47 protein-coding genes are annotated in these 57,671 nt (G+C 42.1%); 19 read left to right on the top strand and 28 right to left on the bottom strand.

Annotation, left to right across the window (positions count from 1 at the left end):
* Window positions 1–692: 692 nt before the first annotated feature.
* The 9 genes from FXV91_RS16810 to cobA all read right to left on the bottom strand — a co-directional run bounded on the left by FXV91_RS16810 (window position 693) and on the right by cobA (window position 11,201).
* Window positions 693–3,302, bottom strand: a complete 2,610-nt coding sequence (locus tag FXV91_RS16810; protein WP_229391833.1) for a valine--tRNA ligase — start codon at window positions 3,300–3,302, stop codon at window positions 693–695.
* 338 nt (window positions 3,303–3,640) lie between these two features.
* Window positions 3,641–4,294 (bottom strand): HAD family hydrolase, encoded by a 654-nt coding sequence (locus FXV91_RS16805; protein WP_229391832.1) that lies wholly within the window; start codon window positions 4,292–4,294, stop codon window positions 3,641–3,643.
* A 310-nt stretch (window positions 4,295–4,604) separates the two neighbouring features.
* Window positions 4,605–5,315 carry an HAD family hydrolase gene (locus FXV91_RS16800; protein WP_229391882.1) on the bottom strand — a complete coding sequence of 237 codons (711 nt, stop codon included), beginning with the start codon at window positions 5,313–5,315 and terminating at the stop codon, window positions 4,605–4,607.
* 215 nt (window positions 5,316–5,530) lie between these two features.
* Window positions 5,531–6,481: a phosphotransferase gene (locus tag FXV91_RS16795; protein WP_229391831.1), complete on the bottom strand. Its 951-nt coding sequence runs from the start codon at window positions 6,479–6,481 to the stop codon at window positions 5,531–5,533.
* A 352-nt stretch (window positions 6,482–6,833) separates the two neighbouring features.
* Window positions 6,834–7,511, bottom strand: coding sequence for a molybdopterin-dependent oxidoreductase (locus FXV91_RS16790; protein WP_229391830.1), 678 nt, complete (start codon window positions 7,509–7,511; stop codon window positions 6,834–6,836).
* A 75-nt stretch (window positions 7,512–7,586) separates the two neighbouring features.
* Window positions 7,587–7,727 (bottom strand): hypothetical protein, encoded by a 141-nt coding sequence (locus FXV91_RS16785; RefSeq protein WP_229391829.1) that lies wholly within the window; start codon window positions 7,725–7,727, stop codon window positions 7,587–7,589.
* A 434-nt stretch (window positions 7,728–8,161) separates the two neighbouring features.
* On the bottom strand, window positions 8,162–9,361 hold the full coding sequence (ahbC, locus tag FXV91_RS16780; protein ID WP_229391828.1) for a 12,18-didecarboxysiroheme deacetylase: 1,200 nt from the start codon (window positions 9,359–9,361) through the stop codon (window positions 8,162–8,164).
* A 253-nt stretch (window positions 9,362–9,614) separates the two neighbouring features.
* Window positions 9,615–10,406 carry a uroporphyrinogen-III synthase gene (locus FXV91_RS16775; protein WP_229391827.1) on the bottom strand — a complete coding sequence of 264 codons (792 nt, stop codon included), beginning with the start codon at window positions 10,404–10,406 and terminating at the stop codon, window positions 9,615–9,617.
* A 27-nt stretch (window positions 10,407–10,433) separates the two neighbouring features.
* A complete protein-coding gene (gene cobA, locus FXV91_RS16770; protein WP_229391826.1) occupies window positions 10,434–11,201 on the bottom strand; it encodes a uroporphyrinogen-III C-methyltransferase in 768 nt (255 codons plus the stop codon).
* Between the two features lie 609 nt (window positions 11,202–11,810).
* Between cobA and rnz the strand changes: the two genes are divergently transcribed.
* A complete protein-coding gene (rnz, locus tag FXV91_RS16765) occupies window positions 11,811–12,728 on the top strand; it encodes a ribonuclease Z (RefSeq protein WP_229391825.1) in 918 nt (305 codons plus the stop codon).
* Window positions 12,729–12,877: 149 nt separating this feature from the next.
* Here rnz and FXV91_RS16760 read toward each other — a convergent pair whose 3' ends face one another.
* Both FXV91_RS16760 and FXV91_RS16755 read right to left on the bottom strand, forming a co-directional pair.
* A complete protein-coding gene (locus tag FXV91_RS16760) occupies window positions 12,878–13,138 on the bottom strand; it encodes a hypothetical protein (protein ID WP_229391824.1) in 261 nt (86 codons plus the stop codon).
* A gap of 391 nt (window positions 13,139–13,529) precedes the next feature.
* A complete protein-coding gene (locus tag FXV91_RS16755) occupies window positions 13,530–14,648 on the bottom strand; it encodes an AAA family ATPase (protein WP_229391823.1) in 1,119 nt (372 codons plus the stop codon).
* A 677-nt stretch (window positions 14,649–15,325) separates the two neighbouring features.
* Here FXV91_RS16755 and FXV91_RS16750 point away from each other — a divergent pair.
* Window positions 15,326–15,514: a hypothetical protein gene (locus tag FXV91_RS16750; RefSeq protein ID WP_229391822.1), complete on the top strand. Its 189-nt coding sequence runs from the start codon at window positions 15,326–15,328 to the stop codon at window positions 15,512–15,514.
* A gap of 266 nt (window positions 15,515–15,780) precedes the next feature.
* Window positions 15,781–16,311, top strand: a complete 531-nt coding sequence (locus tag FXV91_RS16745; RefSeq protein WP_229391821.1) for a hypothetical protein — start codon at window positions 15,781–15,783, stop codon at window positions 16,309–16,311.
* A gap of 281 nt (window positions 16,312–16,592) precedes the next feature.
* Here FXV91_RS16745 and glmU (FXV91_RS16740) read toward each other — a convergent pair whose 3' ends face one another.
* The 5 genes from glmU (FXV91_RS16740) to FXV91_RS16720 form a co-directional block, all read right to left on the bottom strand.
* Window positions 16,593–17,786 (bottom strand): bifunctional sugar-1-phosphate nucleotidylyltransferase/acetyltransferase, encoded by a 1,194-nt coding sequence (glmU, locus tag FXV91_RS16740; protein WP_229391820.1) that lies wholly within the window; start codon window positions 17,784–17,786, stop codon window positions 16,593–16,595.
* Window positions 17,783–19,087, bottom strand: a complete 1,305-nt coding sequence (gene glmM, locus FXV91_RS16735) for a phosphoglucosamine mutase (RefSeq protein ID WP_229391819.1) — start codon at window positions 19,085–19,087, stop codon at window positions 17,783–17,785. Before glmM ends, glmU (FXV91_RS16740) begins: the two co-directional genes overlap by 4 nt.
* A 148-nt stretch (window positions 19,088–19,235) precedes the next feature.
* Window positions 19,236–21,092, bottom strand: a complete 1,857-nt coding sequence (gene glmS, locus FXV91_RS16730; RefSeq protein ID WP_229391818.1) for a glutamine--fructose-6-phosphate transaminase (isomerizing) — start codon at window positions 21,090–21,092, stop codon at window positions 19,236–19,238.
* Window positions 21,093–21,115: 23 nt separating this feature from the next.
* Entirely contained in the window at window positions 21,116–22,333 is a 1,218-nt protein-coding gene (glmU, locus tag FXV91_RS16725; RefSeq protein ID WP_229391817.1) for a bifunctional sugar-1-phosphate nucleotidylyltransferase/acetyltransferase, read from the bottom strand.
* Between the two features lie 222 nt (window positions 22,334–22,555).
* Complete coding sequence (locus FXV91_RS16720) at window positions 22,556–23,524, bottom strand: calcium/sodium antiporter (RefSeq protein ID WP_345945535.1); 969 nt, start codon at window positions 23,522–23,524, stop codon at window positions 22,556–22,558.
* A 146-nt stretch (window positions 23,525–23,670) separates the two neighbouring features.
* Here FXV91_RS16720 and FXV91_RS16715 point away from each other — a divergent pair, with 146 nt between their 5' ends.
* The 5 genes from FXV91_RS16715 to FXV91_RS16695 all read left to right on the top strand — a co-directional run bounded on the left by FXV91_RS16715 (window position 23,671) and on the right by FXV91_RS16695 (window position 27,827).
* Window positions 23,671–23,976 carry a hypothetical protein gene (locus tag FXV91_RS16715; protein ID WP_229391816.1) on the top strand — a complete coding sequence of 102 codons (306 nt, stop codon included), beginning with the start codon at window positions 23,671–23,673 and terminating at the stop codon, window positions 23,974–23,976.
* Window positions 23,977–24,047: 71 nt separating this feature from the next.
* Complete coding sequence (locus FXV91_RS16710) at window positions 24,048–24,473, top strand: ABC transporter permease subunit (RefSeq protein ID WP_229391815.1); 426 nt, start codon at window positions 24,048–24,050, stop codon at window positions 24,471–24,473.
* A gap of 875 nt (window positions 24,474–25,348) precedes the next feature.
* Window positions 25,349–26,602 (top strand): replication protein A, encoded by a 1,254-nt coding sequence (locus FXV91_RS16705; RefSeq protein WP_229391814.1) that lies wholly within the window; start codon window positions 25,349–25,351, stop codon window positions 26,600–26,602.
* Complete coding sequence (locus FXV91_RS16700; RefSeq protein ID WP_229391813.1) at window positions 26,603–27,172, top strand: RPA family protein; 570 nt, start codon at window positions 26,603–26,605, stop codon at window positions 27,170–27,172.
* A gap of 433 nt (window positions 27,173–27,605) precedes the next feature.
* Entirely contained in the window at window positions 27,606–27,827 is a 222-nt protein-coding gene (locus FXV91_RS16695) for a hypothetical protein (RefSeq protein WP_229391812.1), read from the top strand.
* 144 nt (window positions 27,828–27,971) lie between these two features.
* Here the strand turns inward: FXV91_RS16695 and FXV91_RS16690 are convergent, their stop codons facing one another.
* From FXV91_RS16690 to FXV91_RS16670, 5 genes are all read right to left on the bottom strand, one after another.
* Entirely contained in the window at window positions 27,972–28,517 is a 546-nt protein-coding gene (locus tag FXV91_RS16690) for a metallophosphoesterase (RefSeq protein WP_229391811.1), read from the bottom strand.
* A 305-nt stretch (window positions 28,518–28,822) separates the two neighbouring features.
* Entirely contained in the window at window positions 28,823–29,611 is a 789-nt protein-coding gene (locus FXV91_RS16685; protein ID WP_229391880.1) for a MarR family transcriptional regulator, read from the bottom strand.
* The gene (locus tag FXV91_RS16680; protein ID WP_229391810.1) at window positions 29,611–30,132 is read right to left on the bottom strand and encodes an ArsR family transcriptional regulator; all 522 of its coding nucleotides are present in this window, start codon (window positions 30,130–30,132) and stop codon (window positions 29,611–29,613) included. Before FXV91_RS16680 ends, FXV91_RS16685 begins: the two co-directional genes overlap by 1 nt.
* A 64-nt stretch (window positions 30,133–30,196) precedes the next feature.
* Window positions 30,197–31,234: a deoxyhypusine synthase gene (locus FXV91_RS16675; RefSeq protein ID WP_229391809.1), complete on the bottom strand. Its 1,038-nt coding sequence runs from the start codon at window positions 31,232–31,234 to the stop codon at window positions 30,197–30,199.
* A 529-nt stretch (window positions 31,235–31,763) separates the two neighbouring features.
* On the bottom strand, window positions 31,764–32,261 hold the full coding sequence (locus FXV91_RS16670) for an arginine decarboxylase, pyruvoyl-dependent (protein ID WP_229391808.1): 498 nt from the start codon (window positions 32,259–32,261) through the stop codon (window positions 31,764–31,766).
* 585 nt (window positions 32,262–32,846) lie between these two features.
* On the opposite strand from FXV91_RS16670, the gene FXV91_RS16665 reads away from it, so the two are divergent.
* Both FXV91_RS16665 and FXV91_RS16660 read left to right on the top strand, forming a co-directional pair.
* Window positions 32,847–33,497, top strand: coding sequence for a hypothetical protein (locus tag FXV91_RS16665; RefSeq protein ID WP_229391807.1), 651 nt, complete (start codon window positions 32,847–32,849; stop codon window positions 33,495–33,497).
* A gap of 117 nt (window positions 33,498–33,614) precedes the next feature.
* Window positions 33,615–34,532 carry a nitrilase-related carbon-nitrogen hydrolase gene (locus tag FXV91_RS16660; RefSeq protein ID WP_229391806.1) on the top strand — a complete coding sequence of 306 codons (918 nt, stop codon included), beginning with the start codon at window positions 33,615–33,617 and terminating at the stop codon, window positions 34,530–34,532.
* Window positions 34,533–34,747: 215 nt separating this feature from the next.
* Here FXV91_RS16660 and leuS read toward each other — a convergent pair whose 3' ends face one another.
* From leuS to FXV91_RS16640, 4 genes are all read right to left on the bottom strand, one after another.
* Complete coding sequence (gene leuS / locus FXV91_RS16655; RefSeq protein ID WP_229391805.1) at window positions 34,748–37,648, bottom strand: leucine--tRNA ligase; 2,901 nt, start codon at window positions 37,646–37,648, stop codon at window positions 34,748–34,750.
* 355 nt (window positions 37,649–38,003) lie between these two features.
* Window positions 38,004–39,221 carry a threonine synthase gene (gene thrC / locus FXV91_RS16650; RefSeq protein WP_229391804.1) on the bottom strand — a complete coding sequence of 406 codons (1,218 nt, stop codon included), beginning with the start codon at window positions 39,219–39,221 and terminating at the stop codon, window positions 38,004–38,006.
* A 513-nt stretch (window positions 39,222–39,734) separates the two neighbouring features.
* Window positions 39,735–40,124, bottom strand: a complete 390-nt coding sequence (locus FXV91_RS16645) for a DUF1622 domain-containing protein (RefSeq protein WP_229391803.1) — start codon at window positions 40,122–40,124, stop codon at window positions 39,735–39,737.
* Between the two features lie 851 nt (window positions 40,125–40,975).
* Window positions 40,976–43,849 (bottom strand): M1 family metallopeptidase, encoded by a 2,874-nt coding sequence (locus FXV91_RS16640; RefSeq protein WP_229391802.1) that lies wholly within the window; start codon window positions 43,847–43,849, stop codon window positions 40,976–40,978.
* A gap of 266 nt (window positions 43,850–44,115) precedes the next feature.
* Between FXV91_RS16640 and FXV91_RS16635 the strand changes: the two genes are divergently transcribed.
* Window positions 44,116–45,513: an AAA family ATPase gene (locus tag FXV91_RS16635; protein WP_229391801.1), complete on the top strand. Its 1,398-nt coding sequence runs from the start codon at window positions 44,116–44,118 to the stop codon at window positions 45,511–45,513.
* Entirely contained in the window at window positions 45,510–46,883 is a 1,374-nt protein-coding gene (locus FXV91_RS16630) for a hypothetical protein (RefSeq protein ID WP_229391800.1), read from the top strand. Before FXV91_RS16635 ends, FXV91_RS16630 begins: the two co-directional genes overlap by 4 nt.
* 170 nt (window positions 46,884–47,053) lie before the next feature.
* Here the strand turns inward: FXV91_RS16630 and FXV91_RS16625 are convergent, their stop codons facing one another.
* Window positions 47,054–47,596 carry a protease inhibitor I42 family protein gene (locus FXV91_RS16625; protein ID WP_229391799.1) on the bottom strand — a complete coding sequence of 181 codons (543 nt, stop codon included), beginning with the start codon at window positions 47,594–47,596 and terminating at the stop codon, window positions 47,054–47,056.
* Between the two features lie 760 nt (window positions 47,597–48,356).
* Between FXV91_RS16625 and FXV91_RS16620 the strand changes: the two genes are divergently transcribed.
* From FXV91_RS16620 to FXV91_RS16595, 7 genes are all read left to right on the top strand, one after another.
* A complete protein-coding gene (locus FXV91_RS16620) occupies window positions 48,357–49,559 on the top strand; it encodes a transposase (RefSeq protein ID WP_345945534.1) in 1,203 nt (400 codons plus the stop codon).
* A gap of 804 nt (window positions 49,560–50,363) precedes the next feature.
* Window positions 50,364–51,251, top strand: coding sequence for a PKD domain-containing protein (locus FXV91_RS16615; RefSeq protein ID WP_229391798.1), 888 nt, complete (start codon window positions 50,364–50,366; stop codon window positions 51,249–51,251).
* 585 nt (window positions 51,252–51,836) lie between these two features.
* On the top strand, window positions 51,837–52,730 hold the full coding sequence (locus FXV91_RS16610) for a nitrogenase iron protein NifH (RefSeq protein WP_229391797.1): 894 nt from the start codon (window positions 51,837–51,839) through the stop codon (window positions 52,728–52,730).
* A 487-nt stretch (window positions 52,731–53,217) separates the two neighbouring features.
* On the top strand, window positions 53,218–53,343 hold the full coding sequence (locus FXV91_RS20005) for a hypothetical protein (RefSeq protein WP_255680677.1): 126 nt from the start codon (window positions 53,218–53,220) through the stop codon (window positions 53,341–53,343).
* Window positions 53,344–53,718: 375 nt separating this feature from the next.
* Complete coding sequence (locus FXV91_RS16605; protein WP_229391796.1) at window positions 53,719–53,985, top strand: helix-turn-helix domain-containing protein; 267 nt, start codon at window positions 53,719–53,721, stop codon at window positions 53,983–53,985.
* Between the two features lie 460 nt (window positions 53,986–54,445).
* Window positions 54,446–55,045 (top strand): thiamine-phosphate synthase family protein, encoded by a 600-nt coding sequence (locus tag FXV91_RS16600; RefSeq protein ID WP_229391795.1) that lies wholly within the window; start codon window positions 54,446–54,448, stop codon window positions 55,043–55,045.
* Between the two features lie 783 nt (window positions 55,046–55,828).
* Window positions 55,829–56,380, top strand: coding sequence for a hypothetical protein (locus FXV91_RS16595; protein ID WP_229391794.1), 552 nt, complete (start codon window positions 55,829–55,831; stop codon window positions 56,378–56,380).
* Between the two features lie 65 nt (window positions 56,381–56,445).
* On the opposite strand, the gene FXV91_RS16590 is transcribed toward FXV91_RS16595, so the two are convergent.
* Both FXV91_RS16590 and FXV91_RS16585 read right to left on the bottom strand, forming a co-directional pair.
* Complete coding sequence (locus FXV91_RS16590; RefSeq protein WP_229391793.1) at window positions 56,446–56,808, bottom strand: hypothetical protein; 363 nt, start codon at window positions 56,806–56,808, stop codon at window positions 56,446–56,448.
* A 303-nt stretch (window positions 56,809–57,111) separates the two neighbouring features.
* Window positions 57,112–57,671: transposase (locus FXV91_RS16585; protein WP_229391792.1), on the bottom strand; the 560-nt coding region annotated here is incomplete at its 5' end.

Here is a 57,671-nt window from a genome sequence, read left to right as displayed (position 1 = left end):
CGAGTTATTGAGTAAGCAGGGTCTTACACAGCCTTCAGGATTTAAATATAATTTAAAGTCGTGAAAATCAAGGCTATTTCTTTCCTCTAATTTCTCTATCTCTTTCTATAATTCTCTTTGGGCATTATGAACTTTTAAAATCAGGTGGTTTCTGATTAATTGGTTAATCTATACCTGAAGCAGGAGAGAGCCTTTCAGTTTTCTTTTCCCGGCTAGCACATAGATAGGGGTCTGTCAACCAATAAATGTTACTCTTAACCGGAGCCCACTTTTTCAATTCAAGCAAATATAAGCGCCTCTGCAGATCGTCTGGCGGTCCATCAAAAAAGAAGCTCGGAAAGCAGAAAAGTAGTAAAAAGAAGGAAAAGAAGTCGCAGGTTATTATTAACCTGCTCTCTTCTTTTTCCTCTTTCTCACGGGGAAGACCGTTCTCCATCGTCGAGCGTGACAATAAAGATCCGGTATAGCTTATGAGGCTATGCGGGTAGATATATTGTAACTCAGTTCGAGTGAGCTCAGTTCGAGTGAGCTCAGTTCACTGCTCTAACCTATAAATTAGTCCTCTTGAGCGCAGCGAAGCGGAGCGAAAAGGACCGCGTGCTGTTGCACTTGCAGTGCAACTCCCAGAAAATCTCCGATTTCCTGTGATCCCGAAGCGGAATTCGGGCGAGTCGCAATTCGGGTGCCAAAGCTTACCTGACAATAACGACTACCGCGCCTTTTACATCCAGAACGTCTACCTCCCGGCCTCCGGAAATTACTTCTTTCCGGATCTCGACTGCTTCGGGTTCGAGTTCTACTTTTTCTCCGTTTACGATAACGGTTATTTTGCCTGAAGCCGCCTGAGCCTCAACTGAAGCAGGGTCTTCTGCCTGAAGGGCTTTCACGATGGTTCCGGCATCTTTTCTGAAGCGCGGTCCCAGAAAACCCATGTTGGGTTTAACTTCCACAGGCACGTACTCAAATGAAGGAGCACCTTTCATAACCTCCACTTCAGAGTTCGTAGCACCTGCAATATCCCCTGTATCGATCCTTGCATTGTAGATCTCTACTTTTTTAAGGGGAGAGTTCAGGGCCATTCCAAGGTCTGATTTATATCTGCGGACCTCGCCTGTGATATCTTTGATCATTTCGCCTGCAGTTTCGGCTTCTTCGCTTATCAGGCTTTCATTGACTTCAGGCCAGGCTTTCGTGTGTACACTGTCACTGCTGAACCTTGAGTACATTTCTTCTGCAAAGAAAGGTATGAACGGAGCAAGTAGAAGGGAGAGGGTCTTAATTGTTGTGTAAAGCACATACTGGGCTGCTCTCCTGCCCTCAGGATCTTCCCCGTAAAGCCTGCCTTTTACAAGTTCCAGATAGTTGTCTGCAAGGATTTCCCAGGCAAAGCCGCGGATAGCCTTGAATGTGGAATCAAATTGATACCCGTCAAGATCCTTTGTGGCAGTGTCCACAAGCCTGTTAAGCTTGCTCAGGAGCCACCTGTCAATTGTATGGAGAGAGTCCAGAGGGAAGCTGGCAGCATTCTCAGGCTCAAACTCCTTTAGGTGGGACATCGAGAATCGGTAGATGCTCCACATTTTCTGCAGGAAGCGTGAGGCTGAAACTACATCTTTCCAGCGGAACATTACGTCCGAACCTGTGGAACCTCCAACAGCTCCCCACTGTCTGAAAGCGTCGGCACTGTGCTGTGCGGTCACTTCTTCGGGAGATATAACGTTTCCGAGAGACTTGCTCATTTTATGCCCGTCAGGTCCAAGCACCATTCCATTGACCACTATAGAGTCCCAGGGCCTCTTTCCTTCAAGAGCCAGGCTTCTCAGGATCGTATAGAAAGCCCAGGTCCTGATGATGTCGTGCCCCTGGGGGCGAATCTGTGCAGGCAGGCGGAGCTCGTGTTCGCTTTCCCAGCCTGAGACATGCAGGGCAGTAATCGAGGAGTCCATCCAGGTGTCCAGCACGTCTGTCTCGGGCTCAAATTCGGTTGAACCGCAGGCACAGGCTTTCTTTGGTGCATTTTCATTCGGGTCAATCGGGAGCCAGCTCTCTTCGGCAATCATGACCTCCCCGCATTTTTTGCAGTACCAGATCGGGATCGGGGTTGCAAAGATCCTCTGCCTGGAAATGCACCAGTCCCATTCCATTGTGCCTGTCCAGTTCTGGAGCCTGACCTTCATGTATTCAGGGTACCAGTTAATTTCGTCTGCAGCTTTCAGGATACCTTCATGGTTTATTTTTACGAACCACTGGGGTCCGGAAAGAGTTTCTATGGGGGTATCACAGCGCCAGCAGAGCCCGACGTTCTGTTCAAGAGGTTTCTGATCATAGAGGAAATCTGCAGCTTTGAGGTCGGAAATGACAGCTTCCCTGCATTCAGTAATACTCATGCCTTCGTACTTTCCTGCAGCTTCTGTCATCTTGCCCTGTTTGTCGATAGCTTTTACAAGGGGCAGTCCGTACTTTACCCACCAGCGCACGTCCTGCTTGTCCCCGAAAGTACAGATCATCACAGCCCCTGTGCCGAATCCAGGCTCAACAGCTTCGTCAGCAATCAGAGCAACTTTTTGCCCGAAGAGGGGTACTGTAATTTCCTTGCCAATATACTGGCTGTAACGTTCATCTTTCGGGTTTACGGCAACGGCAACACACGCCGCCATCAGTTCTGGCCTTGTAGTTGCGATATCCACCTTGTCGAAGTGGACAAAATTAAGTTTTGTCTGCCCGGCATCATACTCTACTTCCGCAAAAGCAATGGCAGTTTCACAGCGGGGACACCAGTTGACAGGGTGGTCTTCGTGATAGATATGCCCTCCATTGTACATCCTGACAAAAGATTTCTGTGTTTTTACGAAGTATGAGGGCTCCATGGTGACGAATTCATTGCTCCAATCCACGGAAAAGCCCAGGCGCAGCATTGTTTTGCGCATCTTGTCGATGTTTCCTACCGTAAGCTCCCTGCACATTCTGCGGAACTCTGCCCTGGGGACCTGGTTTTTAGTAATCCCGTGAGTTTCTTCAACCTTAACTTCCGTTGGCAGACCGTGGCAGTCCCAGCCCTGGGGGAACATTACGTTATACCCCTGCATGCGTTTGTACCTGGCTATAAAGTCGATGTAACACCAGTTAAGCGCGTTTCCGATATGGAAATTGCCTGTAGGATAGGGTGGCGGAGTATCAATAATATACTGGGGGCGGGTATCTTCTCCCCAGTTGAAGTGGTACATGGAGAGGTTCCACTTCCCCATCCACTTTTCCTCGATCTCGTTTGCATTATATTCTTTTGGAATTTCCGATTCTGTCATAAAGACACTCCATGATTGGGAAATAAGTGTAAGAATTTCTTGGGTTTTAGAGTGCTTGCGATTATTTAAATATATCTGGTTTTGGATGAAGAGAAATCTCTTACTGTGCAGGAACTGTCAGATTATATGTTTAGTTTTTGTTGATTGCATTTTTTTGCCCGGGGAACCGGCTAACCGCAATGAAAATATTTATAATTGTTTAACAACAGCTAGTCTAAAGGCAAACAAAAAAGGAGCAGACAAAAAAGAGTAAATGGATAAATAACCGTAAAAATTATAAAGAAGAATTTAATGGTGCAGTCCCTCTCCTTTACGCTTTCTTCTGTATTCTTATGCCCTTATGCATATTTCCATGCATTATGAATGTGCATTGCATTCATCCCGAGGCTTTGAGGTGGATATATATCGTTTTCCGGCGTGTCTCCGATAGAGAGAACTTCCCAGGGCTCAAGCCCAAGGCCATCGAGAGCCATACTGAAAAGCCGGGTGTCAGGTTTTTTGATACGGTGGTCCGATGACATAATTACGAAATTAAAGCGATCGTACAGGCCAAGGAATCGAAGCTCCTGCTCCGTAAAAACCCTCTGAGCATTGGAAACAATGCATTTGGGGATATTTCTATATTTTTCAAGCAGGCGCAGGCTCTGAGGATAAGCTTCCAGTTTCTTTAAAGACGCAGTTCTGAAGACCCTGGCAGTTTCAATCCCAAGCCAGAAAGGATCGATTTCTCTAAAGGCATTTTCGGCACAGATCTCGGCAAAAATTTCTTCTATGCGGATATCAGGGTGCTGTTGGCCTGAGTTTCCAAGCCTGCCTATAACTTTCCACCTGTATTCTTCCCTAAATCGGTCGGGTTCTATCCTCACTCCCTGATAGAGTAACCATTTGCTTACCCTTTTACTTGTTTCCCGACTTCCTTCATCTGTTTTGATATCGATGAGAGTTTTGTAGCAATCGAAGATTAAACCTTTAATTTTTCCGTTTTGGAGCATAGAGATTCTCCACTTTATTTTTATAATTCTGTAGGTTTGTTGATTATTCTATATTATTATTTTATTACTATTGAGATTTATCTCTTATTATATAGTCTTTACGACAATATCTATATTGCATACAAATAGCAATATATAGTTTCTCATTTCTATATAAATTCCTTTAGTACCAAATAAAAATTGATGAATCAGGAGCTAATTATTCAGAGAAACTCTAAAAATCAGAAACAAAAACTCTTAAAAAAAGAACCGCAAATTCTCATTGTCTGTATTTATCTTCACAAAAATAAAATACTCGGGTTTACGGAAATCAGTCAGTGATCCCATAATGTTTCCAGGCTTCTTCAATGGTCATTGCCCGCATCCCGAGCTTTCTAGCTGGAAGTATTTCGTTTTCGTAAGAGTCCCCAAGGGACATAACACACTTGGGCTCAAGTTCAAGTCCCATCCTCTTGAGTGCGGTCATGAAAAGCCTGAGATCCGGTTTTTTGTACCCTACATCTGACGAGAAGATCACGAAGTCAAAGTAGTCGTAGAGCCCGAGGAACCGGAGTTCCAGTTCGGAAAAGACCCTCTGCCCGTTGGAGATTATACACTTGGGGATATTTATGCAGTGCTCAATTAATTTTACGCTCTGAGGAAAGGGACGCAGTTTCCTTATGGAGGCTGCTCGAAAGACCCTGGAGGTCTCAATTCCTAGCAGTTTTTCATCGATTTTCCATATCGAGTTTTCCCCGCAGATCTCGGCAAAGATATCCTCCACCTTTATCTCAGGGTATATCTCCTTTGAGTCTTCCATCCTTTCGTGAACCTTAAATGTGTACATATCCCACAGTTTTTCCGGCTTTATTTTTACCCCATGGTAGGCAAGCCATGCGCTTACAGTCTCATAAGTCTCGATCCTGTGTTCTTCTGTGTGGATATCAATAAGCGTCTGGTAGCAGTCAAAAATAACCCCCTTTATCTGGCAGCTTTCAAATACATCTTCCCCTGCTCCGGCAGGATCGCCCAGAATGGCTATAGTGTCCTTACCTGCTTCCGATTCATGGTTCCTGGAAATATTCTTGCCTCCCGTATCCCCTTAGTGACTTTTTTAATTCTCTCTATTTCCTTAATTCTCTTTATTTCCTTAATTCTCTTTATTTCCTTAATTCTCTTTATTTCCTTAATTCTCTTTATTTCCTTAATTCCCTTTATTTTCTTAATTCCTTCTGTTCCTTAATCCCTTTTACTTCCTTAATTCCCTCTATTAATTGCACCTAAACATTCACGTGCTTCTCTTATCAGATAATTCCTGTAATCGCCCTGGTGGAGCCTTGCCGAACGGAGCAGCCCTATACCCATGAAAAAAGGCAAAATTCTGGTAATTAGGAAAAAGTCCTTTTCCCCGTGGCTATACTCCCAGAGAAAGTTCCCTATATACGGTTCGGCTTTCCAGCCTCCACCTTTGTGTAATTCAAACTCGTTCTTGAGTTCTGCAGTAAGAATTCCGAGGTCCCTTACAGGATGTGCCTCAAACCAGGAGCTTTCAAAATCAAGTGCATAGGGTTTTCCTTTGCAAAAAATATAATTGGAGGGGGTAACATCCCTGTGGACCATACAGCCGTACTCCCTGTCGAGCCAGGAACTGTACCACCATTCCCCAAGGAGTTTGTTGAAAGCCTCTCTCGTGTCATAGTCAAGCTTCAGGTGGTCCAGAACGTCGTGATAGTTTCTGAACTCGTTTTCTTTGTTGTAGGAAGACTGTGTATTATCATGCAGCTGCCTGAGCATGTGAGCCACCGCAGCAAGTTTCTCATAAAGGTTCTCTTCGCGTTTAAGGTGCCAGCTAAGAGATTTTCCGGGTATGTGTTCGGTAACAAGGACACAATTAAAATCTTTATTTACTGCAAGGGGCTTTGCAACATTTATTATCGAAGCTGCTTTCTTCAGGTTCCGGTACTCGTTCATCATGCCTTTATAAGAGTTATATGCTTTCAGCTTCCCTGTAGGTTCGGCAAAAAATTTTGCCATTACGCTGAAATGCTCTCCTTTGAACTGGTACCTGCAGACGGTGTGAGATGAATTGTACTTAAAAACTTTTACATAGCACTGTTTATCGCGAATTCTATTTCCAACAACTTCTTCTACAAGCCAGTCCCTGAATGGGTCTCCAGGGTTTAAAGTATTAACATGGCGATTTGCCACTTCAAATTACCCCCATTTTTCCAGAAACAATCTCAACAATGCTTTGCCTCGCAGATCTATTTCTTTTAAATCTCTTACTTAAACGGCTATATCTCTTAATTTCAAGAGTATTGCAGTGAATTCTGGTTATGAAACTTAAGCCAATAACGAAATTTAGACCTACTCTAAAATTTAGAGTGTTCATGAAACTTAGTTATCATGAAAGATAATTAGTAAAAGGTAGTTATAATCAAATCCTGTGATAATCAAACGTAGCTAAGGATTTGATTCTCTGATTTTGATTCTTCAATACTGACAAGAGTATACTATAGCCTGGGTATCTTATATTATTATTGGTGTTCCGTGTGGGCTTTTATCTCCGCCTTTCAAAAGCAGGCCCGCCGACATCAGCTATGTTATTGTACCCGCGTTCTTCCCAATACCCTCTATAAGGCGAGTCACTGAGTTCGATCCTTACTATCCATTTCGCCCATTTGTACCCATACTTGTCTTCAGCTACAAGCTGCAGAGGGAAACCTCTTTCAGGCGGCAGGGTTACGTCATTTAGTTTATATGCAAGTATGATGTCGTTTTCTAATAGATAGTCTTTATCAAGAGAAGTGGAATACCCGTCAGTGCTGTAAAAAATAACGGTTGTTGCATTTTCCATAACTCCTGTTTCTTCAAAGATCTCAGCTATCTCTACTCCCGTCCATTTTGCATTAAAGCTCCAGCCTTCCACACAGTTGAGGTCAATAACTTTCGAAGTTTGAGGTAACCCGGTTATTTCTTCATACGTAAAATTCCTGGGGTTCTCCACAAGCCCGTCAACCTGAAGCCTGTAACTCTCCCTATCAATATACTGAGTGCCTCTGATAGCATTGTTGCGCTGCTGTGCGATAGGAGTTAACTGTTCGCCCTGGTACGAAAGAGTTTCTGTCTCGTTATCATAGATTACTGTTCTTTCCCTGTCGGATACGCAGCCTGAAAAGGCTGTAAGAAAGACTGTAAAAGCAACTGAAATAATCAGGAGTAAATGGATTTGTTTCATGTATTTAACCTGCCTCCCCAAATCTTTTCCTTAAATGCTCTTTCCTAAAAATATGCATTCGACATGAATAAATCATTATTTATAAAAAAAATTTCTAGCGTTCCTGTCGCGCCCGAATTGCGCCTCGCCCGAATTGCGTCTCGCCCGAATTGCGTCTCGCCCGAATTGCGTCTCGCCCGAATTGCGCCTCGGGAGTACGCGTCCTTTTCGCTCCACTTCGTTTCGCTCAAGAGGACTAATTTAAAAATATTGGTACAGCTGCTCGATGCAGGAGAGCGGTCTTTCCCGCAAAAAAGGAGAGAAATTTAATGTTTGTTGTCTCAAGGAATCGGGAAGAGTTATTCCAGCAAAGATGGTTGGATCCTCGAATTATTCTTTCAGCACCTCGTGCCGTTTAAGTCAGCCTGTGTACAGTATTATAAACGAAAAAGCTGGCTCTACCGGGATTACGACTCCAAAATATCTACTCTGTAACCGGTAGAGACTCGAAAAATAAAAGGGATAGGAAAGGCCGGGCGGGTGCAAACAAAATAGAATTGGACGCTCTCTAAAAAACGCTTATTTCAGTCTATAAATAAATTCACAGGTAAAATAAGCTGGTAAAAAAGGCTAAAAGTAAAATCCAAAAGTAAAAAAGGGCCTGAAAGATTTCAGGCCTCGTCATATCCGATTTCTTCTTTTGTGAGGTAACAGGCTGGGTCATCTGCCCAAACATCCCCGTAAATGGCTTCGGCTCGAACTCTGAAGTTTCCGTTGCATACATCGAACCATTTGCACTTTGCACAACGGTCTCCGTGGGCCTGGATGAGGGGTTTTCTGTACTTGAGTCCGGCCATCAGTTCATCACTTAGGTCGGTCCAGATTTCACTGAAGGGCCTTTCCCGTACATTTCCGAAGGAGTAATGTCTCCAGAACTGGTCTGCATGAACAGAGCCGTCCCAGGAAACGCATCCGATTCCTATTCCTGAAGAATTGCCCTGGTTCATGGAAAGGAGCTCGAAAATTTCGGCAGCCCTTTCCGGGTTTTCTTTCAGCATTTTCAGGTAGATGTAGGGGCCGTCACAGTGGTTGTCCACGGTAAGGACTTCGGCAGGGAAACCTTTTTCGTGCAGTTCCTTCGTCCTTTCCATAATCAGGTCCACAGCCTGCCTGGACTCTTCGAGGGAGAGGTCTTCGTCTACCATCTTCGAGCCTCTGCCTGCATAGACAAGGTGATAAAAGCATATCCTTGGGATCTTTTCTTTCTCAAGGAGGTCAAAGATTGCAGGTATGTCCCTGACGTTTTGCTTGTTGATGGTAAAACGCAAGCCCACCTTTATGCCTTCTTCCTGGCAGTTATGCAAGCCCCTTAGGGCTGCATCGAATGCCCCCTGCATTCCCCTGAACCTGTCGTTAGTTTCTTTTACGCCGTCAAGGGAGATTCCTACGTAAGAAAGCCCGACCTCTTTTAACTTTCTTGCCAGCTCTTTATCGATGAGAGTCCCGTTTGTTGAGATTACAGCCCTCATCCCTTTCTCTCTGGCATAGGCTGCAAGCTCAGGCAGGTCTTTTCGCATTGTGGGCTCGCCCCCGGAGAAAAGCATAACCGGAGATCCAAATGCTGCAAGGTCATCGATAAGGGCTTTTCCTTCTTCGGTAGAAAGTTCGTCTTTGAACTCCATGTCTTTTGCCTGGGCATAGCAGTGAACGCATTTAAGGTTGCATCTGCGGGTCATGTTCCAGACTACTACCGGTTTTTTGTCTTTTGAAAACTGCAGAAGGTGAGAGGGAAGCCTCTTTGAGTCCCTTCCATAGCGAAGGGCGTCAGAGGGTTCCACGGTTCCGCAGTAAAGTTTTGAAATTCCTATCATATCGATCGTTAATTTAAGATTGTTTTCCGCAATTTTAAGTATTGTTTTTTGAACCGGCTTTTAAGGAGCAATCTTTTTAGCACACCTTTATCTTGCCGGTTCAAAAAAACGGCTTGAGTTAAACTTCAGACAGGTTTACCGAGAAAGGTTTTAAAGGTTCTGAGCATACTTCCAGCCGATTCTGTCTTATGTAACTCTTTCTTATAAACTCTCGGCATGACCTTCTTCATAGCTGGTTTTTCATAGCTGGTTTTCATAGCTCCTTCTTCATAGCCTTTATCAGAGCATCGAAGGTAAACTCATCAGGGATTACATTCGCATTGACTCCGTGTTTTTTCAGGGTATTTCCCGTAGGGGTCCCAATTGCGCCTACAATAGCCCTGCTAAGAGTCTCTTTTATAGTCTCTCCTGCTCCCAACTTTTCCGCATGTCTCATAAAGCCTCTGACCATCATCGAGCTTGTAAAAGCGAAGGCATCAATTTCTCCTGCGAGGGTGCGTTCTATGAGCTCTTTCTGGGCTGCACCTTCAGGAATGCTAAGGGTGTACACATGAGTCTCATAGACTGTTGCTCCGCATTTTTCAAGCCCTTCTATTAAGACTTTTGCCCCAAAAGCGCTCCTTGCAAGGTCGACTGTTTTCCCTTTTACTTCGGGGCAGAGAGCTTCTACGATTCCTTCGGAACTGTAGTCTGCAGGCAGGAAGGAGTTTTCAATTCCTATTTTTATAAGCTCTTTTTCTGTGTTGGGGCCGATTGCTATTACTCTGCACTTTTTGAGGGACGAAATAAAGTTTTCCTTTTCGGTTTCCGTGAGCTTGTCCAGTGTAAAAGTTATCCCGTTTGCGCTTGTAAAAACAACGTAATCTGAAGTCCCGTTAATGACCCTCTGTACAAAAGGCTCGAAACCCTCGTCTTTTATGCCTTCAAGCTTTATCATGGGGGCATAAATGGGCTCAAAACCGCAGTCTCTGGCAATTGCCTCGGACTTTTCCCTGTAACTGTCAGGCCTCATGATTGCAAGCACGGGAATTTTATTTTCTGCCATATTCCTTTCTCCTGTCCTTTCAGCGGGTTAAAACTCCACTCCAGTCAGCTGTTCTCCGAGGATATCGTGCAGCCGGACTACATCTCCTACAACCGTAATGGCAGGGGCTTTTACTTTTCGTTCTTCTGCCAGGTCAGCGATGTTTTCAAGGGTTCCCACGGTTACCCGCTGGTCAGGCCGAGTACCTTTCTCTATGACTGCAACTGGGGTTTTTGGGTCTTTGCCATACTTCATGAGCTCTTCGGTATTTCGCCCGAGCATTTTAACGCCCATAAAAATTACAATGGTTCCGTTAAACTTTGCCAGGGTCTCCCAGTCCAGTCCGCTCTCCTCCTTTGTGGGGTCCTCGTGTCCTGTTATAAAGGTGACCATCGACGTGCTTTCCCTGTGGGTTACAGGAATTCCGGCATATGCAGGCACTGCAATTGCCGCGGTGATCCCGGGCACGACTTCGAATTCAATACCTTCTGCTACAAGCACCTCGGCTTCTTCTCCTCCTCTTCCGAATACATATGGATCCCCTCCTTTCAGCCGGACTACCATCTTTCCTTCCTTTGCTTTCTGCACAAGCACTTCGTTGATTTCGGACTGGGTCATTGTGTGGTTGCCCGCGTACTTCCCCACATCGATCTTCTCTGCAGTTTCCGGCATTGAGTCCAGAATTACTTTTCCCGGAAGCTGATCGTAAATCACGACTTCAGCACTGTCAATCAGCCGGCGGGCTTTCAGGGTAAGGAGCTCAGGATCGCCTGGACCAGAACCCACAAGATAAACTTTTCCGTAATTTCCTGACATGTGACGACGGTTCCTTTTTTTTCCTTTACAATTGTTGATAAATAATTCTCTCTAACTTATCTTAAATAGTTCTCTTTATCCTTCAGTCCCTTTCCTTCACATCCTGATAGATGAGCTGATACCTGAATGGAGAAATTCCATAACAGGATAGTTTCTTCTGAAGGGGAAATCCATCTTCTAAGAAGGAGAGGTTTGATAGAAATGTAAATCTGTAGAGTTTAAAGAGCTTTTATAATAAATAATGTACTATCTTTATACAATTTTATTGCGTAACTTTTATATATTAATTCTCATGCTTATTTTATATCTCTTATGCCTATTTTGTACGTTACACGTTTGTTTATGGCTTGATTCTTGAAAAAGGGAATGTAATAGAGAGTGCAATAGGGAGTGTAATAGAGAGTATGATGGGGTGTAATAGAGAGTGCAATAGGGAATGTAATAGAGACTGTAATAGGGACTGTAATAGGGAATGTAATCAAAGAGTATAGAGCGACTGGTAATTAATAAATACCTCCGATTTAATTACCTCTGATAGAATTAATGGTTTATTGTAACTGATAATTTCATTTTCCCAGTTAATATTTCATCATAATTAGTGAGTAAATCATGCTTCGCATAACTTTTCTAGGCACTGGAGGGTCCCTCCCGACCCGTAACAGAAATCCGTCAGCAGTAATGGTCAATAGAGAAGGGGAGCTTATCCTATTTGACTGTGGAGAAGGCACCCAGCAGCAAATGATGAGGGCAAAGACAGGCATGATGAGCCTATCTTCTATTTTCATCAGCCATTTCCATGCTGACCACTTCCTTGGAATTCCCGGCCTTATTCAAACTATGTCTTTCCTTGGCAGGAGTGAGCCATTGACAATTTACGGTCCCGAAGGGACAAGAGAGTTTACTGAGTTTTTTAAGATCCTTGGCTATTGCAATCTTAAATACGAAATCCGGGGTGTCGAACTGAGACCTGACGACATCGTGGAAGGGGAAGGTTATGTGGTCCGGGCACTGAAGACCGAACACAGCATTCCGAGCCTTGGCTATGCCCTTATTGAAAATCCTCGCCCCGGACGTTTTAACAGGGAAAAGGCAGTCGGGCTTGGAGTTCCTCCAGGCCCCCTTTTTGCGAAACTGCAGAGGGGTAATCCTGTGGAAGTGAACGGAAAGATCGTAAAACCCGAGGAAGTTATGGGAATTCCGAGACCCGGAAGGACAATTGTATACACCGGGGATACCAGGCCCTGTGAAGCAGTTCTTGAAGCCAGCAGGGATGCTGATCTCTTAATCCACGACGGCAGCTTCGCCGATGAGATGGCAGACTGGGCGGAGGAGTCCATGCATTCGACAGCCGGAGAGGTTGCAGCTCTTGCAAAAGAAGCCGGAGTCAGGAAACTGGTCCTTACCCACATAAGTTCACGTTATACCGATGATGCGGATCCTGTTCTGAAAGATTCAAAAAAAGTTTTTGAAAATGTTGTTGTAGCTGAAGACCTGATGGAACTTGAAGTACCATACAGACCTGATTGAACATACTTGATTGAGCCTTCAGATGCCGGATAGGCCTTTTTGCGGAAGGTTTGAAGTTTCCCTTAAAAGCAAGGTTTAAAAATTAGATTAAACTTCTTTACAGGAAACAAACCTGCAGAAAGAATCCTTATCCAGTATAATCGGGTTGTTCAGACAAGTGTCCAGTCCAGTGCTTTGTTTTTAGCGTCGTAGAGTGTAACCCTCATGGTCTTGTCTTCTATTTCATATATTTGCTTGATACCTAAATAGAAAGTATCTCCAGGGTTGATTTCAATTTCACCGTTAACTCTTCCGAAGTATACCCTCCCCTTGGTGTCTTTTTCCTCAACTGTCACACCTTTCCAGGCCAGGTTCTGGATTACGTTTATAATGCTGCATTCAAAGCGGTCGACTTCACGTATTTCATTCATGAGAATCCCTTTTAAATCTTGTTTCAGGTCTGGTTAAGACCTTGTTTAAATATGACTTCTGATAAAGAATAATGATTTCTATACATAAAACTATCCCAGAGGCTTTAACAGGGAACCCTCTTTAACGGAAAAATTCTCTTAACAGGAAGCCCTCCTATCAAATTTTTAAATTCTTCATATAAATGGTAAGAATCTGGAAAAAAGTTTCCTTAGACAGAAAAATTAATCTATATGGGGAAAAATTGCAAAAGCAGTCGAAAATAAAGCATCTCATTAACGAATACCGCATCAATGAATATTGAATTAACTGTATTGCATTAACGAAATGATGCATAAGAGAGGTGCTGCAAATATCTCAAGGAAAGGGATAAAAGGCACTTTCTCTTTCGGTTTATACATATAGATGGGTTGGGTCCGGAGTGAAATCTTTCCTGCCCAATTTTGCAAGGGCTTTTTCAAAGTCTTTGACAGCGACGGTTTCTCTGTCTTCAATAATTGCCTGATGCAGGGCGGTTTTAAGGATTTTTTCGACAATATCCCTGCCTGAAAGCCCTTTAGCCTTCTTCGCAAGTGCCTCAAAGTCACATTCTTCTACCTGCAGAGGGAAGGTCTTCACGTTTGATCTCAGTATATGAACAATTTCTTCTTCTCCAGGAAGGACAAATTCAATCTCCTCTTCGAACCTGCTTCTTACAGCAGAGTCCAGGGAATTGATACGGTTTGTCGAGCAGATGGTACAGACTCCGTCACGTTCAACTATCCCGTCCATTTCTGTTAGAAGAGCATTTACGATTTCACTTACATCTCCTCTTAGCTCCTGAAATCTCCTGTCGAGAGCTATGGCATCAAGTTCGTCAATGAAGATTATACAGGGTGACATCTCTTCTGCCCTGTCATAGAGCTGGTGGATCTGACGGGCTCCGTCCCCTACATATTCCCCTATTAGCTGGGTAGCCTTGACCGGAATGATTGGCACGTCGGTCTTGTTTGCAAGGGCTTTTGCAAGCATGGTTTTTCCAGTGCCTGAGGGTCCGAAGAACAGAATATTTCTTGGCGCCCATTTCCCGAAACGCTCAGGCTCTTCCAGAAAGCGTTCGATCAGTCTGCACTTCTGTTTTGCAAGTTCCTGCCCTATTACATCTTCAAATCTAACATCTCCTTTTATCTCTGCAGAGGAAGAAATTCCATTTTCTTCTTCGGTTACGATAATGGATGTTGAGTTTCCTATTATGGATTCTGCAGGTTCCACATCTATAATGCGGTATGCAAAGTCAGGGAACATTCTCCTGTCAAAAAGATAATCTCCTTTGCGGGCAACATATCCGTTCCACTGTTCCCGTGCATAGAATTCAAAAACATCCCTGTTTTCAATGACAGGATATTCTTCCATCATGCCGCTTAGAGGATATCCTTCAGGCTTCAGGATGATAAGTTCGGATGTTGATTTCCCGAACTCGGTATTGCTCTCGTGAGTCTTTTTCGCGTTCACTCTTTGTGAGACCGGTCGCACTTTGTTATCAACTCGAATACTTTTCTATACCCTATAGTAACCTGAAGAGCTAATAAAATTAACCCATGAGCCAGTCTTGAGATTCGATTGCGAAAGCCTTATCTGACTCAGTAGAAAAAAACCAATTTCCTGAAATCACTTTTTCTGGATATTATTTCCAGTCGTTTATCTGTAAGTAAATTACATGGATTTGAGGTAACTTATATATTCAATTTCAGGTAACCATTATATATTCAGATACTTAATGTACAGATATGTATTTTCTGAAGAACATCTCAAGGATGTAAGATCTCTTCCGGATGTAAAATATTTATAGGAGTAGGAATAACGATCTTATTGTTTAAAATTTGCTTGAATAACCGTTTATGCAAGCTTTGATAAATATTTTATTCGAGTAAAGAGGCATCCATGGCGAATTCTTTGGCAAATCCCTCAGGTCCACTCATTTATTGAATGAAATTCGATCAAAAGGGAAAGCTAATATATTAAGTCAATAATATAAATATTTTAATTATCAAATTAAAACTATTTTCAAAAATAGTTAAAAGCTGGTAATTAATTACCCAGCGTGTTACCTATTAACATATTTATTGGTAATACCATATACATATATAAATATCTAAATAACGTAAAAAATCTTAAGCATCTAACTAAGTTAGTTCTAGAGTATGATTTATATGTTTACTATGGAGAATACGGAAGGTTTTGACCAGAAAACTCTTGATAAGATGAATGCTGAAGTCAAAAAGACTATGAGCAAGCACGACCCGAAGTCGAAAGATTATAAGAAAATCTGTGAGCAGGTTGAAGACCAGGTCTTTGACAGGTACTGTACTGAGGTGTTCAGACCCTCTCTTAAACTTTAACTCTCGCCGCTGGATAGCTGGATAAAACCTATCCCGGTGAGTTTTTAATTTTTGCTTTTTTTCTTATTTTTTGCGCTTTTTTGTTTCTTTCGATAGATCTCCAGCAAGAATTCAATAAAGCCCTGAAAGCCGGGAAAGTTATTGAATATAAGAAAGCCATGGATTTTTAGTCCCTGGAAAATTTAATTTTTTTACTTTTATTAATATCCTAGAAACTTTAATTTATATTGAGAACTTTTTTATATCCTCAACTCTTATTTTCAACTATGGCTTCTTACAGTAAAAATAGAATTCTGGGTTTATTCTTAGTTGTGCTTTTGCTTGCCCCAATAACAGGTGCAGCTTCTAATGCGGGTAATATTACAGCAGCCAGCACCTTTACAACTTCTGTCAATTCCAGTACGGAGAACGATCTTTTTTCCGAATTAAGCGCACAGATGGCGCTTTATAATGATAACATTGATAATGTCCCCTCGCTTGTTAAAAGACTGGTCGGAAGTGAGGAAATTGCCGGAAGAATTGAGCTTAATAGTAATGAAATGCTCTATGTAACTTTACTTATGAACGGTGGAGAAGTAAAAGACTTTTACAGGTATGACACTCCTAATGACCCGAATTCGAAGTTCGGTCCTTCCATAACCGTTGAATCCGATGAAGATACGATAAGAGAGATACTTGATTCGGATTATCCTTTGAGGAAAGCTGTAGAGAATATGAATGAGGGGTCTTTAGATGTGGAAATCGAAGGTTACTTCCGAAAAACCGTGCTCTGGAGTATACAGCAGCTGTATTCATAATCCAGGTAATAATCCACGGGTTCTAATATCTAAATAAATTCAAATAAATAACTATATAAATAAATAAATAAATAAATAAATAACTAAATAAATAAATAAATAACTAAATAACTAAATAACTAAGTAAATAAATAAATAAATAAATAAATAAATAAAAAAATAAATAAAAAAATAAATTCAGTTAATATAATAAATCCGAATAATAATACAGGAGATTTCCCTCCTTACTCCATAAAGGAAAAGGAGGGTTCCGACTTCTTTTCACATTTTGATCCGGATTCTCAATGCTTGACCACATCTCCGGGAAGTGTGGCTCTTCCTTTTCCCATCACCACACCTATATTTATACTGGTATTGATACCTGTGTGCACATCATCTCCCATAATTACCCCGAGTTTTCTTCTACCGGAGTCAAGAATCCTGCCTTTCAGCATTACCTTTATATTTTTCCCGTCATGGCGGAGATTTGCGACTTTCGTACCGGCTCCGAAATTACAGCGGCGCCCTATTACGCTATCTCCTACATAGCTCAGGTGCCCTATATGAGTGCCTTCCATGACAATTGTATTTTTTAACTCCACTGCATTCCCTATCCTGACACGGTTGCCTATTGCAGTTGAAGGGCGGATAAAGCAGTTGGGCCCTATATCACAGTTCTCCCCTATTACCACCGGTCCTTCAATATAAGCACCATTTCGGATGAGGGTACCCTTTCCGATTGAAACTTCACCTTTTATGGTTGCATTTGGCTCCACTGTACCCTGGCAGTTACCCTTGAGACCTTTTAAGAGGTGTTCGTTTGCTTTCAGGAGATCCCAGGGATATCCTATGTCAATCCAGCTGTCTGCAAGGGGGCTGTATCCCGCAGGCGCTCCGCTATCGATCAGCATTTGAATAGAGTCCGTGATCTCAAGTTCCTTTCTTACGGAAGGCTGGGTTTTGTCAATGAAGTCAAAAATGGACTCCCTGAAAAGATAGATTCCGGCATTTGCAAGGTTGGTAGGGGGGTTTCTCGGCTTCTCAATTATCCTGATTACTTTATTATCCTCGGTTTCAAGAACCCCGAAGTCTGAGGGGTTTTCCACCTCTTTTACGCAGATAACAGCTTCTTCTTTTCTTGAGAGCAGGGCTTTTAAGTCCTCCTGCCCGATGAGCATGTCTCCGTTAAGTACCAGGAATGCCCCTTCAACGTGCCCTCTTGCATAACCTATGGCATTTGCAGTCCCTAACTGCTCTTTCTGCTGCACGTACTCTATGCTCACTCCCCATTTGCTTCCGTCCCCGAAATGGGCTTTTATTTGCTCTTCGAGGTATCCCGTAATAAAGACAAAACCTTCAATGCCCGCTTCTACGGCTGAGTTCAGGATATGTTCAAGTATCGGTTTGTTTGCAACCTGAAGCATCACTTTAGGGCAGTCGGAGGTGAGGGGCTCCATCCTTGTGCCTTTGCCTGCAACAAGGACAACTGCTTTCATTTAAGCGCCTCCTTCACTATTTTTTCTGCCATATCGTAGATCCCATCCACATTCTCCCGGGCTTCTGCCGTAATCCTTACCTTTGCTTCCGTTCCCGAGGGGCGGACAAGCACCCAGCCGTTTTCGAGTTCCACGCGGATCCCGTCAATGTCAAGAACTTTTCCGAGGGGTTCAAGTCTTCTTTTTACCCTTTCCATGAACTCTGCTTTCTTTTCGTTTGCACAGGGTAAGGCGCCCCTTTTTGTGGCATAAACAGGGAGTTCTGCCCTGAGCTCGCTTAATTTTTTTTCCCTGACAATCTCAACAAGCTTCGCAGCTGCATAGATCCCGTCAGGGCAGTAGGAAATCTTCGGGAAAATCCAGCTTCCGGAAGGTTCTCCACCGTAGATGGCGCCGTACTGTTTTATGCCTTCTGCAACGTAGACATCCCCAACTCTTGTCCTTATGATTTCCGAGCCTTCAAGATGGTCATCTACCATCATGGAGGTATCCACAGGCACGACCACGGCTCCTTTTTTATCTCCGCACTCAAAACGCCCGAATATTGCAAGCAGGTCGTCTCCTGACACGAAGCTGCCTCTTTCATCGACTGCCATCATTCTGTCTGCGTCCCCGTCATGGGCTATTCCAAGGTCAGCTCCGAACGCCACAACTGCTTTTTTGAGCAGGGAAAGGTTCTGGTCGTTAGGCTCAGGGTTTCTTGCCGGGAAATGTCCGTCAGGCTGGGCATTCAGGGTTATTACCTGGCAGCCGAGTTCCTGCAGAAGGTAAGGGGTAATTGTACTTCCTGCTCCGCATCCGCAGTCGAGAACCACACGCAGCCCGGAGCTTCCTACAAGCCCCTCTATCATATCCATGTGGTCCCGAATGGCATTTTCGTCTTCAGCAATTTTCCCTATAAGGTCCCAGGTAACCCGTGAAAAATTTTCATTTTCGATAGCGTCTTCAATCTCTTCCTGCTGGGCTGAGTCAAAAGCCATGCCGTCAGGGTTCCACAGCTTTATCCCCACATACTCCGAAGGGTTATGTGAGGCTGTAACCATTACTCCACACTCGTATTCTCTAGCTGCATATGCCAGGGTCGGGGTAGTTACCATGCCCACTTTCGTAACGTTACAGCCTGCTGCAGTGAGCCCTGCAACCAGAGCGTGCTCTATCATAGGCGCCGAAACTCTGGGGTCCCTCCCGATGACCGCAGTTTTTTTCCGGCTTCCGAGCACAAGCCCTACCTGCAGCGCAAGTTCGGGCGTAACTTCCTTATTTACTATGCCTCTAATTCCTGAAGATCCAAAGAGTTTCATAAATCCCACTCCATATTTCATGAAGTTCATTTCTGTTCTGAAAGCCCATATCTGGTTAATTAATCTGGTTTTAAGTTTTAGATCCTGAAATTTTAAGCTTGAAATCTAAGATTTTAAGCTTAAAATTCTGAGGTTCTCAACCTTATCATTATTCGACAGTAACACTCTTTGCAAGATTACGGGGTTTGTCAATAGAGCAGTCCCTGGCAAGAGCAGTGTAGTAAGCAAGCAGCTGAAGCACGACAACACTCAGAAGAGGAGCCAGCAATTCATTGCTCTGGGGAACCCTGAGGACAATGTCTGCATATTTTCCTATTTCCGTGTCCTTACTGTCGGCAACAGCTATTACATAAGCATCCCTGGCTTTTACTTCTTTTATATTGCTAAGCATTTTATCATAAGTCTGCCCCCTTGTAGCGATCGCAACTACAGGAGTCCCTTCGTCAAGCAGGGCAATTGGGCCGTGTTTCAGTTCTCCTGCAGCAAAGCCTTCGGCATGCACGTATGAGATCTCTTTGAGCTTCAGGGCTCCTTCGAGAGCTATAGGGTAGTTAAGGTGCCTGCCAAGGAAGAAATAGCTATTTGAACGGGCAAAGTTCTCAGCACATTCCTTTATCGCTTCCTTCTGGTTGAGAATCTGCTGGATTTCTCCCGGGACTTTCCGGAGTTCCGTAATGAAACTTTTTACATAATCAGGGCTTAGCTTGCCTCTTACAAGAGCAAACTTTACAGCGAGAAGATACAGAAGGGTGAGCTGAGTGCTGAAAGTCTTTGTAGCAGCAACTCCTATTTCAGGGCCTGCCCGTGTATAAAGCACACTATTTGCTTCTCTTGTAATGGTGCTCCCCACAACGTTTGTAATTGCAAGAGTAGGACAGTTGTAAGACATAATCTCCCGCACGGCTGCAAGGGTATCTGCGGTTTCTCCTGATTGAGTAATCGCAATTGCAAGGGTTCCATCGTTCATAACAGGGTTTCTGTACCTGTATTCCGAGCAGATGTCAATGTCGCAGTGAATTCCTGCTAACTGTTCAAAAAGGTATTTTCCAAGCAAACCTGCATGCCAGGAGGTTCCGCAGGCGAGAATCTGAACCCTTGAAAGCTTCTTTATTTCATCCTCACTGAGGTTCAGTTCATTTAAGTGTATGGCCCCTTCAAGCTCAGAGACTTTGCCTACCAGAGTGTCATGAATTGCGCTGACCTGCTCATGAATCTCTTTCAGCATGAAATGTTCATAACCTGCTTTTTCTGCGGCTTCAAAATCCCATTCTATCTTTTCTATCTTCTTTTCCCTGAGATTTCCTTCTCTGTCAAATATCTCTACACCGACAGGGCTAAGCACCACTGTCTCAAAGTCATTTACGAAGATAACATCCCTTGTGTAGTTCAGAAAAGCGGTTACATCAGATCCAGCAAAATTTTCCCCTCTCCCTAATCCTATAACAAGAGGGCTGTCTTTGCGGGCAAGTACGAGTTTTCCGGGTTCGTCAGCAGAGAGGATTGCAAGAGCATAGGACCCTTCAATCTCTTTTAAGGCTTCTCTGAGCCCTGCAAGAAGTTCGCATTGAGCTTCCTTTCCATCCGGCCTTCCATAGATGTGTTTGTGCAGAAGATGTGCAATTACCTCGGTATCGGTTTCGGATTTGAATACATAACCTTCTCCAATAAGCCGCTCTTTTAATGCCATGTAATTTTCAATAATCCCGTTATGTACAATCGATATTTTTTCCGGATTCCCCCCCGAGTTATGAGGGTGGGCATTTTCCGTACTTGGGCGACCGTGGGTTGCCCAGCGTGTATGTCCGATTCCTACAGTTCCTCCGAGGTTTTTCGGGGTTTCGGATTCTAGATTTATGATTTTCCCGACTGCCTTGTAAGTCTCAATTCCACTGCCAAGAACCGTAATCCCTGCAGAGTCGTATCCCCTATATTCAAGTTTTTTAAGAGATTCTATAAGAACCGGTGCAGCAGCATTTCGCCCTGCATATCCGACAATTCCACACATTTTTTTATCTCCTTCTTAAGAGCTCAGAGGACCACCGAATCGCGGGGCAGGTCTCTGTAAATGGTATTTCCTGACTCTACCTGACAGTTGACAGCAATCATTACTCCTGCTTTCACGAGCACCTTGCCTCCTATCCGATTATCGTCCCCAAGTATAGTGCCGAGCTTCGGGGCTTTGTGAATCCTGCAGTTAATGTTTATCTCAAGGTTTTCTTTTTCTTCTGCAGTAAAACCAGGACCAAGGGTATTATTGCTTCCAATTATGGAGTTCGAAATTTGTCCATGGGAAGAAATCCTGCAGTCATTCATTATAATACTGTTCTGGATTTCGGTAAAAGACCGTATGGATACATTATCTCCTATAGTAGTGGAGGGCAAAATTACTACGTTAGGTCCGATATCACAATTTTCCCCGATTACTACGGGACCTACAATATAAGTTCCGGCACGGATTTTTGTGTTTTTCCCGATTGCAACCTTTCCGCGAATTATCACTCCTTCCTCAAGTTCTCCTTCCTGTTTCAGGTTTCTGGAGGAATTTAACACAATCGCGTTTGCTTTCAGAAGATCCCATGCGTGGACTGCATCCAGCCACTTTGATTCGGTCGGGATTGAAGTAACTACTTTTCCCTCATCAATCATAAGCTGGAGAGTGTCGGTTATCGCATATTCCCCGTTTTCGGATATGGGGGTCTTTTCAATGGTTTCAAAGACCTGAGGTGTAAAAATGTATATTCCGGTGTTTACAATATGGCTTAGACCTCCAGGCCTTTTCTCCAGAATTCGTGTGACTCTCTTCTTTTCTTTCAATACCACTCCATAACCTGCCGTGTCCTCCATTCTTACGGTTAGAAGGCTCGCATCCCCCTCATAATTATTAAGGAGATCAGCTATGGTTTTTGGCTCTACCAGGTTGTCCCCGTTCAGGACAAGGAATTCGGAATCCCCGGGATTTATTAGTTTTTTTGCCTGTTCAATCGCATGCGCTGTCCCGAGCTGGGCTTTTTGCTCGACATATTTTATATTGACCCCGAAATTCAGCCCGTCTTCAAAATAGTTCATTATGCGTTCTTTTTCATATCCGACAACCAGGATGATCTCATTGATTCCATTTTTCTCAAGCGAAGAGATAACATGTTCCAGAATAGGCCTGTTGGCCACAGGAAGCATTACTTTGGAACGAGTAAGAGTAAGAGGCCTGCAGCGCAGTCCTTCCCCTGCTGCGAGGATAATAGCTTTCATAGAGTTAAAGAATCTTTTTTTAGAATTTATACATTGCCTTCAGAACCCGCGGGTCAAAATTATAAAAATATGTTTATATATAAAAAGTGTTCAAAAACATTGTATAATATATGGCAATGAAAGGATGATCTATAAAAAAAGAAAAAATATATATAAGAAGTGAAGATTTAAAATTTAAAAAGTGAAGAGGTCACACATTTGCTTTAAAATTGGAATACAGGCTTACACATAGAAGATAAAAAGTCCTGCCACATACGCAAGATATGCCCCTAGAATTACGCCTCCTTCCCACCTTTCCAACTTTTTTCCAGTAATTCCGAAGATTATGAGGGCGAGAGATATAAGGAACATGAATGGGAAATCATACCCTGAAAGTTGTTCCGAAACGGGCAGCACCCTGATCTGAGATGATGCCCCGAGGATCATGGCAATGTCCATTGTGTTTGCCCCGAGAATATTCCCTATGGAGAGATCCTGGTGCCCTTTCCTGAGGGAAGTAATTGCAGTTGCAAGTTCGGGCAGGGATGTTCCTATTGCAACCGCTGTCAGGGCTATAATTACTTCAGGGATACCTATCCATTCGGCTATTTTTATCCCGGAATCTACCAGGATTCTGCTTCCTATAACTACGGAAAGGGAGCCAAGAACAAAGAAAGCTATGTCTCTCCGAATTTCTTTGATCCTAAGCTTTTCTCTACCTGTTTCTTTATCTCCAAATAATACGCGCTGGGTTTTTGAAGCATGGAACAGGAAAGCAAAAAACACAAGCAGAAGTAAAACTCCATCAAGCTGGTTAACATTTCCATCGCGGCTAATTATGATAAGGACAATTCCTGAAAGGAGCATGAGCCCGCTTTTAATGGGAAATGTATCATCCTTCATAGGGATTGCTTTGACAAGTATAATAGAGCCCAATACAAGCCCTGTATTGCATATGACCGACCCGACAGCATTTCCTATTGTCACATCCGTATGCCCGATATAAGCCGCTGTTGCGGAAACTGCAAACTCCGGAGCCGTAGTTGCAAAACTCACAATCGTAGCCCCTATAAGCATTTTCGGGATCCCGCTTTTGTTTGATATTGCAACTGCAGCTTCAATGAACCAGTCCGAACCTTTGCTTATCATGGCAAGGCTGAGTAGAAAAAGAAAGATCAAAAGCAAGTCCATGGCGTCCTTTAAAGTAGGCAAAGAATATAATTCAAACGCTCCTGTTTTTGCAGCACTTTATAACGTTTTTGGTCATAAAAAGTTATAACTATTATCGACAGTAAATTTACAAAATAAATCAGATGATTTTATAAGGGACAGGGATACCGAATAAATTATCGGGTACTGTGGGGGAACTTAGCCCGTTTTCCTTTCCCTTATCTCTTCCTTTTATTGCCGGCGGTATCAGGATTGCAGTTGTGTTTACAATGGGAGTCGTAACCCTTGGCGGGCTGATTGCCACAGGCGGGCTTGGGGCTGCCCTTCAGAACGGGATTCAGCTCTATTATATGGGGGACGATTTTCTTGTTACCGGGGCCTGGATGAGGCTGCTTGCGTTGCTCCTGGACGGATTTGCAGGCATACTGGAAAGCAGTCTTAAAGCAGGTATGGGACATGGTCATAACTGCGGAAATCCTGGAGGCTACGCTTGAGCATCTTTTTCTTGCTTATACAGCTCTTCTTATCGGAACCCTTGTTTCTATCCCTCTCATACTCCTTTCCCTTGTATAATGCAAAGCTTGCCTCACTTGTTACAAGGTTTTCCAACCTTATTCAGGCAGTCCCCAGTTTTGCGGCTGTGGCTATAGTTGTGCTTTTCATTGGAATTGGCTTTACCCCTGCAGTTATTGCCATTATGTTGAGAGTACTGCTTCCGATCATAAAAAACACTTATATAGGACTTTTTAATGTCGACCCTTTTCTGATCGAGTCTGCAAAAGGAGTTGGATTGACAGAATTTCAGATTATCAGGCATATAAGGCTCCCGAATGCATATCCTGTCATATTTGCAGGAACTAAGTTTGCCGTCATCCTTGCCAACAGTATTGCAGTTCTGACAGCTCTTATAGGTGGGGGAGATCTGGGGTCCATGATTTTTGAAGGGTTACAAATTTCAATACTACCAAATTCTGGCAGGACCTGCCTGTGATAGGCATAGCTCTTTTTCTGGATTTTTCTTTCTTGAGAATAGAACGCTGGCTTACTCTGGAGTAGAACGCTGGCTTACTCCGGAGTACCTTAAAAGGTAAACAGGTTCATCTATTAAAATAATTGACAATCACTCTGAGACCATTCGCCTTTATAGAGTTATTTTTTGGTAAAAAATTAATGGCGAGTTTGAAATTCTAAATTACGAATCCTGATCCGTACATTTTTACTTCCGGAAAACTATAGTATAGTGTAAAAAATATTTAATTCTTAAAGTTAGGGCATCGAATATAATACAAATCTTTTTATATGTTTTTCAGTTCTCAGATGATGCCTGACATCCCAAAATATATCAATATTAAAACACAATCTATTCTAAAGTTACTAGAAAAAATTTCATATGAAGTTACTGGTGTTACGAACAGTGCGATCAACACTGCAAATAACTTTTTATTACAAAGTACCTTGTGGACAGATTATTGGATGGTTATTGGCAATCTAAAACAACAGGTCTACTGATGAGCAATTGTATGATTAATGCAACTATCCGGTTACATAACCAATCAGAAAAGCATATAAAAGGAATTTGAGGCTAATTTCGAAGCAGAGGGCAGGGGAAGACAGGTAAAGTTTCTTTGAGGATATGTGAGACTGCCTTGAAAGGATGAACTCATTCCTCTAAACCGGATTAATTGTACGGAGCAAATACTTTTTCGGGCTTTGCAATTCTCCATGTCAGGGCTCTTTCAGGGGCAGCCGCTTCCTGCAGGTTGAATACTTTCACCCCGCTTCACACAACTTTATATCCTCTGCGGCGATACTTTAGAGTGCCTCTCAATAAGATAAACTAACCATGAGGCTTGAGGTAGAATTAAGATGAAACAAACTGCAGAATCCATTAGAGACCGGTTTATGAAACTTGGTATCGATGTGCCTGTTGAGGACATCGAAAGCAGACTCGACGAGCTGATTAAGAAGTTCAAAGTGCCTTCAAATGAAGCACAGCGAAGCGTAACAAACTACTTTTTGAAGAAATATTCGATTCCTAAAAATGAATTTTATGTCAGGCAGGCTGAGCCTCAGCTTACCAAAGTTGCGGATATTACGGAAAATGGGCAGTGGGCAAACCTTAAGGCAAAGGTTGTTCAGCTCTGGGAAAATACTCATGAATCCATCTCTCAGGTTGGGCTTCTTGGAGATGAGACTGGAATCATAAAGTTTACCATCTGGAAAAATGCCGAACTTCCTCCCCTTGAGCAGGGAGAGAGCTATCTTCTCCGAAGCGTTGTTGTTGGGGAATACAACGAAAGGTTCCAGGTCCAGGTCAATAAGAACAGTTCCATAGAGAAGCTCTCCGAGCCTGTTGAAGTCGGAGGTGGCGATTTCACTCCTGCAGCAAGGGAAGCCGAACTCAGAAATATTGTAGACCTTGTTGGGAACCAGTGGGCTACGGTAAGAGGGAAAGTTGTCCAGCTCTGGGAAAATTCCCATGAATCTATAGAACAGGCAGGGCTTATCGGAGACGAAACCGGTGTCATCAAATTCACTAACTGGGCAAGTTCCGAACTTCCGGATATGGAAGAAGGCAAAAGTTACATGCTGAAAAATGTAGTCGTTAGCGAGTGGAATGGCAAGGCTCAGGTTCAGCTTAACAAGTCAAGTTCTATAGAAACTCTCGATGAAGATATTGAAGTAAGAACTTCCGTATTTACATACGTCGGGGCAATGATTGACATTCAGACCGGTTCCGGACTTATAAAGCGGTGTCCTGAATGCAAACGGGCTCTGGTTAAAGGCGCCTGTGCAGAGCATGGGAAAGTCAAAGGAGAATATGACCTCCGGATAAAAGCAGTCCTTGACTCGGGGACTTCCACGCAGGACGCCCTGATAAACAGAGAGCTTACCGAAGAGCTTGCAGGTATATCCCTTGACAGCGCCATAGCAATGGCTGCAGATGCCCTTGATCCCGGAGTTGTACTGGACAAATTGAAACACGAGCTTGTTGGCAAATATTATACTGTCAGCGGACACAAGCTTGACCGCTATATCCTTGTGGATTCGATTACTCCAATGGCTTCTCTGGACAGGGAGCTTCTTGATGAAATGCTTGCTGAACTGGAGGTGGAGTAAATGGCAGGTTTCTTCAGAGAAGTATCGCGCAGAGTTTTTGCCCAAGAACTGAAAGACTCGAACCTCACATCCAGGGACGAAAGCGACCAGTATGCTCCGCAGTATCTCCTTACCCCGACAGGGGCGAAAGTAAACCGCATTTTCATTGTGGGCACTCTTATCGAAAAAGAAGATATAGGCACTGACTCCGAATACTGGAGGGGCAGGGTTTCCGACCCGACAGGTTCCTTCCTTATATACGCAGGGCAGTACCAGCCAGAAGCCGCTCAATTCCTTGCCGAATGCGAACTGCCAGCTTTTGTTGCGGTGATTGGCAAGACCAGCACATACACCACAGACGATGGAAATGTCCTGACCTCTATTCGCCCGGAATCTGTCCAGCAGGTAGATGAACTGACAAGAAATCTATGGGTACTCGATACCGCAAAGCAGACCCTCGAACGGATAAGGGCAGTTGAGGCACAGGAAGATGCTAACTCAAAGCTTGCAAAAGAACACTATTCCACTGATATCGAAATTTATCGTGAAATGGTAAGAAAAGCTATCGAGTCCCTTAAAGATAATGTCTGAGTATTGTAAAAGCAATTGTAGTTTAAGTTCTAATTAAGTAATCGTGAAACTCAGGGTTTTTTACCCTGAATTCATTTTTTTTAAATCAATATGCATTTTGCTTCCTGAATGGTCCTGAATCCTTTTCTTCCGTTTATTGTTTTTCTTCCGTTTATTGTTTTGATTTGTTTTTTGCTTGTTTCTTTTTGCTTCTTGTTTCTTTTTGCTTCTTGTTTCTTTTTGCTTTTTGTTTCGTTTTTTCTTACTTCTCTTCCATATAGTTCACTCCAAAATTATTCTTCACTGAATAAGTTTTTTCCAGTTTTCACGGTATCAGAACAATAAGAGGCAAAATATAGATAAATAAACGAAACATGATATAAAATGAGCAACGAGTGTTTTAATAAGATTTAACGCTAAAATTAGTTAGTAAATTAGTATATGGGATGATCCTGTGAAAACATATCTTGTGGTCTGGTTCAGTAGTGAAGGAGTTCGCCCGTCTGAGGTCAATCAGAGACTGTTGTCCCTGGGTTTCGAACCCATGCAGGGCAGCTATGACTTTGTGTATAACTGGAACAGCAATGTCGGTGTAGAGAAGATCCTCGAGTTTGGGGACAAAGTCTACCTGAGCCTTCAGGGAACAGGTTCAATGTTCAAACTGGAGACTATGTGAACTGACGGAGTTCGTCAAATACATAGTTCCGGAGACCTCGCCTAGCGAGGCATGTGCCTGATTTCTAACAACAAAAACCTTAGCATGTTCTGTTTCTACCTTTTTAAGACTTGCTGGTCAGCCTCAGGCGCTCAGGCCCCTTTTTTATTTATTCTCTTCCTGTTTTTGTGTTTTCAGGGCATCCCGGAATTTTATATATTCACAGCTGTCTCCTTCAAGATTAAGTATCCTGCCTTTAATACTTCCTTTTTCAATTATGAGTTCCACAGCACTCGGATTTGACATTCTGGGTTTTGTCGGAGAACCCGGGCACACAAGCATTACATCCTTCTTTTCAATCAAGGGACGGTGAAGGTGCCCGAAAATCAGGACATCTACTCCCATTTCTTTTGCGAGGTAACCCTGGGCAGTTGTATCCATAACTGAAAGCCCTCCTTCATGCACCACCCCGATATTTACCCCTTCAACTTCAAATTTCAGCCTTTCGGGTAGGAGCTGCCTGAGTTCGAAAGTATCATCATTTCCGTAAACAGCTCTCAGCTTGCCACTGGCATTGAATGCCTTATATGCCTCTACGTTACTGAAATCCCCTGCATGGACAATGAGGTCGCAGTTTTCAAGAATGTTTTGGAGTTGCAGGGGAATTTCTCCTGTCTTAAGGTGGGTATCGGAAATTGCGATCAGTTTCATGGGAAGCCTCCATTATAACGTAAAATATGCCTTTTGAGAATAAAAATGTACAGCGTAAACTGTAAGACTTGAGAGATACACCTGGACTTGAAATTTACGCTTAATATTGAAAGTTAAGCTTAAACTTGAAATTTATTTAATCTTTATTTAATCTTTATTTAATCTTAGATCTATTACCAACCAGGTTACCATCAACCAGGTTACCAGAACTGCTATTGATAAAAATTATGAAAAAACAGCAGGTTCGAGTCCCAAACCTATATGTTTAGGACTGTCGAACCGGAAATTAAAAATAAGGAAAAAAATTACTCAAGTGTAAGATCAACAAGTTCGTACTCAAGGTTCTCAGTTTCTAGCCTGTTCAGAAGAGCAGAGACCTGTTCATCCACTGAGACCACCAGGGATGAAAGTCCGTGATATGCAGCCTCGATAACTGATTCATTTGTCCCGAACATGACATTGGGGCTTATGCCTATCTTGCGAAGAGCAATTAACGACTCCACACCTATTGCTGCTATATAGGGTTTTGAACTTGCAAGCGTCTTCAGACGCTCGAGGTCCACTTTTCTTGACCCTCCGCGCTCAACTCTGGGAACCTTACAGATCGTTATGGTTGCGTTTTCCAGGTCTATAAGACCTTTGAGGCTGGTTACTCCCACATCATCTCCCTGGGCGGCATCGGATATGACAGTTCCTGATGCTCCTGTCTTTTCCGTGCTGCTAACATACAGGAGTCCGTGATCCATTTTCAGGTAAACCTGCTGGCCTTCTTTGACCTCTTCTTTTGTTATGGCTGTCCAGGTCGAGACATGGCTGATTATGTCCTCCATGACAAAGCGGGCATATCGCTTCATTTCGGCGGCGTTTTCAAGGACCCATTCTACGCCTTCTTTTGTTATCCTGTACCGGACGCGGCCCTCAGTGACAATCAGTCCATCATTTACAAGCTCCTTAATGTATTCGGAAACGGCCTGGGGGGTTATTCCGATCTTTGCGGCAATCTCTTTTTGCCTTACATTGGGCTGGTGGGCTGCGATCTCAATAAGGACCTGAAACTTGGTTACTCCGCTCTTTGTCTGGAGGATTTTAATCATCAATCGTAATTCTCCTCAACATCTTCAATTACTTTTAGCCTTTGCCCCATTACTGAAAGCCTTTCGGACCTGCGGGCAACAGCACAAATATAGAACGGATTCTTATTAAGAGTCCTTGTGAGGTTACTCATTGAGGTGTTGCCCTCTTCTACCAGTCTTTCCAGTTCTTCCATAGCATCCTTAACTTCTTCATACGGCTTGAAGGTCAGCATAATGATGTCGCTGAGGTCTTCAAAGGAGCACTGAAAGTTAACCTGAACCTTTGAATAAGAACTGTGGTATTCTTTTGAGGGTTTTTGTCCTGCTTCGGGGACTCTCCACTGACTTTCAAGGAGCCCGGCTTTTTTCAGAATATGAAGGCTTTTTGATGAGTCCGAACCTATAAACTCATCGATTTCCGTTCTTGTCATCCATTTGTTAGAAAGTGCATCGAATATTCTTTTATGGGTTCTGGATCCAAAAGTCCTGAGTAATGGTACTAAATAGGAAGGATCGTTAATTATTCGAGTTCGTTTACCCATTTATGTCCTCTCCTTCTCGCCTTATGTTATCAGCTTTCAAATATAATAAAGATTTGTAATGTGATTATTCGTTATAAGTAATATCAAGCCCTTCGGGGCCATCCCAGGAAAAAACAGGGGCATTACGCTTCAGGTCACGTGATTTCTCGTGCAGTGCATGGACAACAATTGGGAGGGCTATGGTAGCATCCACAAAAACCTGTACCTTTTTTGCCTGAGCTGCGATCTTACCCCAGGAAACTGCTTCATCAAAAGTGCAGCCTGAGAGTCCTCCCCAGTGCGGAGAATCTGAAGTATACTGGATAGCATATTCATGCCCACCGATATCCATTCCCAGAATAGAAGCTATTACTTCTGTCTGCTGGATAAAGTTCTTCGGGACACCGCCTCCTATATAGACTACACCTGTATGTTCTGATTTTTCCACAATCTGAGTGATTTCGTCAACATCTTTTATCTGGTCTATTTCAAGTTTCAGCCCTCTTCTCCTTGCAATAGTAAGCCCTATACCTATAGAACTGTCTGACAGTGCAGGTACAAATATCGGGACGTTGTGCCTGTATGCACTTACTACTATTGAGTCCTCAGCAGCTCCTCTCTTTACAAGCTCCTTTCCAAGAAGATACATGAACTCTCTTGAGGAACAGGTGATCTCTCCAATTTCCTCTGCAAAATCCGCAATCAGGTTATCTGCAGTTCTGAATTCCTCTTCAACTGCAAAGACATCATAAATCCTGTCCACACCGTGTTCAAAAAGTTTTTCATCATCAGCCAGATGTGAACCCACATAGTGCTTCCTGCCAAGGGCTTCGTGAGAGTCATGGAACAGGTTTGCCCCTGTGCTTACAAGGCAGTCGATCATTCTTTCCCGGATCATATAGGAAATTACCCTGCGCATGCCGGCAGGAACCATGGCTCCGGATAAGCCCATAAGCACAGTCGTGTCCTTTTCTTTGAGCATGTTATGCCAGGCCTGGACCGACTCAGCCAGTTTCCTGCCCTGGAAGCCGGTCTTTAGCATTCCGTCCATTAATTCACTTACAGACCTGTCCTTTACATCAATTGGAACGGTTGGGTTGTTTGTAAATACATTGTGATGCATACCATTCTCCACATAAATAAGCAGATCGCGATAGGTTTTGCCTGTGACCCTTAACATCCTGTCTTACAGGTGCCCGGCAATAAACGGTAAGAGACGCAAATAACGTTAAAGGATTATATATTTTTTATTAAATATCAATATATGCAGACCCTCTTGCCTGAGGACTCCTTACAGATACAGGCTTCTCCGAAGGAAGACAGATTTGCTGTATTTATGGTTATGAGTTAAGAGTGAAATGAGTGTAATAGATTGTTTCTAAGATAGTTGTAAATGGTTGGATAGCTTTCAATGATGCTCAGGTGCTGGATAACAACCTGAATACTTGATAATAACGCTCTGATGAGTGATCTTGGGGGTATATCGGTAAACAAAGCGTTGTAACAGACAGTATCAGTAAATATGTACTATCTGTAAATATACATCATCTGTAAACAAATAATGTCTGTATAATACTGCTATAATGTATATGAAGCAACAGTATTACCTGAGTCCGTGTAAGACTCGAAACCCTGTATGGAACTCATCTTGTTTAAATAATAAAAACTGCTGCGGATATTACTGTCATCCAGTTCCCGCTTTCTTGTAAGAAGGATGATCTGGGAATACTGAAGGTTTTTAGAGGTGCCTCATTTGTCCAGGTGCTGTACATGCTTCCTGCAAGTTTTATGGCATGTTCTCCTACATCCTGTGTATTTTCCCCGTAAGCATGATACTCAGAAATATAGCCATGCTTGCTAATGTCCCCGGGAAGTGCGCATCCTACGGAAGTACTCAATGTTCTCCCGGGCTCATTGGAAGATATTCTGGACATTACACAGAAAACTACCTCTCCAGGGCTCAGTTCTTTCAAACCTTCTTCCTTTGTCACAATTTCACATTTGGGGGGCAAGATAGAACTTACAGTTACCAGGTTAAATTTTTCGATACCTGCATCCCGAAGTGAGACCTCAAATGATTCCAGTTGTTCGGGGTGTGTACCGACTCCGCTTGTAAAAAATACTTTTCTTGGAATTAACTTTGCAATCATTTTTACATCCTTGAAATATCACCAGTTTAAGCTTAAATCAGATAGCAATTATTATTTTTAAGCGTTGCCCTTCAATTTCGCTGGACAGAAATCCGATTTGTGTTTCTTCACATGTTAGTGGATTGTAGAAATTCATTTCTATACTATTATATTTTAATGAGTTTTTCAGGAGATTTTAACGTGTTTTTTTCAACCTGAAGTCCTTCTATTTTTATCCATCTCTGTTAATAATTCGATTTGCTCAAAGCTTGTCTGTAACTTCTAAAGTTTTTTACTTTTATGCATTTTTACTGATATTCTCTCTTTTTAATACTTTTTACCGAAATTCTTTTACTTTCCAGCCCTTTATCAAAATCTCTCATAAGCTTTATATCATGCAGGATAATTACATCGTGTGTTACTCCCTGCAATTTTCCTGTCCGCAGTTTTTTTAATCGGGAAAAAATTCAGTTTTTTCCGGAGGCTTTCGGAAGTGCGGACCTGATTACATGCGTTACTGTAGCAGGAGATTGTGTTTTTCTGGCCTAAGGCCTGAAGACAGAACTACTATTAATTAACCCTGATCTCGATATAAAGGCAGAGAAAATGGCAGAGAAACTCAACCTTAAAGTTATAGAACTGCTTGACGGCAGGCAGCTCTCAATAAGCGGACTCTCGCGGGAACTGAAAGCTGGAGGAATAGAAGAACACAGGCTGGTTCTTACTGGCTACCTCAGGGCACTCAGGGACCTTGAACTTCTGGAGGAGATCGAAGTCCCCCCTGCCAAAATCTATGCTCTGCCTGAAAAAGGTAGGGAGCCTCTGCAAGAAAAAAGCAGGGAACTCAGGCTAGCAGATTCCTCCAATCCTGATGACATTTACCTCACTTTCAGGACCCAACTCCTTAAAATCGATCTGGACTTCCGGATTCCTGTCGGCGTGTATGTAATTTCCAGACTTTTCGAAAGGCCCTGTTTCCGCAGGGAGTTAAAACTTGCAGGGATCACCCAGAAGCACCTTGACCAGTACATGGAAAAACCCGGAATTGTTTGTGAAGCCCCCGACTCTTACCTGAAAAAGGCCAGAGCCGATATAACTAAAATAGAGATCCCCCCTGATGACCCTGCATATGAAATCCGGGAGAACAGGGAAGAGGTAACAAAGCTTGCAAATGAAGTACTTGCAGGGATGATAAAACACAGGATAGACCTCGAAGGTCTCGTAGCAAAAAGCAAGCAAACCACTCTGCTGCCCTGAAAGACCAATAATACCAATCCTGAGATATTCAATCCTGTAAACCTTTACACAGATAGAAATTACAAGCAGGACTCAAACTGCAAATATTAACCTATACCTTATACTGCTGGTCCAAATATGAAAGTTGCCTGTATCCAGATGGATGTGCTTCACTGCAAGAAGCAGGAAAACCTTGAAAAAGCCCTTTACATGGCTTTCAAGGCCGTTGAGAGAGGAGCCGAATTAGTTGTTCTTCCCGAGGTCTTTTCCACAGGCTTTTGCTATGAAAATCTCGATTATGCATCAGAAAGCTTTCCTTCCCCGGTTCTTGAGAACCTGGCATGTTTTTCCGAAGCCAACGACTGTATCATCCTGGGTTCAATTATTCAAAAAGATAGTGGGGAAGATATTGGAGAAGAAAGTGGAAGAGATGGTGGAAAAAACAGTTTTACAGAGAGGGTAAATTATTTTTCCGGAGAAGAAAAGGAAGTACCGGAAAGTAAAAGCTCTGCTCTCTGCTACAATTCTGCTCTCTGCTACAATTCTGCTCTCTACTATAATCTCGGCTTTTGTTTTGAGTCCGGAAACCTTGCAGGCACTTACCGTAAAACTCACCCTTTCAAAAAAGAAAATAGTTATTTCTCAAAGGGCAGTTCAATAGAGCCTATTGCCCTGAAAAAGCAAAACCTGAAAATTGGCTTTGAGATTTGTTACGAGATTCGCTTTCCCGAAGTTGCAAGAAAACTGGCTCTTTCCGGCTCTGATCTGCTTGTGACCACAGCCGCCTTTCCTAACCCAAGGTCCGAGCACTGGAAGATTCTTGCAAAGGCAAGAGCAATCGAAAACCAGATCCCTCACGTCGCCTGCAACCGTACAGGTTCTGCTCCTGACTGCAGTTACTTCGGAAACTCAATGATTATCGATGCCTGGGGTGAAGTAAAAGCCGATGCAGGGGATAAAGAATGCGTAATTGTTTGCGACCTTGACCTGTCCGGGAAAGATGAAATCCGAAAAGCAATTCCTGTTTTTGAAGATCGGAGAACCGAGCTTTATTGATTTTTATTTATTGCCATGCGCAAGATTCCTTACTAATTTTAAATCAAGTTAAAGCATACAAAAAAGAATAGAGGAGATACGGAATATAGTTTCTTGGTGTTTTCCTCATCTTCGTGGTTATAGAGGTTTTTCCGTATCTTCCATGCTCTGTATCTTCCATGCTTTTATAGAGTTCCTTGATTATAGGGGTTTGAGTAAATCTCCCCTATGAGTTTTTACTCTTCCTTCTTTGCCTCAATATAAATTGCAGGCCTCAAAGGTTCTGCAAACCTGGACTTTTTCTGCGGGTCATACTCCGGCAAATCAGCACTCTGGATCTCAATCGGGCAGCCAATTTCTTTTTCCAGGAAAGAAGCTGATTCTTTCAGGAGAGCCTGTTCATCAAGGCCGAGGTAGGCAAAGGTCTCGTAGCGCTCGGCACCCCCGCTCTTGAACTCGGGCACTATTTTCTGGACGAATTTCGGGATCTCCTTGCCAAAACGCTTCAGGTCAGGGTTTGCCATCAGGGTTTTGATCAGGGTGCCTACTTCAAGGGGAGCTTCTACCTGCAGTTCGCAGGCGCACTTTATGGCTGCGGCTTTCCAGGCAGGCGAGGTGTAGAGGTAGACTTTTTGCGGGGTCATCTTTGTTACCCTTATGATCTCTTCAATATCGTTCAACGTACTCTTTACAGCCTCTTCTGCAAGCTCTGCGCCATCATCTATAAGGTCTTCATTGTAGAGCGGGTACTGCGCAAGGGAGATAGGGTCTTCATGCCCCATGGCTTCCCAGATCTCTTCACAGAGGTGCGGGGTAAAAGGAGTCATAAGCCTTACCCAGTTGTCCAGTACGTAGTAAAGCAGATTTTCTCCGCCTCTCCTCTGGTACCACCTGATATCGTTAAGGAGCAGGAAGAAGGAGTTCTGGATAGCTTCCCGCGTCTGGATGGAGTCAAGGGCAGTATTTGTCTCTTTTATGTAGTTCTGCATCCTCGAAAGCATCCAGCGGTCGATCTGCTTTAGCTCTGTGCTGAGGTCTGCCCTTTTTCCGCTGTCGATAACTTCCTTTGCAAAGGAATAGAACCTGTCTACCTGCCTGCGGGCGGAATCGATTCCTGCTTTCTGCCAGTCGGCGTCCTGGGTCTGTTCGGCTGTTGAGAGGATATACATCCTTGTTATATCTGCACCGTAAGCGCTAACCGCACTTTCCAGGGTCAGGATAGGCCCTTTGGACTTACTCATCTTCTGTCCTTCAAGGGAGACAAAACCATTTACTGCAAGAGCCTTTGGCCAGTTTTCCTCTTCAAAGAGAGCTACATGATGGAAGAGGAAGAAGAGCAGGTGGTTCGGGACAAGGTCCTTTCCGGAAGAGCGCAGGTCAACCGGGTACCAGTAGTTAAAGTGGCTGCGAATTTCTTCCACGAGTTCCTGTTTGAGGCCTGTTTCCGCAGAAACTGCTACCGAATCGCCTTTTCCGAGAAGGACATAGTCGAAGAATGAAAGGGTAAGCTGTTCAAGGGCAAGCTCGCCTCTCTCTATGAACCTGGCAATGATATAATAACTCATGTAGATTGTCGAATCCCCGAGGGACTCAATCAACCATTCTTTGTCAAGAGGGAAGCGGGTCCCAAGCCCTTTCCTGCGGGCACATGCCTTGTCCTTGAGCCAATCAACCTTGTTTTCGAACTCGACTCTGTACTCTGCGGGAATAATCCGCATCTGGTCGAGGCATTTGTAAACCTTTGCTTTCCAATCAGGATTTGAGTAGTTAAGGAACCACTGCCCTTTTACCATATTTACAACACAGGGAGTCCCGCAGCGGCAGACCACGGGTTCGCTGAATTCATAGAAGACTTCTCCTGCGTTTGAAGCAATTAAGTCCCTGGTCAGTATGTCTTTTATTTTGGAAACCGGGTATCCTTTATATTTCCCTGTAAGGTCCTTAAGGACTCCACCGTGGAACTCTCTCCTGTACACGATCTTTGTGGCTTCCTCAGCTTTAGGGTCTTTCTGGTTTGCAATTCCCATGCTCTCGACGATTTCTTTTGCAGGGAATTCCCCGAATTCGGGCACCCGGATCAGAGAAATCAGTTCGATTCTCCTGAGGTCTTCGGTTATCCCGTACTCGCTCAGGTCAGCGTCATAGAGGTCGCGGAGGGCGAGGTAGTCAAATGGCGCATGTGCAGGGACACTCATCACTATCCCGCTTCCATTTTCAGGCCTTACGAAGGACGCTGGAAGGGAGATTACTTCATTTCCTGTTACCGGGTTTGTAAGTTTTATCCCTATGATGGATTTTGCAGGCACATCCTCAATATACTCAACTGTCCTGTCCGTAAAGGTGAGTTTCCTGAAAGCTTCCCTGCTGACAACCCAGAACTCTTCGTTTCCGTCTTTCTCAACCCTGGCTTTTACGTAGCCGACTTCGGGGTTGATCCAGAGATTAGTCACTCCGTATGTTGTTTCAGGCCTGAGGGTGGCACAGGGGAGGACCAGGTCTTTATGCCTGAATTTTATTAGAGTATACTCCACGATTGTAGCTTCTTCTCCGTGCAGGATATCGTGGTCTTCAACAGGGTTGTTGTCGTTCGGGCACCATTTCACCGGGTGAGAACCTTTCACGATCAGGTCCTTTTCTCCAAGCCTGATGTACTGCCACTCTATGAACTTTTTGTATGTAGGGTCAGTTGTTGTGAACTTTCGCCTCCAATCGATGGAGTACCCGATCATGCGCATGGCTTTCTCGGCTTCCAGCTTGAAATAATCCACAATTTTTTCGGGGGTATCGAGCGTAGGCAGGATATCTCCTGGGATCCCGTGCAGACGCTCATAGACGTCCATTGTCTGCGGGTCCCGGCTTGCAATCAGTTCGGCAAGTCCCACAATAGGTGTGCCGGTTACGTGGAAGCCCATCGGGTAAAGTACATTGTACCCGAGCATCCTTTTGTGCCTTGCTACCACATCGCCTATTGTGAAGGTCCGGGTATGTCCTGCGTGCAGGTTTCCGTTAAGGTAGGGGTAGGGGATTGTTATGAAAAACTTTTCCCGCTTATCCGGTTCAGCCTGAAAAATCCGGCTCTCATTCCATTTTTTCTGCCATTTGTCTTCGATATCGTGAGGCTTATAGTCCTGCTCCATTCATTTTCACGCCCACAGATAATTATTATAGTATAAAAGAATCTGAAATAGAATCATAAGATGTGAATAATAATAGCAACGGTTAGGAAAGCTGATAAGACATCCCGGAAAAATTTAAAGGATTGAGGGATACCGAACACCGGCTATCAATCTTTCAACTGCTTACGGTTCCGACACGTAAATACTTATCTTCTTATCTAACTGGTAGGGTTCTCTGATTAATTGACTCTCTGATTAATTGACTCTCTGATTAATTGACTCTCTGATTAATCTGATTTTTAAATCAATCAGATTTTTAAATTAATCAGATTAACCTAATTAGTCTGATCCTTTAATCGACTATGTTTTTCCGGCTTTATTTTGCCTTTCCGAAAATTGCTTCCCGGATGGATTCTATGTTTGCATCAACAACAGTCGGCTCTTCGCAGATATCAATCACAGTCTGAGGGTCTTTAAGGAGATGCCCTGTAGTAATGCAAACGACGGTTTCATCCCTGCCTATAACACCCATATCAACGAGTTTCTTAAGCCCTGCAACCGAGGCTGCGCTTGCAGGTTCGACCCCTATGCCTTCGAGCCTTGCCAGGTCTTTCTGGGCTGCAAGGATTTCTTCGTCGGTAACGGACTCCGCAGTCCCGCCGGATTCCCGGATTGCACTGAGGGCTTTTGTTGCGTTTACAGGGTTTCCAATCCTTATTGCAGTTGCAACGGTCTCCGGGTGCTCTTCAGGAATAATTTCCAGAGCCCCGCATTTTATGGCTTTTACTATGGGACAGGAGCCTTCTGCCTGGATTCCGGTCATTTTCGGAAGAGAATCCGTTATTCCGAGTATTTTAAACTCCCTGAATCCCTTGTAGATAGCAGTAATATTCCCTGCATTTCCTACGGGCAGGACAATTCTGTCAGGCACTTTGAAGCCGAGCTGATCTGCAATTTCAAAGCCAATGGTTTTCTGGCCTTCCAGCCTGTATGGGTTGATTGAGTTTAAAAGATAGATCTTTTCCTGGGAACATAGTGTGCGCACAAGAGAAAGTGCATCATCAAAGTTTCCGCGGATGCTGAGGACCTTTGCTCCGTGCATCAGGGCCTGGGCTATCTTTCCAAGGGCAACTTTTCCTGCCGGAAGCAGCACAACAACAGGGATTCCTGCTTTTGCCCCGTAGATCGCAAGGGCGGCTGAGGTATTTCCGGTTGATGCGCAGGCGACGGTCTTCATACCGAGCTCAAGCGCTTTTGTAACCCCAACTGTCATCCCCCTGTCTTTGAAGGAACCGGTCGGGTTCATGCCCTCGTGTTTTACATAAAGTTCCTTAATTCCTATTTTTTCAGCAAGGCGGTCGCATTTGTAGAGGGGAGTCCCGCCTTCCTTTATAGTCACAGGCTCCCTTTCGATAGGGAGAAGTTTTGCGTATTTCCAGACTGAAGGGCATTCGGTCTTCAGTTTTTCCATGTCAAGTTCAATTGAGGAATAATCGTAAATAACGTCAAGCAGCCCATCACACTCGCTGCAGGTATAGATTACTTCATCTTTAGAATACTCTGCACCGCACTCGATACATTTCAAATGATACATTAAATTGCTCCTGTGTCTGATTTTTGGATTTAAGGTTAATGCCGGGTCTAAAACGGTACCCAACTTAAGATCGGCACGACCCGGAGTTTCAGGTTGACAATCTGGACTTAGAATTTTAAGGTTAATAATCTGGATTTCGGATTAGTATAATATTAGAGTTTAATAATATTTTGTATCCTTAACACGTTACTTGCTTTTAAATTATGCTGTTTTCAGGTTACTCCCCGTCCTGAAGTTGTGCCTGCTCTCAAGTAGCCGTGAAAGAAATATATGGGTTTTTATCTCCTGAGAATTTCAAGGAAAATAAGTAACTCGAATCTCCTGATAAGTTTATAAAAAGGATCACATACTTCTGATAAAAAGAATCCTATATTTTGAAAAGTTTCTCGAAAAGAATGTACGATAGTTTTTAAGGGCATTTATTTATTCTTTCTGTTTTATTTTCTGTTTTACACAGCAGCAAGGACATGCAAGAAAGGGTACTCTGTGGTCTAACTATCTTATGTTCAGTTTTCAATCCAGATGATATATCGTGGCCTCTTTACTCAGGAAATACCCTAGAATTGTCCTTATCAGCACCACAGTTCCCAGCACAATCAGTTCTTCCTGAGTGGGGTCCCTCAGTGTTCTCAGGACATCGGCTGCAATGAAAAATTCCAGCCCAAATACGAGTTTGTTTGTCAGCTCTCTTCTTATATGCTCGTACTTATAATGTTTCTTAAAGGTTTCAAGCAGAATTATCTCTGCGGTCGCCCTGAGCCCTCCGTACACTATAAGGACTGAGCCTACAACATTGAACAGGGAAGAGAATGTGTCCAGAAATAGATTTTCAAGGTCCCCTAATGTCCTTCTATCATCCCCGATATCTAAATCATTATATCCTGTAAAAAGCCCCAATAGCATTTATTTTTTCTGAATATATATTCTTCCTGTCTACTATCCTCAAATTCGGTTTATAATCTTCAAATTAGGTTTATAATCTTCAAATTGGGTTTATAATCTTCAAATTCGGTTCGTAATCTTCAAATTCAATTCTGGAAACTACTTCAATGGAGACTAAACTCTTTTTTTCCAAAACGCAGCTGTACAACAGGACTTCAAGAGAAAAATACATGAAATAGAATAGTGGTCCATTATCTTCCGGTTAATATATTCCGGGAATCCGAAAACGGAATTTCCCGTTTTTCTCTTTTGTGCTGCACGGGGCTATAGCCAGCACTCTACGATCTAAGAAAAAAACAATCTTTATACATGAACACGAATAAAAAACCGAATAATATAGAGAAACGGTCATCCTGCATAAAAACTGTTGTCCTGGCTCCAGACCGCCAGCCTTTCTGTGGCCCTTCGAAAAAAGAAGAAAGAAGAAGTTTGAATGCAGCAAAAAGCAGACATCGAAAACAGTATTTTTCAGATCGAATTTTATTCTGTTTTGTTTGTATCCCACAGACTTTATGTCATTTTCACTTTCCAGTTTTTCTTTTCTTCTTTTTTTTCTTTTCGGAAAAGCCGCTCTCCTGCGTGGAGCGTGACAAAAGCGATTTGGTACAGCGAATGACGTTACAAGGGGCAGAGATATTGTTTAGTCTTCTTGAGCAAAGCTTACTTCCATGTCGACCAGCACAATTGAAGTAGTGCAAAAGAGATCCCGGAAGGAGAAGGAAAAAGACTCGTTTTTGGCTCCTTCCGGGCTGAATTGACTGACAGGGTTCAGAGCAACCGGTCCTGTCGGGCAGATTGCTTTTCAGAATAGCTTATTTCTTTTCCGGGCTTTCCGTCTGTAGATCCGGGACTTTTCCGTATCTTTTTCCGTAAGCTTCGACAGCTTTTGGGGCTCCGAGAAGGAGTTTTCTGGTCCTGTTGTAGACGCTGGGGAACTTCTGAGGGTCCAGTTCTTCAAGGAGGTCTGCTAGGATCTTTACCAGCGGAGCATGGTATTCTGCTTCCATCAGGTCTATGTTTGCAAAGGCATTGAGCAGGTTGACTGTGCTGTATTCGTTTACGGGAGCCAGCTTTCTCAGGATCTCTGTAAAAAGAGTCCTGCCTTCTTCGGTCTGGAGGGACTTCTTGCGGTTGCGGGCAAAGTTTCCGTAAAGGGCACGCTGGTCGTTTGTCTGTTCAATCCTGAAGGCTTCTGACCTTTCCATTTCCCTTACCAGTTCGACTGCATCGACACTGCTGTTGTTTCCAATTACTGCAAGGAAGGCTTCCCAGGAAATAAGGTTCTGCTTTGATTCCGCTTCAAAGGCTCTCAGGACTCCTATCTTATCAGGAGCCGAACTGTTCAGGTACGCAGCAAATGCACTCAATCTGTCTGTTGCACAGGCTGCAGTTTCAAACTGCTGTTTTATCAGGGAGTGGATGTCAGGAGTATCGAGGGTCGCAAGGACTCCAAGGCAGATATTTTTGGCCTGCCTGCTCTTGATTACTCTTGCTGTTTCTTCGAGTGACGCATCCCCGGGAACTGAAACATTTTCAAAGAAGTGGTAGGCAGAAATCAGGGAGTTTTTGTATTTCCAGGCAACTGCCTTCAGTAGCTTCTGCTTTACATCATAAAGTGCCTGATAGCGGTGGGCGAATTCTTCATCTTCTACGGACTCAAAGATGGTCAGGAATTGCCCTCCTGCCCTTTCAAGGAGCTGCCGGTCATTAAAGAGCCTGTAGTAAAGTTCTATAAAGTCTTCAGAGGGGGCCGAACCCGAAACTTTAAGGAGCCTCAGCTTTTCCCGGTCCACAAGGGTATGGAATGCTGTAAACCTGCCTGTGATATCGCTGTCCTTTCTGACCTGCAGCAGGAGCTCTTCCTGGCTTGCTCTGTAAACAAGTTTCCCGTAGAAAGAGTACCCCCTGTTCAGGGAAAGGAAGGCAGGCATGTCCACGTTTTCAACCGGAATCTCTGCAGTCTCTCCGCTGACCCTTACCAGCACCTCAGCAAGGTCTTTTCCGTTTTCATCCACAAGGGCTGCTTTGAACGGGAACTCCCAGGGCTTTCCGCCAGCCGGGAAGTGCTGCTTGAGGAAGAAAGTGAACTTCCGGGAAGGCCTGTCGTATTCGGCAGAGACTTCGACCACAGGGAACTTTGTCTGCTTCAGCCAGATCTCAGCCATCTCTTTTAAAGGCACTCCGCTCTCTTCTTCCATAACCTCTATCCAGTCCTGTGTAGAGGCATTGGAGTGCTGGAACTTTTTGAAATAACGGTCCAGAGCCCGGACAAAAGTATCCTTTCCTATGAGGGTCTCGACCATGCGTACGTATTCAGGGGATTTTACATACGTAACCGCAGTGATCAGGTCATTGGGGTCATTAAAACCGTCAGGGATAATAGGCATGGAAGCAGCTCCCGAGTCCAGGGCAAAAGTCCCGGACGCCGGTGCAAGCAGTTCGAGCACCCTCCCGAGCCTCTGGTAATCCTCGCCGAAAAGGAAAGCATGGTACTGCTCTTCCACGTGCACGGTCACAGCTTCGTTCAGCCAGATCTCAAACGGGCTCTTTCCCGTGACCTCGGACCCGTTCTGGTTGTGGTAATATTCGTGCACCTTGACCCTTATCATGTACTCAAAAGCAGAGTCCGTTATCTGCGGAAAAGGCATAATACGGTTTGTGGTAATCGTTGTGTTCCCCACATTTTCCATGCCCCCGAAGTCCGAGTTCTGCATCCCTATTTCCCGGTATACTGTCCCTGTATATCTGTACCCCGGAGTAATGGTCTCGACAAGCTCTGAAAGCTCTTTCCTGATCTTTTCTAGTTCTCCTTCTTCCTGCCCTGATTCGGGTTTTGCCTCAAGTTTTATTTTCTCCCGCCTGCGGACAAGCTCCCAGAGCCTTTCCCGTACCGACAACTTATCCTGGTCGAACTGTTCAGGCCCGGTAAAGAGGTGGACCCACATTACACAGTCGTGCAGGATATCGAGCGCTTTTTCGGCAGCCCAGGCGTTTGAATCCGGCGGCACCAGGAGTTCGAGAGTGAAAATGCCCCCGTCCGGATATTCAAACTCCCTTACAAAAGTCGAATAAGTCCCTGCCCCGAGGAAAAAGAGATAGGTTGCCATCGGCGTTATCGAATTATCATAGACAATCTTGTCCCTTCCCGGCTTTACGGTATGCCTCCCTACCAGCACGTCCCCGTTTGTGATAAGGTTCGTGTACCTCGAATCTGCAATAATGGTTGTCTTGTAAGTGCACTTTGCAGTCATATCATCAATGCAAGGCACGATCCTCTGGAACCCCCACTGCTGGCACTGCGTGATCTGCTGCGGAGGAGCTCCTGCAGGCGTTTCGTCGTAGTACAGCCCCTCAAGGATATTCCTGGTCGGCCTGCATACCGTATCCGTAACAACCACAATCTCAGTATGTGGCGGGACCTCATCCCTGAAATTAATCTCAAGGATTGCATCATCCTGTCTGTGTCTATAAGAAACCTCTGACTGTATGCAGCTCACAGCCCTGATCTCAAGGTCCCTGCAGTTCAACTCCAGTTTCTCAATAGGAGCATCCTTTGTCCTGACCCTTAACAGGGACTTCACATTCGTCCTGTCATCATAGATATCAAACTCCATGTGCATATGCAAAACGTCAACAGTAAGCTCCCCGAAATCCTCGGGATAATATTTACAAAGTCTACATTTCATAAAAGTGTCACCGGATGAAAGTTATGAGAGTTATATTGTGGGATAGAAAAGGGAGGTATGGGATTTAAAGGTGTAGTTTGGGAGAGAGGGGGAAATATCAAATTTAATCTCCAAAATCATCTATATAAATTACTGCTGAAGACATTTTTCATAAATGTATTTCATTATATGTCTCACAATCTCAAAAAAAAGAGGCAGCTATTTATTCTCTAAAAATAATTTCATCTTGATCTTATTTCTCATGCTTTTAGACCAAGATGATATTGATGAGCAAAATTGAAAGAACTATTGAATTAGTCAAAGAATTAGCCGAGAATTTTGGAGCAAAAAATAAAGATATCCCAAATGCTTACACTTTCCGGAATAACACAAAGGAGGATGCACTTAATCAAGGTGGAGCATTTTTTGGTTTAATTTCTCCAGAGGAAGAGGCATCTGGTCCTTATCATGATTTTTCTCTTGTTATCTTTCCAGATAAAGATGATAATCCTTGGTTAATTTCCCTTGTGGTTGGTTCGTTAGGGTTTAAAAACGATTATGAACTTGCAGCTTTGCCTGGAGTTCGAAGATTATTTTCTTCGATTGTTAGTGAGGATGGGTTCTGTAAAACCTCTTTTTTGGATATTGAATCGAATTTACTAAAACAGATCAAACTAAAGGTCCCAAATCTGGATAAATCTTTACAAAATTATTCTAAACTCATTTCTGCCTATGAAATTATTTGGGATCCTGAATCCGAGAATGGGAAAAAAATTATTGCAGGCTTTGTTGCAGCCTATGCTCAGTTCAGAAATTTTCCGCGAAATTCATCTCAAAGGAAAGCTGTTTCTAAAGCAATTGCTGCTGTCTCAAAAATAGAGGATGTAAATGAAGAGAATGAAGTACTAAAACTGGTTCTGAATAGAAAATTTGTGGTTCTTCAAGGGGCACCAGGAACCGGAAAAACTAGATTAGCAAAAATTGTTGCTCGGGATCTAAATGCAGAAATTTTCTTCACTCAGTTTCATGCAGAAACTAGTTACAGTGATTTCATTTATGGAATAAAGCCTAACCTTGATGCTGGAAATGTTTCTTATGTTGAGCAAAAAGGAATTTTTTATAAATCCTTAAAAAAAGCTAACGAAAATCCTGAAAAAAACATTGTTCTGATTATCGATGAAATCAACAGAGCAAACCTATCGAACATTTTAGGTCCAATTTTCTATCTTTTCGAGTATCAGTTAGAAGATGAAGACGAATCAATAGATATGGACATTGGTGGCGGCTATCGGGTAAATAAGGTTCCTTCAAATTATTATGTAATCTGTACTATGAATACCGCAGATAGAAGTTTAGCTGTTGTTGATTTCGCACTAAGAAGAAGATTTGCTTGGTATACTCTAAAGCCTAAAGATATTGAAATTATTGGTGAAAGACAATTTTTCAGAGATGATTTTAGAGAGTTTGGTCGAATTTTTAATTTATATGCGAGCAGTGATGAGTTGTCACTGCAACCTGGTCAAGCCTATTTTATAGCTAAAACCGAAGAAGAGATGAAAGATCGGATTAAGTATGAGTTGTTGCCTCTGATTAGAGAATATCTTGCTGAAGGTCTTTTATCAAATTCAAAAGATGAGTTCTCAAAGTACTTCTATGACAGAGTGGGTGAGGTTTTGTTTGAATGATATCTCAAGATAATATTTTTCTTGAAATTCCTTGCCTTACTGAAAAATCCCAAGCTCTTTCAGGCGTATTTCTCGCGAAAAGATGGTTTAAAAATGCTGATAGAAGATATCTAGTCGAATCCTTACAAAAATTCGTTGATTTCAATAAAGATTTATTTGACTTCCTAGGGGTTGTCCCGTATATTGAAGGAAGTGGCAAGAATGTCTCCTTAAGTTTTAGGTCTGATCGCTTTATTGGTGTGATTCCTTTAAGATCACCTGATAATGGAAAACAGATCGGAGATTTCGTGGTTAGACCACGTTATACTTCAGCAACGGATCAGTTTTTAGAATATGTTGAAATTGTGAATTTATTGGAATCTGAAATAGCTCCTGAATTCAAACATTCTATTTCTCTTTTATCTCACAATTATCTGAAACCACCATTTTATTTAGAGGCTATGAAGTTTGTAAAGTTGCTAGAAAAAGCTATAAGAATAAATTGGCGTAAATTCCAGACAACTACCAAATTGTATAGATATCCCAAGTCTCAAGTTGATTGGAAAAAATACATTGAAAAGGAATTTGATCCGACAAAAAAACTACTTTTTCCTTGTCATGATAATATACTAAGCAAATTGCATAGTGAGTTCTTCGAACTAAAATATGTGTATAGTATTGCAAAAAGTGAAATCAATTCAGTTAGAACTCCTCAACATATAAAGTATCAATTTCAGGATATTTTTGCTCATTTAGACGACTTCTTATACGAATTCTCCGAAAAATCCACAAATGAGCTTTATCTTCGCTATTCAGACCCTGCTGTTATTAAGGAATTAAAAAAACAAGGAAACAAAATCTTAAATGGAAGTCTTGAAGAAACTACTGCTTGGAGAATCGATTTTTCTCTTCTGTTTGAAAGGTATGTTCAATATCTTTTTGGGCAAATTTCTTTAGCGATCGGAGCAACTCAGTTAAACAATCACAAAATTAGACAATATCCCGGTGTTAAACCTCCTTGGAGCTTAAGTTATCTGGAGCCGGATATTGTTCTCATGAAAAATGAGCTTGATATAATAATTGACGCAAAATATAAGTCTCACTTGTTTAACTTAAAAAGCACTACAGAAGAGTTAAAGGAAGAGCATAGGAAAGACCTGCATCAGTTACTCGCATATACCATTTTTACTAGAAGTGAAAATAAAATTGGGATTCTATGCTATCCTTATAGTCAACAGTACATCTCAGAATTAAATTATTTTTTTCCATTCTCTCAGATTGGAAGTAAAATACTCTTAGTAGGCGTTCCGATGCAGAAATCTAAGATAAATGATTTCAAAAAATTGATAATCGAAAATATCTCGAAAATCGAGGTAGAAAATTTAGCTTAATTTCTCTCTTTGAATCCTCCAATTCCGGTTAAGTTCTGAGCAGCCGACCACAGCCAAAAAATAAAAATACACTCTTGAAAATCTCCTGCCGCCTGAAACTTCCAGCCCCAAAATTTTTCAAATTAAAAAAAGAAAAAAAGGAAATAAGATCTGAAAAGCAAAAATGCCTCTCAGTCAACCTCGACAGTGAGTGTAAAGTTATCCTCTGTGCCGGTTGTATTCTCCCAGGGTTGTTTGTATATGCCGCTTACCTGCTGGCTGCCCTCGCTCGCGGCTTCGATTATCCATGAATGAGTTCCGGGAACACCAGCCATATCTTCAGGAGCTTCATCCTGGGTATAATAATCGTTGAGAATAGTGAGCCCCTCGCTCAGGTTGAGTTGCCAGGAGTAGCCTGTGGACGGGTTTTCCCTGAGTTGAAGGGTAAAATCCTCTCCATTTTTGAGACTTATGCTTGTTCCGTTGTCAGCTTCGGTTACTACCTGCCCTGTTTCCACGTTTTCATTGACTTCGGTTGTATTATTTTCAGCCGTGTTATTTTCGGTAACATTTTCGCCTGTCACGTTAGACGTTTCCGGAGTTTCAGGCGTAACCTGCTCGGAATCTTCAGGAGTTTCATCTTCTGCTGGCTCTGCATCTTCGGTACAGCCGGCTGCAAAGACAACAGCAGCAATGACAAGGAGCATTGCTATTATCTTTAAAATTTTCTTCATAACTATTCCCTCAAAAATTCTCTTCCTTTAAGTTCTAATGCCTAATTTATTGTACTTTCTTACTGGTTATCGTACTTATTTCTGGTATTACTGGTCTCTGAAAATAAATTATTAAAAATGATTGATCATCATATTCTACAGTTTTTTGAAAATCAACATTTCTTGCAGAATTTTGACGAAGGCTGCCAGGTAAAAATAAATCAGGGCGGATTAAGATGAAACATGAAGGTCTTATTTATACCTTTCAGAAAACATCCAGACATTCCTGGCAATAAATGTTAGTAGTAACTTTCTTTTGGATTAAAGTTTTTCGTTTTTATTAGAAATGTAAAGTAGAGATATAAAGTAAAGTCAGGTTCAGGTAATCTGCACGTTCCAGATATGTCCGGACTAGCAGGCTGCATACATAATAAATCCCTTAAAATCCCCTAAAAAATCCCCTAAAATCCCCTAAAATCTCCTAAAAAATCCCCTCCCGCCGGAGAAGTTTCCAGCTCCACAAATCCCACTTTTATTCAAACTTCCAGCTTTAGGAGGTCTAAGGCTAATCCCCGTCATTTTAATGGCGGGATACAGCCGTCAACTTCTACATAACAACTTTTATTTCAGTCGAATACCCCGCTAGCTTGCTGCGGGGATGGAAAACTTCCCCGGTAACCGTTAATGATAATATGATTTATCAATCCCATTTTTTGGTTGTTAACTTCTGCTCAAACTAAATTGTTTAGGGATATTATCTCCTTTAACGGAATTTGGAGCGGTGGCGCGAACATACCCCGTTGCTTGCAGCGGGGTGCGCCAGCGCAACTTTGATTTAGGTAAAATTACATTATACTGTAATATGCTTAAAGTTAATCGTTATAGAATCTATCCAACAAAATCTCAGGTTACAAAGCTTAATTCTACTTTGGAACTATGTAGATGGGTCTATAATGAAACTCTGGCATTAAGAAAGAACGCTTGGGAATCTGAACAGAAAAGAATCAGTTATTACGATTCTAAGAAAATGATCCCTATCTGGAAGAAAGACAAACCAGAACTAAAAAATGTTCACTCCCATACTCTTCAAGATGTGACTATGCGTGTTGACCTTGCTTTTCAAGCCTTTTTCCGAAGAGTAAAAACCGGAGAAAAAGCAGGTTATCCTAGATTTAAAGGTAAAGGTTGGTATGATAGCATTACTTACCTGCAATCTGGATTCTCCTTAAATGGAAATACGTTAAGTCTTTCCAAAATTGGAGATGTAAAAATCAAACTGYATAGACCATTTGAAGGAAACATTAAACGCTTAACTATCAGGAAAACTTCAACTGGTAAATGGTTTGTATCAATCCTTACTGATACTGAAACTTATCAACCACTTGAACCTTCTGATAAGTCAGTAGGCATTGATGTTGGAATCCTCTCTTTTGCTACATTATCAAATGGAACTTATGTTCCCAATCCTAGATTCTACATTCAAGAAGAAAAGACACTAGCAAGAGCTAACAGAAAATTATCTAAAGCTGAAAAAGGTACTCCTGGAAGAAAAAAATGCCTTAAAACATTGTGCAGAGTCTATGAAAGGATCACTAACAAAAGAGAAGACTTTACTCAAAAACTCAGTAAAAGTCTTGTTGATAATTATGGTATGATCTGTTTTGAAGATCTTAACATTAAGAACATGTCAAAAAATCACAATCTGGCTAAACACATTCTTGATGCTGCYTGGAGTAAACTTGTAACTTATACTTTCTACAAAGCTGAAAACGCTGGTAGAAAAGTAATACTTGTTGACCCCAAAAATACATCAAAAATGTGTTCAAGTTGTGGTATGTTGGTAGAAAAAGATCTGTCAGAAAGAACCCATAATTGTCCTTTCTGTGGCTTATCTATTGACCGTGATCTTAATGCTTCCATTAATATTCTCAGACTGGGATTGCAGTCTGTTCGTAAAACCGATAGATGCCCCTCATTTCAATGAGGGGAGCAGTCACTAAAACCTCCGTACTTTTCCAGTTTTAGTTTTTATTACCAATGCACCAGGTATTTGCGTTTTCATGCCTGAAGCAAATCTACTCCAGTGAACTTACCGAGTTGAGAAACGAAAAAGCTAAAAATTACTAAACTCACTTTGAAATGATTTCTCATTTTGAAATGATTTAACCGAATGTTAGAGAACAACCTACTTTTGCAACATCTCATTGTTAACTTTTCGGGCAGGTCCCAGTTACCGAAGATTACGCTGAGCTTACTGTACAATAATTAAAATAATTATACAAAAATAAATTGAAATTATTACTAAATGTTTTCGGAGAAACTTGTTCCCATCAGGATTATAAATTAACAGATCACCTGTTCATCATGGGTACAAATATATTTATAATTATTAAATAAAATAACATACACTACCAGGATAAGTCAAAAACATATTTAGACTCTTTTCAATGGTATATGGGGATGGAATATGGAAAATAAAGCTCGACAAATACTTGTAATTTTTTTAATTCTTATCGCATCAGCGACAGTTGTCTCGGCTGGAACAGAAACTCAACTCACGCAAGATGAGCGATTAACACTGAGGACATCAATCTATGCTAACCATGTTTTCTGGACAGAAATTGCTGGGAATGATGTACATGCTTATGATCTGACTACAGGAAAACGAACAGATATTGTTGGTAATTCGGTAGTAGGCAAAATTAATGCATATGGGGATAAGGTTGTATGGACCGGGGATGATGGCGACTCTGTTTATATGTGCGACGTTTCTACAAATAATGAAACTATGATAGCATCTGAACGGCGTAGCCCTGATATTTACGGCAATTACATAGTTTATACTAATAACTATTACTATGGGCAGGATCACGAAAATGATGGTGTTTATCTTTACAATCTTAATACCCATAATGAAACTAAGATCGCTGCAGTTTACAGCTCTCCTGCCATCTACGGAGAAAAAGTGGTGTGGTCGCAGGAGAATGGCGACAATGGTTATGATATCTACTTACATGACATATCTACCCAACAAACAGGCACAATAACAACTACAAATAGCTCAATACCCGAATCCGAACTCGATATTTGCGGAAATGCCGTAGTATGGACGGAATCAGGCAACGTATATATTTATGATATTGCTTCCTACAAAACAACTCAGGTTACCAATAATGGAGACGCGTATCAGCCAGCAATCTATGGTGACTGGATAGTATATACAATCGGCGACCCTTATAGCGGCGGTAGTAAGGATATTTACATATATGAGATATCTGCTGCCAGGACAACTCGCATAACTACCAGTGACCTTGCTTTTGCTCCATCTGTCTATGGCGATAAAATCGTATATGCAGATTGTCGCAATGATCCGGATTTTGAAGAAGTAAGAGATATTTATCTCTATGATCTCTCAAATACATCAAATAATATTGTTGCAAATTTCACCAGCAATGTTATCTCAGGAACTGCACCTCTGAACGTCTCTTTTTCTGACACCAGTGAAGGAACACCGAATACATGGTACTGGGATTTTGGAGACGGAGCTATTTCAAACGAGCAATACCCGGTTCATACTTATTTATCAGCAGGAAACTATACAGCCTGTCTGACAGTAAGTAATGCAAATGGTACGGATTCAAAGTTAGCTACAATAAATGTACGCAACAAATGTTGAACAGATATATGAGCAAAAGAAAAGTCTAAACATTTTCGGAAAAGAAAGCACAAAAATGCATGGTTTTGAAATAGGTTCCTGTATCGTTTGCCTACTTAGAGCCTATCCGAAAAGTGGTTACCTGCTATAACTTTTACAATATGCAATATGCAAAACCGGAACGGATACTCTGACATTATAGACCTATTGTGACTTTTCAACATGCATTACTGACTTTTCGGATAGGCTCTTAGTGTGTTCCTGTTTAAAAGAAGATATAAAGTGAATTATGCAAATAGAGCAGAACTTTGATCAGGTCTGGCAGATAGGCAGATTCACTCCATTAATTCATTCTTAATATCTGTCCTTTTATCTGTCCTTTTATCTGTCCTTTTATCTATCCTTTTATCTGTCCTTTTATCTATCCTTTTATCTGTCCTTTTATCTATCCTTTTATCTGTCCTTCTGCCAGTATTTTAGAAAAATGAACAGAGGAATAGCAGAGATTTTTGCCGCAAAATTAAGAAAAACAGAATTTCCATGTCAATTATTGCTGAAGTGTAAGCATATAAATCGGATTTGTCTGTTTCTCCGTATGGTGATGACATGACAAAAGCACGAAACATCGCAATCTATGGAAAAGGCGGAATCGGAAAATCAACTACTTCCTCTAATCTTTCAGCGGCTCTTTCGGACCTGGGCCTTACAGTAATGCAGATTGGGTGTGACCCAAAGAGCGACTCCACAAATAATCTGAGGGAAGGAAAATCAATTCCTTCAGTCCTTGATGCTTTAAGAAAAGGAAACAGAATTGAAGTCAGTGATATCGTTTATGAAGGCTTCAATGGGATCCTCTGTGTGGAAGCAGGAGGTCCGGAGCCCGGGATCGGATGTGCCGGCAGAGGCATTATTACTGCAATTGAGCTCTTAAGGCAGAAAAATGTCTTTGAGGAATTCAAACCTGATGTTGTAATCTATGACGTGCTTGGAGACGTTGTCTGTGGAGGATTTTCAATTCGTATCCGTGAGGGTGTTGCAGAGCAGGTCTACACAGTCGCATCCTCGGATTTCATGGCGATATATGCAGCCAATAATCTCTTCAAAGGAATAAGGAAATATGCAAATAATAGCGGTGCACTGTTTAGCGGCATAATTGCAAATTCAATGAACCAGCAGATTCAAAGAGACATAATAGATGACTTTGCAGTTCAGACAAAGACGACGATAGCAGGGTACGTACCTCGTTCGCTTGATGTTACAAGAAGCGAACTCAGAGGACAGACTGTAGTCGAGCATGTACCGGAATCGGAACAAGCTGAGCTGTACAGAGAACTTGCAAGAGGCATTTTAAATAACGATAATAAATATGTGCCTGCACCTCTCGAGTCTGATGAACTCAAAGTATGGGCTGAAAGCTGGTCAGACATACTCCTCAGGGAGCGTGAAGAAGAGATAAAAAGCAGCATTGGAAGAATAACACCAGTAATCTCGGAAGCATGAAACATATTTACAGCTCATCGTTACAGCTCACCTGTCAAACTTCTGTTGTAGCTTCCCATACTCTCTATACAGCAGGGGTTTCGAGCTTCTTAACTTTTCTCAAAACACCTTGCTTCTGAAATTATTTTTTAGTAGCGGCAGGTTATTTCAGCCCTTGAACCATATACAGATATTGTAATTTTAAATCTTGTAATTTTAAATCTCAATTTTTTTCTTTTCTGCGTAGATACACAGCCAGATCCTTGATATTGGGAATTTTATAGTTTATTGATAATTTTAAAGTTAAGTGATATTCTTTCGGGCATAAGAATGGGACTTAATGTAAGGATTCAATGTGGAGACGCAATGTTTTTATAACTTCAGTAATAAGGATAGTTCACAATTGTGAATTGAATGTATTAATGCCCTAAATGAAGATCATACATTGCTGGTAAGGATAATGGGATTAAGTAATGGAGATGTAAAAGAGAACAAAAGTTACCGAATTATGATTGATTCGGAGGGAACAGGCCACATCAGGATAATCAGGCGTATTAATTTAAAGACGCTAATAGAAATTTTTAAGGATCTTTACCTGGAACTTAAACCTGATCCTGATAAAAGCCGCATATAATCATTTATGTCTCCCGTTCGGTCTATGAAGAGATGTCAGATAATATGAAGGATTTCCACGATTTTGCAATTTTATGTGTGGATGGGAAATTTGATCTGATTATTATGAGCTAATTTCTCAGTTTTTTGAAAAAAAATCCTTATTTGAGAAGAAAATCCTTGAAAACCTTATCAGGGTATTTCTCTATTCCGGATACTGGAAGACACATTTGTGTTAATAATTTAGAATTAACAATACTATTTTTGTATTACTGGGGCGAAAACTATTCCTTTTGTGTCCATCCACTGGATGCGAGCCAAAAGGTTTAAAAATAAAGAACTCTTCTATGACGATGGTGATCTACTATGAGGGATCGTTTTTGTTGAAAATGGATCTGTGAATAACAATCTAAATGACATTAGGTACGAAAATCTCGAAAAACTGCCCCCGTCTGCAAAGCTGGTATTTAAAACCCTTGAGTCAAACGGGCAGATGACACAGAAAGATATAATTCGTGAAACAATTCTTCCTTCACGCACAGTCAGATATGCACTAAACAGGCTAAAGGAAGAAAAGATCCTGATGGAAAAGTTTTATTTCCTTGACTCACGCCAGAGCCTTTACGAAATAAAGAGGCAGGTGAGTAGTGCTCTTGCAGTCTGATGTAATGTAAAGTAATAAATTGCTCTTTCGGGCAAGCGTGTTTTACAATGTACCTTTGTAAAACCACTCGAACTGAAATATGATCTTGAATCTTGAGGTTTTTATCTCACTATTTTTTTAAATTCTGATCTCCTGTACTTCATACGGGCAAGTCTAAAAAATGCGGGTATAAGGTACAGGTAAAGATACAGGTATAAAGATACAGGTAAAGATACAGGTATCGATTAGTAAAATTATTCTAAGGCTAAAGCTTGTTATTTTAGTTTCTCGAATTCATAATATGCCAGGTAATTATATATTTGACAAAATACAAATTCGCACTTGCCAGTTTACTGTAATTTGCTTGCATACTATTGTCCGACTGATGGCAATTCAAACTCGTAGGGGAGGGATTAACAGAAGAATCCCGGGGTGAATTGCTATGAAGAATCCTGGATAAACTGCTATTGAGGGGGTAATTATGGATCTCAACGAGAAAATAGACATGGTAGGGCGTTTATATCTTGCTCTTGAACAGATTGAAAACTGCACGGAATTCTCAGCTTTGATTCCGGAAGTCAGGACGAATTTTGTTTACGCATCAAAAGAATCAACCAGTCCTGAAGACGTTCTTGCAGTTGACGGAAGAATTACCGTAGTTGATAAACTTCCAAAAGCTGCCGGAAAAATAAAATTTGGGGTTTCAGGCTATATGGCGCACCTTATTCTGGAAATCCGAAAACATGACCCTGAGATAAGGTCTGCAATAGATTTTGCAAATTCTCCGCAAATTGCCGAATTTCTGAAAAATTACTGTAAGGAAAAGGGATGGGTATTTTCAGGTATAGACAGGCGCTCTGAGCCTGAAAGTATAAAAGATCCGGATGAAGCGTCTGCATCCTGGGAAGTCGAGGAAGCTATTCGAGCTGCCGGAGGAAAGGTTCCCAGGGTATTCTGCGAAACAGGGGCTGTTGGAAAAGAGCCGGTAAGTATTCTTGTAGGTAAAGACCCGCTCGAGATAGCAGAACAGATCTGTGAGCTTGCAAAGAGATTTAATAAATCAAGACAAGGCTCCAAATAAAAGGAATATGAACTTTCAGAATGATGTCCAGAAAAGAGATGAAAAATAGGATTCATGTCGCGAAAATAGACCTCGACAAGTCCATTTCGTGATTTTAAAAAAGCCTGGAGCAAGGCACGGCTCAATACCAGTTCCTCTAAGGAAAGATATGGATAGCGGAGTTCCCCCTACAATAAACCAGATTTAGCTATTCTTCCTCTGGTATTCTCTTGTCTTTCTCTTGTCTTTTTTTATCTTCCTCTGACCTTCTTTTGATCTTCTTCTGACCTTCTTTTGATCTTCTTTTATCTTCTTCTGATCTTCTTTTATTTTCTTCTGATCTTCTTTTGATCTTCTTTTATCTTCTTCTGATCTTCTTTTATTTTCTTCTGATCTTCTTTTATCTTCCTATGATCTTCTTCTGGTCTTCTTTTATCTTCCTATGATCTTCTTCTGGTCTTCTTTTATCTTCTTCTTACCTTCCTCTTATTATACCTCCAATTCACGTTTTCTACTCCTTGATTTATTTGATTGCAAATATAGTTTAGTTTTCATACATGTGATATATCAAAGTTACTAATCTATGTTTCAAACAAAAAAATGATATCACGAGACTTTATCTGTAATTGAAAATGGAAGCTTTCCACTAAAATAGTAGTCATTTTTTGTTTAAAAAAAATGATTCATTATCATCATAAATCGTAAACTGATAAGATATTTAGGCTGGCAAGTATATTATTTTAAGAGAATTACTATACAGTATAAAATTACTGTACAATATGAAAACTGTTTGAGGTGGTGTATTTGGGGGTTATAATAAACGGGATATATTGGCTTATATGGGTAGTTATCACTGTGGCAACTGCAATCTCTGGTGGAAACGCCGATCCTAATGTGTTTTATCCTGAAACCAGCGAATTCTATTATGTAGGGGCAACCGGAGAGCCTATTGAACTTATAAACAATCCAAACTCAACTGATCCGACTTATCAGGAAATGATTACATTCCTTAGGGCTGATAAGACTGATGAAATCGAATATGATCCGGATAGTTTTATGTGTGGGGATTTCGCGGAAGCGGTCCACAACAACGCTGAAGCGGCCGGTATAAAAGCAGCATGGGTAAGTATAGACTTTGTAGGTTATACGGAAGGACATGCCTGCAATGCTATTAATACCACAGATAAAGGCCTGATCTTTGTAGACTGCACAGGAATTTATCCTTATGAACCTGGCAACCGGGACTGTACTGCAAATATAGAAATTGGGGAAATATATCAACCGAGTGAACTGTTTACTTCCGGAGAAATATATGACCAGATGGGCGTAGTTAGAAATTTTGAAATTTACTGGTAATTCACTCCCATACAGCCCATAGACCTAAACTTTACATAACTCAAACCTTATATACAGACCAAACTTTACAGACATCTCCTTGGATTTGCTGCCTCCTTCCTGAGAACCTGAATCCAGTCAGGAGACTTTACACCAGGGTACTCGTATCCCAAAAGAAAGATCTCACTGAATTCTTCGCCTTTAACCGGTACGGATCCGGTTACCTCATACGTTGGGAAAGGAACCTGAAGAACTCCTTTTACTGTTTCGCCTTCTTCCAGTTTCGTAAGTCTGGTGAGATTATCTGCAAAAAGAGCTTCTTCGGCATTATTTGCAGTCACGATGGGTATTGTACGGATCGAGTGATATATACATGATTCAATTACGGCGAACCCCAGTACAAGCTCTTTCCAGATCATAGGTTTGTCTTTATCGGTTATCTCTTCCATATTTACCCCCCAGAAATTAAACGTTTGAATTGCAATATGTTTTGAGTTGTTTATACAAGGAATAGGATCGTAATTGATAAGTCCTTTTCTTTCTATGATATCAGCATCAGTAATACCTTTCTTGGTAACAGAATTCATTTAATTCAAAACAAAATAAGATGAACAAATAAAGCTATCCAGATTTAAGCTAGCTATCCAGATTTAAGCTAGCTATCCAGATTTAAGCTGGCTATCCAGATTTAAGCTAGAAAATAAATCCAGCTACCTGGGCCTTTTTAAATTAGATTAAATTTTTGTAACTATTCAGAGTATAGTTAACGGCGCTCCCTTGAGCGCCGCTATAATACCCTCCAAAACAGGTAATCCGTTCTTTCTAATTGTAGAGATGTAAGCTCTAATTCTGCAGAAAGCTTCCGCTCCTTGTGTTGTTCTGAAAGTTCCTGATATCTTCTGCTGTAGTTTCATCATCCTGATATCTCTTTCTGCTTGATTATTCTCAAACGGAACTTTCAAATCTGTCAGGAATCTCAGGATCTTTTCTTTATGTTCTATAAACCTATCCAGCAGATTCCTTGCTTTAGTTTTTGGATTCTTTCCACGTTTTCCTTGCTTTTCAGGATTTAGAGATTGTGGATTTTCTTCAATTCCTTTAATTATGATAGCATCGAACCTTTCTTCCAATGCTTTAATTTGCTCAAAATCCAGTTCTTTGACTTGCTCCTTGCATTCGTCGGTATACTTTTTCATCTCAGTGAGCAGTTCATTCATTTCTTTAGCCCACTGCTGTTTATAGTTCTCTTCAATTCCAGCAAGTTCTCTCTGTAAATGAGCATTACAGAGAGCATGATCACAGTCATAAATGT

Source organism: Methanosarcina sp. DH2, from assembly GCF_020804225.1.
GTDB lineage: Archaea > Halobacteriota > Methanosarcinia > Methanosarcinales > Methanosarcinaceae > Methanosarcina.
Note: the sequence above shows the minus strand (reverse complement) of the source record. Positions and strands in the feature narration are given on the sequence as shown.

What these genes read in the sequence shown, in the direction of transcription:
- FXV91_RS16810 (WP_229391833.1), bottom strand. Translation starts at nt 3,302, where the DNA reads ATGACAGAATCGGAAATTCCAAAAGAATATAATGCAAACGAGATCGAG.
- FXV91_RS16805 (WP_229391832.1), bottom strand. Translation starts at nt 4,294, where the DNA reads ATGCTCCAAAACGGAAAAATTAAAGGTTTAATCTTCGATTGCTACAAA.
- FXV91_RS16790 (WP_229391830.1), bottom strand. Translation starts at nt 7,511, where the DNA reads ATGAAACAAATCCATTTACTCCTGATTATTTCAGTTGCTTTTACAGTC.
- ahbC (WP_229391828.1), bottom strand. Translation starts at nt 9,361, where the DNA reads ATGATAGGAATTTCAAAACTTTACTGCGGAACCGTGGAACCCTCTGAC.
- FXV91_RS16775 (WP_229391827.1), bottom strand. Translation starts at nt 10,406, where the DNA reads ATGGCAGAAAATAAAATTCCCGTGCTTGCAATCATGAGGCCTGACAGT.
- cobA (WP_229391826.1), bottom strand. Translation starts at nt 11,201, where the DNA reads ATGTCAGGAAATTACGGAAAAGTTTATCTTGTGGGTTCTGGTCCAGGC.
- rnz (WP_229391825.1), top strand. Translation starts at nt 11,811, where the DNA reads ATGCTTCGCATAACTTTTCTAGGCACTGGAGGGTCCCTCCCGACCCGT.
- FXV91_RS16760 (WP_229391824.1), bottom strand. Translation starts at nt 13,138, where the DNA reads ATGAATGAAATACGTGAAGTCGACCGCTTTGAATGCAGCATTATAAAC.
- FXV91_RS16750 (WP_229391822.1), top strand. Translation starts at nt 15,326, where the DNA reads ATGTTTACTATGGAGAATACGGAAGGTTTTGACCAGAAAACTCTTGAT.
- FXV91_RS16745 (WP_229391821.1), top strand. Translation starts at nt 15,781, where the DNA reads ATGGCTTCTTACAGTAAAAATAGAATTCTGGGTTTATTCTTAGTTGTG.
- glmU (WP_229391820.1), bottom strand. Translation starts at nt 17,786, where the DNA reads ATGAAAGCAGTTGTCCTTGTTGCAGGCAAAGGCACAAGGATGGAGCCC.
- glmM (WP_229391819.1), bottom strand. Translation starts at nt 19,087, where the DNA reads ATGAAACTCTTTGGATCTTCAGGAATTAGAGGCATAGTAAATAAGGAA.
- glmS (WP_229391818.1), bottom strand. Translation starts at nt 21,092, where the DNA reads ATGTGTGGAATTGTCGGATATGCAGGGCGAAATGCTGCTGCACCGGTT.
- glmU (WP_229391817.1), bottom strand. Translation starts at nt 22,333, where the DNA reads ATGAAAGCTATTATCCTCGCAGCAGGGGAAGGACTGCGCTGCAGGCCT.
- FXV91_RS16705 (WP_229391814.1), top strand. Translation starts at nt 25,349, where the DNA reads ATGAAACAAACTGCAGAATCCATTAGAGACCGGTTTATGAAACTTGGT.
- FXV91_RS16700 (WP_229391813.1), top strand. Translation starts at nt 26,603, where the DNA reads ATGGCAGGTTTCTTCAGAGAAGTATCGCGCAGAGTTTTTGCCCAAGAA.
- FXV91_RS16690 (WP_229391811.1), bottom strand. Translation starts at nt 28,517, where the DNA reads ATGAAACTGATCGCAATTTCCGATACCCACCTTAAGACAGGAGAAATT.
- FXV91_RS16685 (WP_229391880.1), bottom strand. Translation starts at nt 29,611, where the DNA reads ATGATTAAAATCCTCCAGACAAAGAGCGGAGTAACCAAGTTTCAGGTC.
- FXV91_RS16680 (WP_229391810.1), bottom strand. Translation starts at nt 30,132, where the DNA reads ATGGGTAAACGAACTCGAATAATTAACGATCCTTCCTATTTAGTACCA.
- FXV91_RS16675 (WP_229391809.1), bottom strand. Translation starts at nt 31,234, where the DNA reads ATGCATCACAATGTATTTACAAACAACCCAACCGTTCCAATTGATGTA.
- FXV91_RS16670 (WP_229391808.1), bottom strand. Translation starts at nt 32,261, where the DNA reads ATGATTGCAAAGTTAATTCCAAGAAAAGTATTTTTTACAAGCGGAGTC.
- FXV91_RS16665 (WP_229391807.1), top strand. Translation starts at nt 32,847, where the DNA reads ATGGCAGAGAAACTCAACCTTAAAGTTATAGAACTGCTTGACGGCAGG.
- FXV91_RS16660 (WP_229391806.1), top strand. Translation starts at nt 33,615, where the DNA reads ATGAAAGTTGCCTGTATCCAGATGGATGTGCTTCACTGCAAGAAGCAG.
- leuS (WP_229391805.1), bottom strand. Translation starts at nt 37,648, where the DNA reads ATGGAGCAGGACTATAAGCCTCACGATATCGAAGACAAATGGCAGAAA.
- thrC (WP_229391804.1), bottom strand. Translation starts at nt 39,221, where the DNA reads ATGTATCATTTGAAATGTATCGAGTGCGGTGCAGAGTATTCTAAAGAT.
- FXV91_RS16645 (WP_229391803.1), bottom strand. Translation starts at nt 40,124, where the DNA reads ATGCTATTGGGGCTTTTTACAGGATATAATGATTTAGATATCGGGGAT.
- FXV91_RS16640 (WP_229391802.1), bottom strand. Translation starts at nt 43,849, where the DNA reads ATGAAATGTAGACTTTGTAAATATTATCCCGAGGATTTCGGGGAGCTT.
- FXV91_RS16635 (WP_229391801.1), top strand. Translation starts at nt 44,116, where the DNA reads ATGAGCAAAATTGAAAGAACTATTGAATTAGTCAAAGAATTAGCCGAG.
- FXV91_RS16630 (WP_229391800.1), top strand. Translation starts at nt 45,510, where the DNA reads ATGATATCTCAAGATAATATTTTTCTTGAAATTCCTTGCCTTACTGAA.
- FXV91_RS16625 (WP_229391799.1), bottom strand. Translation starts at nt 47,596, where the DNA reads ATGAAGAAAATTTTAAAGATAATAGCAATGCTCCTTGTCATTGCTGCT.
- FXV91_RS16615 (WP_229391798.1), top strand. Translation starts at nt 50,364, where the DNA reads ATGATAGCATCTGAACGGCGTAGCCCTGATATTTACGGCAATTACATA.
- FXV91_RS16610 (WP_229391797.1), top strand. Translation starts at nt 51,837, where the DNA reads ATGACAAAAGCACGAAACATCGCAATCTATGGAAAAGGCGGAATCGGA.
- FXV91_RS20005 (WP_255680677.1), top strand. Translation starts at nt 53,218, where the DNA reads ATGATTGATTCGGAGGGAACAGGCCACATCAGGATAATCAGGCGTATT.
- FXV91_RS16600 (WP_229391795.1), top strand. Translation starts at nt 54,446, where the DNA reads ATGGATCTCAACGAGAAAATAGACATGGTAGGGCGTTTATATCTTGCT.
- FXV91_RS16590 (WP_229391793.1), bottom strand. Translation starts at nt 56,808, where the DNA reads ATGGAAGAGATAACCGATAAAGACAAACCTATGATCTGGAAAGAGCTT.